Here is a 57,671-nt window from a genome sequence, read left to right as displayed (position 1 = left end):
CGTTTGGAATGGATTTCAGCTTCTTGCCGCGCGATCCGTCGAACAGGGACTCATCTTTCAGCGTTTCCGGGCCGCCTTCCGGCGCGCTGGTCTGACGGCCGTTTTGCGGTCCGGCCTTTACGGCCTCGCCCGCGCCAAACTTGTCCAGCAGGGCCTCCAGCGTCTCCGCCGTCAGGTCCTCGAAATAATGATGCCCGTCCTTGTTGGAAATCTGCGCCATGGGGGCGTTGCAACACGCGCCGAGGCACTCGACTTCCGACCAGGTAAACCGGCCATCTTCCGAGGTCGCGCCCTTCTTGCCGATCCGTGCCTCGCAAACCGCTTTCAGGTCATTCGCGCCGCGCAGCATGCAGGGCGTGGTGCCGCAAATCTGGATATGATGCTCGCCGACCGGGGCCAGGTTGAACATCGTGTAGAAGGTCGCGACCTCCATCACGCGGATTTTCGGCATGTCCAGACGCTCGGCGATGGACTCCATCGCGGCCAGCGTCACCCAGCCCTCCTGCTCCTGGGCCAACCAAAGCAGCGGAATGACGGCGGATTGCTTCCGCGCCTCCGGAAACTTGTTAAGCCAGAACTCGACATCCTTCGTCGAAGCATCAGAAAAGACGAAACTTTCCGGCTGTTCTTGAGCAAGGCGGCGAGCGCTCATCGGTCAATCTCTCCGAACACGATATCCAGCGAACCCAGGATGGCCGAAACGTCAGCCAGCATGTGTCCGCGGTTCATCCAGTCCATGGCCTGCAGGTGCGGGAAGCCGGGCGCGCGGATCTTCACGCGGTGCGGCTTGTTATCGCCGTCCGCGACCAGATAGACGCCAAATTCGCCCTTGGGCGCTTCGACGGCGCAATAGGCCTCGCCTTCCGGCACGTGGAAGCCTTCGGTGTAAAGCTTGAAGTGATGGATCAGGGCTTCCATCGAAGCCTTCATTTCACCCCGGCGCGGCGGCGATACCTTGCCCGATGTTTCCAGAACCGGTCCGTCAGGCATCTTCTCGATGGCCTGCTTCATGATCTTCACGGATTCGCGCATCTCTTCCATGCGGCAGAGATAGCGGTCGTAGCAATCGCCGTTCTTCCCTATGGGGATCTTGAAATCGAAATCGTTATAGACGCCGTAAGGCTGCGAACGGCGCAGATCCCAGCGCAGGCCGGAGCCCCGCACCATGACGCCAGAGAAGCCCCACTTGATCGCCTCTTCCTGCGTCACGACGCCGATATCAACGTTGCGCTGCTTGAAAATGCGGTTTTCAGTCAGAAGCGTCTCGATCTCGTCGAGAACCTTCGGGAACTGCTCGCACCAGGCATAGATGTCATCCAGCAGCGATTGCGTCAGATCCTGATGCACGCCGCCCGGACGGTAATAATGGGCGTGCATGCGGGAGCCGGACGCGCGCTCATAGAACACCATCAGCTTTTCGCGCTCTTCAAAGCCCCACAGCGGCGGGGTGAGCGCGCCGACGTCCATGGCCTGCGTGGTGACGTTCAGAAGATGCGAAAGCTGACGCCCGATCTCGTCATAGAGCGCGCGGATATAGAGCGCGCGCGGGGGAACCTCGACGCCGGCCAGCTTTTCGATGGTCAGGCAGAAGGCGTGCTCCTGATTCATCGGCGCGACATAGTCCAGGCGGTCGAAATAGCCGAGGCCCTGGAGATAGGTCTTGTGCTCCAGCAGCTTTTCAGTGCCGCGGTGCAGCAGGCCGATATGCGGATCGACGCGCTCGACGACCTCGCCATCCAACTCCAGCACCAGGCGCAGCACGCCGTGCGCGGCCGGATGCTGCGGACCGAAGTTCAGATTATAATTCTGGATCTTGGTTTCGGCGGCCATCAGGCTTGCTCCGGCTCGTCCGCGGATTCGGCCTTCTCATCGCCCGGCAGCAAGGCGCGCATGCCCTCCCACGGGGATTCAAAGTCAAAGTCGCGATATTCCTGCTTCAGCTGCACCGGCTCGTAAACGACGCGCTTTTGCTCTTCGTCGTAGCGCACTTCGACATATCCGGTCAGCGGGAAGTCCTTGCGGAGCGGATACCCGTTGAAGCCGTAATCGGTAAGGATGCGGCGCATGTCCGGGTGACCCTCGAAGACCACGCCGTACATGTCGAAGGCTTCGCGCTCGTACCAGTCGGCCACCGGGAAGATTCCGGTGATGGAGGGGACGAACGTCTCCTCATCGGTGCTCAGTTTCACGCGAATGCGGTGATTATTGTGCATCGAAAGGAAGTGATAGACGATCTCGAACCGCTCGCCGCGCTCGGGATAATCAGCCGCGCAAAGATCGATCATCAGGTCGAACCGGCACTCGGCGTCATCGCGCAGATAGCTGAGCACCTCGATGATGGCGTGCCGCTCCACACGCAGAGTCAGCTCGCCATACCGGACAGCGGCGTCCAGCACCTTGTCGTCGAGCGCTTCACGGATGTGCGCGCCCAGTTCTTTCAACGCTTCGCTCATAAAAAGCGCCCTAACGCTCGATATTGCCTTCGCGGCGGATCTTCTTCTGAAGCTGCATGATGCCATAGACCAGCGCTTCGGCGGTCGGCGGGCAGCCCGGAACATAAATGTCCACCGGAACGATCCGGTCGCAGCCGCGCGTCACCGCATAGGAGTAGTGATAGTAGCCGCCGCCATTGGCGCAGGAGCCCATGGAAATGACGTAGCGCGGCTCCGGCATCTGGTCGTAAACGCGGCGCAGCGCCGGGGCCATCTTGTTGGTCAATGTGCCGGCGACGATCATCACGTCCGACTGACGCGGGGAAGCGCGCGGCGCGAAGCCGAAACGCTCCACGTCATAGCGGGGCATGGAGGCCTGCATCATCTCGACCGCACAGCACGCCAGCCCGAACGTCATCCACATCAGCGAGCCGGTGCGCGCCCAGGTGATAAGGTCGTCGGCGCGGGCCACGATATAGCCCTTGTCGGCCAGCTGGTCGGAGACGCCGTCGAAAAACGGGTCATGCTTCTTCGGATCGTATTGCGGGGTCTGGGCGCGGGCCGCGGACCGGGCCGGAACAATCGTGTCGCTCATCGCTCTACTCCCACTCCAGCGCGCCTTTGCGCCACTCGTATATGAAACCGACAGTCAATATGCCGAGGAAAACCAGCATGGAGAAAAAGGCGAAGGCGCGCGTTGCGTCCGGCATCTCGATCAGGGTCGCGGCCCAGGGAAACAGGAAGGCGACCTCAAGGTCGAAAATGATGAAGAGAATCGCCACTAGATAGAATCGGACATCGAACTTGATGCGCGCATCCTCGAACGCATTGAAGCCGCACTCATAGGCGGCCGTCTTGTCGGGGTCCGGGTCGGACGGGGCGATCAGAGCGGGCAGAACCAGAAAAGCGATTCCCATAGCGCTCGCGATCCCGAAGAAGATCAGGATGGGCAGATATTCGAGAAGGAATTCAGTCATTGGCGGTCCCAGCCCAGTGGCGGCGCACGGCGCCTCGCCATGCGGGGCGGAAGCTAGAAGCCTGCGAAAATAAATTCAATGCGACGGGCGCCGAAATCACGGTTATTTCCAATGAGTTGAGAACCATTCTCAAGAAATTGAATCACGGATCGAAGGCGCCGGCGCGCCGCGCGAGGAAAACATGCGCGATCGGGCGGATATCCGCCCGGCAAAGCCATATGCAATTTTGAGAGATTTACGCGTGAGCCATTTTCCGTTGAAGAAGGAAAATGGCGCGAGTGACGGGACTCGAACCCGCGACCTCCGGCGTGACAGGCCGGCACTCTAACCAACTGAGCTACACCCGCGTATGGGCCCCGCCGCAAGGGCGAGAGTGGCGCTGTGTAAGACCCGGGCCGCGAAGCGTCAAGCGTTCAAAGCGGTCTTTCGCAGCGCCGGAATGAGAAGCGCCGGATCTCCTACTCTCCGAAGCTGCCGGCCGCGCCGGGAAACACCACTGGCGTTTCATATCCGTCTTCCGACACGGCGGAAACGCCGAAGAAATAATTGTCGATCACCACGTTTTCCAGAGTGAAGGAATCGACATCGCCGACATAGCGCGACCATTGCCATTGCGGCTCCGCGGTCAGCCGCCAGTGCACCTTGTATCCGGCCAGGTTCGCAGCCTGCCGCCCCTCCGGCCGGGTCCAGCTGATCGTGGTTGAGGGCTGGACCGCGCCTTCCAGCTCGACCCCGGACGGGATGGGCGGCGCGCCGGCCATGCCGGCAAGCGTGACCACGTTCAGGGATGTCAGCTTGCGCGCATAATCGAAGTCCACGCCCTCCAGAACATCGCCGTATTCGATGCCGTCTTCCGTCCGAAGGTCCTGATGCTGGCGATTATAGTTCTCGTGCGTTTCCATGATTCGCACGCCGGGGATGCCGACGGCGTTGAACGGGCGGTGGTGGCCGCCGCGTCCGAACCGGTCGAGGCGGTAGATCATCATGATATCCAGGTTGGGAATATAATCGTCCGCCATGCGGTCGATATAACGGGCCAGGTTTCGTGACGGCGAATCGACTTCTCCGCCCGTGAATCGCCGGGTCCGCGCCTCTTCTTCGGTTTCCACCGCGCGCGTGCCTTCCGAGAAGACGCGCGCCGTTGAATTATCGATGACGCCATCCACGCCCTCGATATTGCCGATCATGTCGTTGTTCAGGACGGCCTTCACGCGCCAGTTATTATCCAGCGCATGCTGGGCGACGATCTTGCCACCGAACAGTCCCTGCTCTTCGCCCGACAACGCCAGATAGCCGATCGTGCCGGCAAACTCGTGCTTCGACAGAACGCGCGCCGCCTCGATCACGCCCGCCACGCCGCTGGCATTGTCATTGGCGCCCGGGGAATCGTCGGTGGCGTTCATCGGATCGCTGACGCGCGAATCGATGTCGCCCGCCATGAAGACCATGCGGTCCGGGTCCAGCGTCCCCCGCTGCAAGGCCACGACGCTGACCACCTCGGTGCGTTCGGGGATACGCTCCTCGCCCTCGACAAAGTCGCTGACATAGAAAACTTCCAGACAGCCGCCGCACTCGGCGGAAATCCTGTCGAATTCCGCCTTGATCCAGCGCCGCGCCGCGCCGATGCCGCGCGTGTCGGATTCGGTTTCAGACAAGGTATGCCGGGTTCCGAACCCCACCAGCGTCTCGATATCGCTCTCGATACGCTCGGCGGAGACATCGCCCGCCAGGTCATGCAGCAGCACGGGGTTCTGCTGCGCCGCCTGTTCCTGCGCCATAGCCGCGCCTGACGCGCCAAGCGTCAAGATCCCGAGAAGAGCCGGTATCCGCATGTCATATCCCCATGTCCGCTTGAAAGATGGTGGGCGGTGACGGGTTCGAACCGCCGACCTACTGGGTGTAAACCAGTTGCTCTCCCAGCTGAGCTAACCGCCCTTCCCTCTCCGTCTAGGCGCTCGCCTTCGCTGCATCAAGCTCCAGCGCCGTCGGGGCCAGCCTGTCGGCGCCGTAGCACCCCAGAACGCGCGCCGTGCCGGATGTATTGTTCAACACCTCCAGCGCCCGCTTCGACCCGGCGGACTCGCTGTGCCCCTCGAAATCGATGAAGAACATCTCGTTCCAGGGATTGCCGGGAATAGGCCGGGATTCGAGCTTGGTGAGGTTGATGCCTTCATCCGCAAACGCGTTCAGGACCTTCACAAGGGCGCCCGGCGTATCGGCCGTTTCAAACACCACGGTGGTCTTGCAGGGCAGCGCCTCCGGCGGCAGGGCGGCGTCTAGCGCCACGGCCACGAAGCGCGTGTAGTTTTCGGCGTGATCGGAAATGCCCCGCTCGATGATGTTCAGGCCGAACAGCTCCGCCGCGCTGGCGCCGGCGACGGCCGCCACGGTTTCGTCGCCTTCCATCGCCTTCTCCAGAGCGCGGGTGGAGCTGGAGGTGAAATGCGTCGTGATATCCGCCCGTTTCTTCAGGTAACGCTGGCATTGCCCCAGCGCTTGCGGATGCCCGTAGACCGTGCGCACCGAGCCGGGAGACGCCGCACGGCCGACCAGGCAATGCTCCACCTTCAGATGATGCTCTCCGACGATGGTCAGCCTGGATTCCAGAAGCAGGTCATAGACCTCGCTGATGCCGCCGGTCGTGGTGTTCTCGATGGGCAGGAAGCCGTAATCGGCGCGGCCATCCTCCACCATCCGGATGATCGAAGGGAAATCGCGGCATGGCGCGGGCAGGACGCCGTCATAGCGGTCCGTGAAATGGTTTTCCGCGGCGACATGGCTGTAAGTGCCGGGTCCGCCCAGATAAGCGACTGTCGCCTCGCTGTGGGTGGTGCGCTTGGCCTTGGCGTCGAGCTTGCCGCGCTGGCTGCGCAGCGACTCTTCGATCAGCAGTTCGCCCAGCCGCTGGGCAAAGCTGTCACTCAGCCCGTGCGCCCGGCCATCGCGAATAAACCGCGCCAGCACTTCCCGCTCCCGCGTGGCGTCCCGCACGGGGTCGCCGCGCTCTTTCTTCAGCTGCGCCAGCTCTGTGCCCAGCTTTTTGCGCTGCCCGGCCAGATCCAGAATATCGCCGTCAATCCGGTCGATGGTCTCGCGCAGACTTCCCGGCTGCCCTGCCCCGTCACTCATGATCCCCGCCCTCCTCAAGGCAAAAAGAAAGGGCCCCTGGATTTCCAGAGGCCCTTTTCCATGGTCTTTCCGCGGCGCGCGGCTAGCCCAAGGCCTCCGATGGAGCCTTGATAAAATAGCCGTAATAGGTCGCGCCGAAATTCATGGCGCTACTATGTGCGCGCCAATCGCGCCCGGTCAATGGCGAAGAACGTTGCCATCCTCCGGATCGTCGCTTCCCGCGGGCGGAACGGACGCCGCGCGGTCATCCTCCTCGGTCCATTCGATCGGCGTCAGCGGTCCTGCCAGCGCGATCTTGAGAACCTCGTCGACGGACTCGACGGGGATGATCTCCAGACCTTCCTTCACATTGTCCGGAATCTCGACCAGGTCCTTCTCATTATCCTGCGGGATCAGCACCGTTTTCACGCCGCCGCGTAGCGCGGCCAGAAGCTTCTCCTTCAGGCCGCCAATGCCCAGAACGCGGCCGCGCAGCGTGATCTCGCCGGTCATGGCGACATCCTTGCGCACCGGCACGCCGGAAAGCACGGAGACCATGGCCGTGATCATCGCCACGCCGGCGGACGGGCCGTCTTTCGGCGTTGCGCCTTCGGGCACGTGGACGTGGATGTCGGAATTCCGGAAGGTCGGCGGCTCGATGCCGAACGCGGTCGCCCGCGCCTGTACGTAGGAATTCGCCGCAGAGATGGATTCCTTCATCACGTCGCGCAGATTGCCGGTCACGGTCATCTTGCCGCGCCCGCGCATCTTCACCGCCTCGATGGTCAGCAGGTCGCCGCCCGTCTCGGTCCAGGCCAGGCCCGTCACGACGCCGCGCTGGTCGTCCTCGTCGGTGATGCCGAACTTGTGCTTGCGCACGCCCGCCAGATCCGCCAGCGATTCCGGCGTGACCTTGTAGGCCGTCTCCTCGTCGGAAACGATCTTGCGCACGACCTTGCGGCAGACATTGGCGATTTCGCGCTCGAGATTCCGCACGCCCGCCTCGCGGGTATAATAGCGGATGAGGTCGCGCAGGGCGTCCTCGGTAATCTCGATTTCCTCTTCCTTCAGCCCGTGATTTTCGAGCTGTTTCGGAATGAGATGACGGCGCGCGATCTCGACCTTCTCGTCTTCCGTATAGCCGGCGATGCGGATGATCTCCATCCGGTCCATAAGCGGCTGGGGCATGTTCAGGCTGTTCGCCGTCGTGATGAACATGACGTCGGAGAGATCGTAGTCGATCTCCAGATAGTGATCGTTGAAATGCTCGTTCTGCTCGGGATCCAGCACTTCGAGAAGCGCCGCGGACGGGTCGCCGCGGAAATCGGCGCCCATCTTGTCGATCTCGTCCAGCAGGAACATCGGGTTCACGTGTTCCGCCTTTTTCATGGACTGGATCACCCGGCCCGGCATGGAGCCGATATAGGTCCGGCGGTGGCCGCGGATCTCGGCCTCGTCACGCACGCCGCCCAGCGAAACGCGGACAAAGTCGCGGTTCGTGGCGCGGGCGATGGATTTGCCCAGAGACGTCTTGCCGACGCCCGGCGGACCGACCAGGCACAGGATCGGGCCTTTCAGCTTGTTGGTGCGGGACTGGACCGCGAGATATTCGAGAATCCGCTCCTTCACCTTTTCCAGCCCGTAGTGGTCCTCGTCCAGGATCGCTTCAGCCTTTTCCAGATCGGTGGAAATGTCCTTTTTCTTGTCCCACGGGATCGACAGCAGCCAGTCCAGATAATTCCGGACCACGGTCGACTCGGCCGACATCGGGCTCATCTGGCGCAGCTTTTTCAGCTCCGCCTCGGCCTTGGTCCGCGCTTCCTTGGACAGATTGGTTTTCTTGATGCGCTCGGCCAGCTCGGCAACTTCGTCATTGCCGTCATCGGCGTCGCCCAGCTCGCGCTGGATCGCCTTCATCTGCTCGTTCAGATAATATTCGCGCTGGGTTTTCTCCATCTGGCGCTTCACGCGTGAGCGAATCTTGCGCTCCACCTGAAGGACGCTGATCTCGCCCTCCATAAGGGAGAAGACCTCTTCCAGCCGCTTGTGAAGGTCGTCCAGCTCCAGCAGTTTCTGCTTGTCGGAAATCTTCACTGCCAGATGCGCGGCGATGGTGTCGGCCAGCTTGCCCGCATCCTCGATCTGCGTGACCGAGGCGACGACTTCCGGCGGCACCTTCTTGTTCAGCTTCACATATTGTTCGAACTGCTCGACCGTCGTGCGGACCAGCGCCTCGGTTTCGGACGGTTCGCCGGCCTCTTCCTCAAGCACTTCGGCCTCGGCTTCGTGATACTCGCCGGAGGCGTCAAACTTGGAAACACGGGCGCGCGTCTGCCCCTCGACCAGCACTTTCACCGTGCCGTCGGGCAGCTTCAGAAGCTGCATGACATTGGCGACGCAGCCGACCTCGTACAGATCCTCATATTCCGGATCGTCTTCGGCCGGGTCTTTCTGGGTCAGAAGCAGGATGCGGCGATCCTGTTTCATCACTTCTTCCAGCGCGTTGACCGACTTATCGCGGCCGACGAACAGCGGCACGATCATATGCGGGAAAACCACAATATCGCGCAGGGGCAGAACGGGGAGTTTTTCGGTATCGCTCATAATTTCGTCTTTTATCACGCCTTGAGGCGCGCCGTTGGATCGAAGCCTGTAATGCAGCCTAATGGATTCGCGCGGCGAATAGGCGACAGCTTCATGATTGCCTGTTGATGGTTCAGATGGAGGCGCCGCGCCCCGCGTTCAAGCGCTGTGCTGCGGCAGCCGCCGCACGTGACAGAATTTTCAGACTTTCCGCGCCGCGCCGACGCCAGTCAGGAATGGCGCCCAGTTTCGCTTGAACCGCGCAATCCCGTCCGTCACCCGGCCCGCCAGGGCGTTGCGGTCGCCCTCCGCGCGGCCCGCCTTGCGGTTGATGGCGCATATCCGCTCCACCGCGCGGCGGCTCCATTGCGCCTCCGGCCCGTCGGCCGTCGTCAGAAGCACCAGCATCATTGCCGGGACAAACACTCCGCCCCCGACGGCGGGCGCAGGAACGAAAGCGCCATTGGAAACAAATTCCGGGTTTTCGCCCAGCACGCCGATCAAAGTCAGGGCGGGTTTTACAGGCTCTTCTTTCGCGCCTGATTCCGGCCGGCTGAGATAACGGCGTATCCAGGCGCTCCGTATCAGGCGGCCGATCCGTCCTGCAATGTGGCGTTCATCGGCGTCGTGGTTCGAAAACCGGTCGCGGATTTCACCATAGGTCGCGACACCCTGTTCAAGGATAAAGGCGGCGATTTCATCCGCCCCCGCTTCTTTCGGGTCGCCGACCAATGCCGGCGCCGTTGCGGGGCCGAACAGCATGTCATCGTCCAGCGCCGGGGACTCCGCGCCCGTCAAGGGCGCGCCCTTGCGGAACACGTCCGCCCGATAGGTGTCGGCCCGCATGGTGGCGGCCAGCGCTTCCCGCAGGACCGGGTCGTGCCCCGCCGCGAACGACCGGCGCTGCGAAACCGGCATCAGGTCCAGATCCCACGGCCCGCAGAAGCCCAGCCCCTCCTCGTCAAACAACTCGATGATCTCGGCGGGGTCGTGCAGGTGCCAGTCGGCGTGGAAATAGGTATGGGCCAGCAGCTTGATATCGCGCCGCGCCCAGTCCCCGACTATTTCCCGGGCTTTGGGATTGATTTCGAAAAACGGGTGGCCGGCCTGCGCCATGTTCTGGATGGTCTGGACGGCTGCGCCGCGCTTTTCGGCCAGATTGCCTTCGGCCCTTTCCGCCAGACGCAACATCATCCGGCGCAAGGGCTCCATCTGGGTGCAGCCCGCGGCAATGTTGTAGGAAACCTGGAACAGCCCGCCGGGCGCCAGGAAGCGCGCCGCCTGTTTCCGCAGCCGGGCATGTTCCTCCACATCGATACAGGAATAGACGCCGTTCGCCGTGATGAAATCGAGGGCCGGCAGGTCATCCGGCCCCAGCTTTCCGATAAAATTCTCGATGAAACGGATATTGGTCAGGCCCGCCGCTTCGGCCCAGGCGCGCGCTTCGCGGATATGCTCCGGATTCGGGTCGATGCCGATGAACTCGGCCTGCGGATTCGCCGCGGCCAGCGTGGTGATCGTCACGCCCCGCCCGCACCCGATATCGCAATAAGTAAAAGACCCGGACGGGTTCGGCGCCTCTGCGCCGCCCGCCCGGGCCCGGAATGCGATGGTCGAAGGCGACTGTTCATCCTCGTAATTGAGGATGAAGGGCTGATCCCCGATGTAGCCGCGCAGGCGCTGGTTCACGTCAGGCCTGCGCGGTCATGTTACGAAGCGGCCGGCTGGGATTTCGCCGACGAGTCCTTGCGCTCGGAATAGATGTAGAGCGGCTGCGCCTTGCCTTCGACGACCTCTGCATTGACCACGACTTCCTCGACGCCTTCCATAGCCGGAAGCTCGAACATCGTGTCCAGCAGGATGTCTTCCATGATGGAGCGCAGGCCCCGCGCGCCGGTCTTGCGGGCGATGGCTTTCTTGGCGATCGCCTTCAGCGCGTCTTCGGCGAAGGTCAGGCTGACCGACTCCATCTCGAACAGGCGCTGATACTGCTTCACCAGCGCGTTTTTCGGCTCGCACAGGATCTGGACCAGAGCGTCCTCGTCGAGATCTTCCAGGGTCGCGATAACCGGCAGACGGCCGACAAATTCCGGGATCAGGCCGAACTTCAGAAGGTCTTCCGGCTCCACTTGCTGGAAAATCTCGCCAGTGCGTTTTTCGTCCACTTCCTGAACGTCCGCGCCAAAGCCCATGGCGGAACCGCGCCCGCGCTGGGAAATGATCTTTTCCAGACCGGCAAAGGCACCGCCGACGATGAACAGGATATTGGTCGTATCAACCTGCAGGAATTCCTGCTGCGGATGTTTCCGGCCGCCCTGCGGCGGAACGGAGGCGACCGTGCCTTCCATGATTTTCAGAAGCGCCTGCTGGACGCCCTCGCCCGACACGTCGCGCGTGATGGACGGGTTGTCCGACTTGCGGGAGATCTTGTCGATTTCGTCGATATAGACGATGCCGCGCTGCGCCCGCTCGACATTATAGTCGGCCGACTGCAGCAGCTTCAGGACGATGTTCTCGACGTCCTCGCCCACATAACCGGCTTCGGTCAGAGTGGTGGCGTCGGCCATCGTGAAAGGAACATCCAGGATGCGGGCCAGCGTCTGGGCCAGCAGCGTCTTGCCGCAACCCGTCGGCCCGACCAGCAGGATATTCGACTTCGAAAGCTCGACATCGCTGCCCTGCGAGGCATGGTTCAGACGCTTGTAGTGGTTGTGCACCGCCACGGACAGAACCCGTTTTGCGGCGCCCTGACCGATCACGTAATCGTCCAGAACGTCACAGATTTCACGCGGCGTCGGAACGCCCTCGCGGGACTTCACCAGCGAGGATTTGTTCTCCTCCCGGATGATGTCCATGCACAGTTCGACACATTCATCGCAGATGAAAACGGTCGGCCCGGCGATCAGCTTGCGGACCTCGTGCTGGCTCTTCCCGCAGAACGAGCAATAGAGCGTGTTCTTCGAGTCTCCGCCGCCGGCGCCGCCGTCTTTCGTCGACTTTGTCGTCATGATTGCTCCTGCTCGCCCAGTGTGTTCCTCAGGCTCCCGCGCCCGATTCTGTGCGGTCCCCGCCGCAATGATTCTGTCACGCTCTCACACAGAGCGTTGTGATTTCGTTTCCAAGTACTGTCATTCGACCATCTAGCGCAGGCCGGATCAAGCACATGAAACGGCGGTGCAAGCGCCGGGCCGTTTCGAAATCTAGCTGTCCTTCTCGGCCGCCTCGCGCGCCTCATAGACATGGTCGACGATGCCAAAATCATTGGCCTCCTCGGCCGTCATGAAGAAATCGCGGTCCAGCGTGCGCTCGATCGTCTCGTAATCCTGGCCGGTATGTTCGACATAGATCTCGTTCAGACGGCGTTTGATTTTGACGATATCTTCCGCGTGGCGCTCGATATCGGACGCCTGCCCCCGGAAACCGCCGGACGGCTGGTGGACCATGATGCGGGCGTTGGGCAACGCAATACGCATCCCCGGATGACCGCCGGTCAGCAGCAGCGATCCCATGGACGCCGCCTGGCCGATACAAACGGTGGAGACCGGCGACTTGATGTATTTCATCGTGTCGTAGATCGCGAGACCGGACGTCACCACCCCGCCGGGCGAGTTGATGTACATCGCGATTTCTTTTTTGGGATTTTCCGACTCAAGAAACAGCAACTGCGCGGTGATCAGGCTGGACATTCCGTCCTCGACCGGGCCGGTCAGGAAGATGATCCGCTCCTTCAGGAGCCGCGAGAATATGTCATAGGCGCGCTCGCCCCGGCTGGTCTGTTCGACCACCATCGGCACGAGATTCATCATTACCTCTTGCGGGTCCTGCATGGAAAGCTCCCTCATCGCTGGGCGGCGCGCGAAATCGCGCCGAGTCGGCTGGACCAACTATATTGAAGCGTGAGGCGCTGCCCGCAAGGCGGGGATATCAGTCGCTGTCAGCTTTTTTGGCAGTCTTCTTGGCTGCCGGCTTCTTCGCCGGAGCCTTCTTGGCGGCCGCCGCTTTCTTGGCCGGAGCTTGTTTGGCCGCCGGTTTCTTGGCGGGTTTGGCCTCGGCTTCGTCAGACTTTGAAGACTCGGACTTCTTCGCGGCGGCCTTCTTGGCCGGCGCTTTTTTCTTGGCGGCCGGCTTCTTCTTGGCCGGCGCGGCGCCCGGGGCCTCGTCGTCCGTGAACAGCTCTTCGCGGCTCACTTTTTCGTCTTTGATGTCGGCCAGCTCCAGGATGTAGTCGACGACTTTTTCCTCATAGAGCGGCGCGCGGATCTGGGCCAGCGCCTGCGGGTTCTGCTGATAGAACTCGATGATCTGGCGTTCCTGACCCGGATATTGCGAGGCCTGCTGGTTCACGGCGCGCGAAACGTCTTCGTCCTTGATCTCGACTTTGCCCTCGCGGCCGATCTCGGCCAGCACCAGCCCAAGGCGCACGCGGCGCTCGGCGATGCCGCGATATTCTTCCTTCAGCTCGTCCTCGGACTTTTCGGCGTCTTCCTCGTCGAGATTGCCGGCGTCCATGTCGGATTTGACCTGGTTCCAGATCTGCTCGAACTCGGCGTCGACCATGCGCTTGGGCAGCTCGAAGTCATGGCGCTCGTCCAGCGCGTCCAGCAGGCGGCGCTTCACACGGGCGCGGGACTGGCTGTCCAGTTCGCGCTGGAGGTTGGATTTCACCGCTTCTTTCAGGGCGTCCAGCGACTCAAGGCCGAACGCCTTGGCCAGCTCGTCATCAACCTCGGCCGGTTTCGGCGCGGCGACTTCCTTCACCTGAACGGTGAATTCAGCCGTTTTGCCGGCCAGGTCTTCGCGCTGGTACGGGTCCGGGAAATTGGCCTCGACCACTTTCTCCTCGCCGGCTTTGGCGCCAACCAGACCGTCCTCAAAACCCGGAATGAACTGGCCGGAGCCCAGGACCAGCTTGGCGTCTTCCGCCTTGCCGCCTTCGAATTCCTCGCCATCCACACGGCCGACGAAATCCATGGTCAGCTGATCGCCCTCGGCGGCCGCCTTCTTGCCCTTGTCCTCAAAGCTCTGATTGTTCTTGGCAAGTTCCTCCAGGGCGTCCTGAAGCTCCTTGTCGCCGGCCTCCGTGACCGGACGAACCAGTTTCAGGTCGGCCGGATTGGCGGCGTCAAAGGTCGGCATGACGTCCAGATGGATGTGATAGGCAAGGTCCGCGTCGCCCGCAATCACCTTGTCCGTGTCACTTTCCATATGGATGTGCGGCTCGGAAGCCGGCGTGACTTCATTGTCCTGCAGCGCCTTCTGGCTGGTCTCGTTGACCGTTTCCTGAACGACATCGCCCATCAGGGAGGAGCCGAAAACCTTGCGGATATGGCTCGCCGGAACCTTGCCCGGACGGAAACCTTTCAGACGCACTTGCGGCTGGATTTCCTTGATCTTCTGACCCAGGCGGTCGGCCAGTTCGGTGGCGGGAATCACCACTTCATAGGTGCGGGAGAGGCCTTCGGACGATTTTTCAGTGACTTGCATGGACATGTCTTTGGGTAAAAAGGGTTAAGCGCGCACAGCGCGCGCCGCTCAGAGCTTGGAAAGCGCGCCTTATGTCAAATCGCCGGTTCGGGCGCAACGGCGCAAAGCGGTGGTGCGGATGAGAGGACTCGAACCTCCACGGGTTGCCCCACTGGAACCTAAATCCAGCGCGTCTACCAGTTCCGCCACATCCGCAGTCCGGTGGAAGGCGCGCAGTCTCCCCACCAAGCGGTGAAAATCAAGCGGGATATCAGCCTGAAACAGCGGGCTTTAGCCGCGCGCCCTTGGCCGTCATCGGGGCGTAGAGCAGCGTCCAGGCCGCTGTTGCGAGGCCGGACACGACATTAGCCAGCGCAATTCCGGCTATCGCGCCGGGGATTCCGGCCAGTGTTCCGCCGATCCACACGCCCGGCGCGTAGAAAATGAGCGAGCGGGAGAAGGTCATGACCATGCCCTGAAGCGGTCTTCCCAGCGCATTGAAGCCTGCGCTGGCGGCGATCACGACGCCGTAACCGGCCACGGTGACCGGCGCGATCCACAAATAGAGCTGCGCAACATCGAGGGTTCGGGCCGAGTCCGTGAACAGGTTCGTGATGGGAACGGCGAAAACCGCCAGCAAAATCGCGGTGAACAGGCTCCAGAACAGCGCAAAGGCGAAGGAAATCTGGAAGGCGCGTCGGCTTCTTTCCGGATGCCCGGCCCCGCCATTCTGTCCCGTAACCGGCCCGATGGAGGCGGAAAGCGCCAGAAGCGGGATCGCCGCAAAGACTTCAATGCGCGAGGCCACGCCGAATCCGGCCACCGCTTCGGCCCCGAAACGGGCGAACCCGGCCGTGGCAAGCGTGATTCCGAAAGGATTGATGGCGTTGGACAGCGCCGCGGGGATGCCGATACGGGCGATTTCCGACCAGGAATCGATGAGTTTTGCGACCGGTACAGGGCGAAAAGCGACAATTTTCTCATGAAAAATGAGCAGCCACAGCGCCGCGGCGACCCCGACAAGGTTCGCCAGTATGCTCACAATGGCCGCGCCCTGCACCCCGAACGCGGGCACAGGCCCCCATCCGAAAATGAAAATCGGATCCAGAATGACGTTCACGACTGCGATCAGCACCATGAAAGCGGCCGGCGCGCGGGCGTCGCCCAGCGACCGCAGCACCCCGTTTGCGACGATTGGCATGGCGATAAAGATCACGCCCGCGAACCAGGTGTGCATGTAATCGACGATATACGGGATCAGATTGTCTTCCGCGCCCAGCGCGCGGAATAGCGGCTCGGTCAGAAACCAGCCCGCCAGCGACACGATTCCGATCACCACGGTGGTCAGAATCAGCGCGTCCGTGACCAGTCTGTGGACCCGGTCTTCATCTTTACGCCCCGCCGCGCGCGCCACGCAGGACGAAGCGCCCGCGCCGAGGCCAATGGCGATGGAAGTGACGGTGATAACCACCGGAAAACAGAAGGAAATCGCGGCCAGTTGCAGCGCGCCCAGCTGTCCCACGAAATAGGTATCAACCACCGAAACCGACATTACCGCGGTAACGCCGACGATCATGGGAAGCAGGATTCGCCGCAAATGACCGGCGACCGGGCCCTCTGTCAGGTCGCGCGAAGCGCGGGATTTCGGCTTCGCGGCATCCGTCATGCGCTGGTTTTCGACAGGTCGAACGCCGCCATCGCAGCCAGTGACGTGATTTCAGACACCGGCGCGGAGAGCCGGCATATCTGCACGGGCAGCTCCAGCCCGGTCAGAACCGGCCCGAAAACGGTCGCTCCGCCCGCCGATTTCAACAGGCGCGTGGCGATAGAGGCGGAATGCACGGCCGGCATGACCAGAACATTGGCCTCCTCAGTCAGGCGGGAGAAGGGATAGATGTCGCGATGGGCGGGATCCAGCGCGATATCGGGCGCCATGTCGCCCTCATATTCAAAATCGGTGGCCCGTTCATCGAGGATTTCGACCGCGCGGGCGATCTTTTCCGACCGCTCCCCGCCCGGATTCCCGAATGTCGAATAGGACAGAAGCGCCGCGTGCGGGACCAGACCCAGCCGCCGCGCCGCCTTGGCGGCGCCGATTGTGATGTCGGCCAGCTCCTCAGCCGTCGGAAATTCGGTGATCAGCGTGTCGGCCACAACCAGCGTATGGCCTTTGGAGACCGCCACTGACAGGCCGAGAATCTGTTCGCCCGGCGCCGGGTCCAGCACCAGAGACACGTCATTCAGGGCGACATTGGTGTGGCGCGTATAGCCCGTGACCATGCCGTCCGCCTCGCCCGTCTTGACCATCAGGGCGGAAAACACGTTGCGGTCCGTATTGACCAGACGCTGAACGTCGCGGCGGAGATAGCCTTTGCGCTTCAGCCGCTCATAGAGCAGGTCCGTGAACTCAGGATTCCGGTCCGAAAGCCGGGCATTCCAGATCTCAAGTTCGTCATCGGGAAGGCCCAGATTACGCATATTGTCCCGGGCCGGACCTTCACGCGCCACCAGGATCGCCTTGCCCATGCCCTGGGTCTGGAAAGCGTGGGCGGCGCGGATGACGGATGGCTCCTCCCCTTCGGCGAAAACGATGGTCTTGGGATTGGCGCGAACCGAGGCGGTGATCCGCTGCTGCAGCGAGGCGGTCGGGTCCAGCCTGCGCGCCAGCGTGTGCGAATAGGTTTCCGTTTTCTCCATCGGTTTCCGGGCCACGCCGGATTCTTCCGCCGCTCTGGCGACATAGGGCGGCACGAAGGAGATCAGGCGCGGATCGAAGGGCGTGGGGATCAGATAGTCCCGGCCATATTGCGGACGCGCGCCGCTATAGGCCTCGGCCACTTCATCGGGAACGTCCTGCCGGGCGAGGTCGGCCAGAGCGTGGGCCGCGGCCAGCTTCATTTCCTCATTAATGGTGGTGGCGCGCACATCCAGCGCCCCACGGAAGATATAAGGAAAGCCCAGTACATTATTGACCTGATTGGGATAATCCGAACGCCCGGTCGCCATGATCGCATCGTCGCGCACCTCCGCCACCTGTTCAGGGGTGATCTCCGGCTCCGGGTTCGCCATGGCGAAAATGATCGGGTCCTTCGCCATGGACGCGACCATTTCCTTTGAAATGACGCCGGCGGCGGACAGACCGATCAGGCAGTCTGCGCCATCCACTGCCTCCGCCAGCGTGCGTTTGTCCGTGTTGCAGGCATGTTTCGCCAGACGCTCGTGCAGGTCGTTGCGGCGCTTGTGGACCACGCCATCCTTGTCGACGACAATGACATTGTCGTCCGATACGCCGACGCTCTTGATCAGTTCCAGAACCGACAATCCCGCGGCGCCCGCCCCCACCAGACAAACTTTCAGGTCGCTGAGTTTGCGGCCGGAAATATCGCAGGCGTTCAGAAGCGCCGCCGTCGCGATGATCGCCGTGCCGTGCTGATCATCATGGAAGACCGGAATATCCAGCTTTTCACGAAGCTGGCGCTCGATCTCGAAACACTCGGGAGAGCGGATATCCTCGAGATTGATGCCGCCGAACGTGTCGCCGAACCCGGCCACGCATTCCACAAAGCGGTCCACGTCCTTGTAGGTGATCTCGAGATCAATGGAATCGATGTCGGCGAAGCGCTTGAACAGCACCGACTTGCCTTCCATCACCGGCTTGGAGGCGGCGGGACCCAGATCGCCAAGGCCCAGAATGGCGGTGCCGTTGGACACCACGGCCACCATGTTGCCCTTCGACGTGTAGTCATAGACCCGGTCCGGGTCTTCCGCGATGGCTTTGACCGGCGCGGCAACGCCGGGCGAATAGGCCAGGCTGAGATCGCGCTGGGTGGCCATCGGCTTGGTCGCCGAAACGCCAAGCTTTCCCGGGGTGGGCTTATTGTGGAAGGCGAGTGCTTCCTCGTCGGAAACGCTGGGGCGTTTGGACTTGCCGTCGGTCATAGGCGGCGAACTATCCCTTGGTCTGGAATCGCTTGTTTGTACGAGTCCGTTGTAGAGAGCCGGGCGCGCGGAGAGAAGCGCCCCGGCATCAAACTGTCAGCGCCTCCTGTCAGGAGAGCATTGCCTGCATAAGGCGCGGGGTCGCGCGGATAAGGTCCTCGGCGATCAGGCCCGGACCAATCCCCTGCCCGGCCCGGCCGTGAAACCATGCCCCCATGCAGGCCGCGGCAAACGGCTCCACGCCCTGCGCCAGCAGGCCGCCAATCATGCCGGACAGGACATCCCCGGTGCCGGCGCTGGCCAGGAACGGGCTGGACACCGTATTGACCAGAACCAGCCCGTCCGGGCGGGCGATGACGGTATCGGGCCCCTTGCACAGCACCACCGCGCCGGAGCGTTGGGCGGCGCTGCGCGCCTTTTCAATTTTCGACGCCTTCGCCCCGGCTTCTTTCGGGAAGACGCGCGCGAATTCGCCGTCATGCGGCGTCAGAACGGCCTTGTCGTGGAGCGCCTTGTAGAAAACGTCCTCATCGTCCTCGAAGATGCTGAGCGCATCCGCATCCAGCAGAACGGGCGAACCCGCCTCCAGAAGTCCCAGCGCCATGTCTTTCGTCCGGTCGTCTCGCCCAGCGCCGGGGCCGATAATTGTGGCGGCGGGATGAAACTCCTTCACAGCCTGGACCATCGCGTCGCCGCGGGCCGCCGCCTTGAGGACAATGGACGTTTCATGCGCGGCATTGATGCGTGTCGCGGCCTCATCGCCATAGAGCGTGACAAATCCGGCGCCCACGCGCTGACCGGCGCGGGCAGAGAGCCGCGCCGCCCCGGTCATGAACTCGCCGCCCGAAATGACCGCCAGGCGGCCGCGGGAATGCTTGTGACCCATGGCGTCAGGCTTCGGGACGCCATCCTTCCAGAAATCGGGCGTATTCTCCCGCGCCGCCGGATTGATCGCGGGCAGGACCGAAGCCGGAATGCCGATGTCGTGGACGATGATCTCGCCGCAATATGCGGCCCCCGGCATCAGGACGTGAGCGGGTTTCTTGCGAAAGAAGGTGATCGTCAACGCCGCACGGAAGGCCGGTCCGTCCCCCTTCGGGCAAGCGCGGTCGCCATCCAGCCCCGAGGGAACATCAACCGCGACAACCGGAATCTGACGGCTGGCCGCTGTATCGGCCAGAGCTGCGGGCGCGCCCTCCAGCGGACGTGAGAGGCCGGCGCCGAACAAGGCGTCGATCACCACGCCGGCGCCATCAAGACTGTCTTCGCCAAGCGGGGAAACCGGGCCGTCCCATTCCTTTGCCGCGCGGGCCGCGTCGCCTTCAAGCGCATCAAGATCGCCCAGCAGGCAGACCGTGACATTGCGCCCCAGCTCCCGGAGGCGCCGCGCTGCAACAAAACCGTCCCCGCCATTATTGCCCGGCCCGCAAAGAACCGCGACAGGCGCGGCGGGCATCAAACGGATGACTGCGTCGGCAACGCCCCTTCCCGCCGCCTCCATCAGGTCATAAGTTTCAATTCCGGATTCGTTTGCAGCCTTGTCGGCGGCGTACATTTCCTTGACGGTTAGCACTTCATGCATGAGGGCAATTTCCGATGAAAAAAATCGAGGCGGTCATCAAGCCTTTCAAACTCGACGAGGTCAAAGAGGCCCTTCAGGAGATCGGCGTCCAGGGCATGACCGTCACCGAGGCGAAGGGATATGGCCGTCAGAAGGGCCATACCGAGCTTTACCGCGGCGCCGAATACGTCATCGACTTCCTGCCAAAGATCAAGCTGGAGGTCGTGGTGGATGACGACATGGCCGAACGGGTCGTGGACGCGATTGCGGCCGCCGCGCGCTCCGGCAAGATCGGCGACGGGAAGATTTTTGTCTCCCCGGTCGAGGATGCTCTTCGCATCCGCACAGGCGAACGCGGCCACGCCGCGCTTTAGAACGCTTGGGCCTTTAAGCGCTTACAGAAATCGTTATGGTTATTGACGCCGCCCGGCGGCGCGGAGTTTTCGCACCTGCGGAATCGCTGCACAGTCATCCATCATCAACGAGCTGATCCGAAACAGGAGCGCTTAGACACATGGCCGAGGAAATCCTCAAAACGATCAAGGACGAAGACATCGACTTCGTCGATCTGCGGTTCACCGATCCGCGGGGCAAGATGCATCACGTGACCTTCGACATCTCGATGGTGGACGAGGATTTCTTCGAGGACGGCGCCATGTTCGACGGCTCCTCCATCGAGGGCTGGAAAGCGATCAACGAGTCCGACATGACGCTGATGCCCGACACTTCGGTCTATCAGCTGGACCCGTTCTACCAGCAGCCGACACTTTCGGTGTTCTGCGACGTGCTGGAGCCCAATACGGGCCAGCCCTATGAGCGCTGCCCGCGTTCCACCGCCAAGCGCGCGGAAAGCTATCTGCAGCAGGCCGGCATCGGCGATTCCGCCTTCTTCGGTCCCGAGGCGGAATTTTTTGTCTTCGACGATGTCCGCTGGAACACCAGCCAGGACGAGACCGGCTACGCGCTGGATTCGACCGAGCTTCCGGCCAATTCGGGCTCGCATTATGAAGGCGGCAATATGGGCCACCGCCCGGGACCCAAGGGCGGTTATTTCCCGGTCCCGCCGATCGACTCGGCGCAGGATCTGCGTTCCGAAATGCTGGCGGTGATGACCGAGCTGGGTCTTGAGCCGGAAAAACATCACCATGAAGTGGCGCCGGCGCAGCATGAGCTGGGGATGAAATTTTCCTCGCTCACCGAGATGGCCGACCGCATGCAGCTCTACAAATACATCGTCCACAACGTCTCTGCGGCGTTCGGCAAAACGGCGACCTTCATGCCCAAGCCGATGTGGAACGATAACGGCTCCGGCATGCATGTTCACCAGTCGATCTGGAAGGACGGCAAGCCGCTGTTCGCCGGCGACCGCTATGCCGACCTGTCGGAAACCTGCCTGCATTATATCGGCGGGATCATTAAGCACGCCCGGGCGATCAACGCCTTCTCGAACGCCTCGACCAACAGCTACAAGCGTCTGGTGCCGGGCTTCGAGGCCCCGGTCCTGCTGGCCTATTCGGCGCGCAACCGCTCGGCCTCCATCCGGGTGCCCCACAGTCCCTCGCCCAAGGGCAAGCGGATCGAGGCGCGGTTCCCGGACGCGGCCGGCAACCCGTACCTGATCTTCACGGCCCTGCTGATGGCGGGCCTGGACGGCATCGAGAACAAGATCGATCCGGGCAGCGCCCTGGACAAGAATCTGTACGACCTGCCGCCGGAAGAGCTGGAAGGCGTTCCGACCGTCTGCCGCAGCCTGCGCGAGGCGCTGGAAGCGCTCAGCGACGACCGCGAATTCCTCAAGAAGGGCGGCGTGATGAGCGACGATCAGATCGATTCCTATATCGACCTGAAGATGGAAGAGGTTCTGCGCTTTGAAACGCACCCTCACCCGGTCGAATTCGATATGTACTACAAGGTCTAGAGACCGACTGCTGAGAAGCGGGCGTTTGGGGCTGGACCCAAGCGCCCGCTCTCCTTAAAGATCACGCCCATGCGCAAGGGTCTTCTTTTTTCCGCCGCCGCCGCGCCGCTGCTGCTTTCAGCCGCCGCGCACGCTCAAACCGTCATTGAGGATACGAACCAGCCGGTTCGCACGTCCACGGCCAATAATGGCCAGCCGGACGATGTCGAAGTTACCGGCACGGTCGAGGTCGATAGCGGGACGGGCGTAACGCTTGATTCCGACAATGATCTTGAAATCAGCGGCGCGGTCCTGATCGAGGATGCGGACGGCGCTGTCGGCGTACTGCTGCAGGGCGGCAATACCGGCACGTTCACGCTGACCGGCGATATCGAGGTCAGCGAGAATTACGAGCCCGACAATCCCGATGACGATTTCGATCTGGACGGCCCCTTCGCGCAGGGCAGCAACCGCACGGGCATCCTGGTTGAGGGCCCCGAGGCGTTCGAAGGCGATATCGTGGTCACGGGCGGCGCCAATATCCGCGTCGAGGGCAATGAATCGTATGGCGTTCGCGTGGCGTCCGGCGTTGATGGCGACATCAATCTGGTCAGCAATCTTTCCATAATCGGCACCGATTCGACCGCGGTGGCGTTTGAAGGTCCGGTTTCCGGCGATGTGCTGGTGGGCGGCACCGTGCGCGGGGTGGGCGAGAACACGCAGGGCATGAACGTGTCCGGCGATATCGGCGGCGCCTTGACGGTTTCCGGCGTGATTTCCACGACCGGCTTCCGCACCGTGAACGCGTTTGGCGACGCCCTGAACCAGCTGGATGAAGACGATCTTCTGAACGGCGGCAGCGCGCTGACCGTTTCCGCGGGCATCGCGGACGGGATTCGCGTCGCGAACGCCGGCGCTGGCGTGATCAGCCAGTCTTCAAGCCCGGCCTTCCTGATCACCACTGAAGGCGCGTCCGGCGATGTCGTGATCGGCGGATTCCCGGGTGTTGATGGCGACGATGACGATGACGAGATCGACGAGAGCGACGCCAACGGATTTGGACTGATCAATTTTGGCGATATTACCGGTGACGGCGTCTATGAGGGTTATGACGCGATCGCCCTGCAATTGTCGGGCGGCGAGACCCTGATGGTCGACATCGAAAAGGGCCTGTACAACGCCAACCGGATTTTCGCGAGCGCCTCCGAAGGGGACGCCCATGCGATCATCATGGACGGCAATGTCTCTCTTCCGCTGATTTTCAACGATAATGGCGGCCTGATCCGCGCCACTTCGACGACCGAGAATGGCGGCCGGGCGCAGGCGATTACGATTGGCGCCGGCGGCAACGTCAACACGATCAATAATGACAGCGCCATTCTTGCCGAAGTCATCGGCGAGGACGGCACGGCCATCGCCATCATGGACGAATCCGGCTCCCTGACCGAGATCAACAATACCAGCAGCATCGTGGCGCGCTTCACCAGCAGCACCGACGATTCCAATGACGAAGAAATTCCGCCCGGCGAGTTCGAAACCGTCGCGATTGATCTTTCCAACGCCACCGATGGCGTGACGATCAATCAGGAGCTTCAGGTGGCGCCGCCTGATTCCGGCGACAATGACGATGACGGAGACACGGAGGAACCCGATCCGGACTTCGTCGCGCCAACCCCCGCTATTGTGGGCGATGTCCGCCTCGGGTCCGGTGATGACCTGGTGAATATCCAGGCTGGCACGCTGGACGGCGACATCGATTTCGGCGATGGCGCGGACCAGCTGACCGTCGATGGCGGCGCATCGGTTCTGGGGTCGCTGTCGGACACGGACGGGGATCTGGTCATCCAGGTCAATGACGGTCTGCTACAGCTGGAAAACCCGAGCGTCGTGACGGTCCGTGACGCAACTTTCGGCGAAGAAGGCACGCTGCGCCTGCTGCTCGACGGTGAGTCCGTGGCGCGGCTGGAAGCCCAGGGCGTTGTGCGGTTCGAGGACGGCGCGGCCATTGCAGCCTCCCTCGCCTCTCTGGTCGGTGACGGCGGTTCGTTCGAGATTGTCAGCGCCAGTGATTTGCAGATCGAAGGCAGCCTGGAGCAACTCTCGCAGACCGAGACGCCCTATCTCTATAATTCCAGCCTGCAGGTTTCGGAAAACAACCCCAATTCCCTGGTCCTGACGCTGAACCGCAAGACGGCTCAGGAACTGGGCCTGAACGCGAACGAAGCGAAAGCGTATGACGCGGCGTTCGACGCGCTGAGCGCAGGCGGCGGAATCAATGGCGCGTTTGCCGGGATTACGACCGAAGAAGGCTTCTTTGACGCATACGAGCAGCTGCTGCCCGATTTCAGTTCGGCCACGCTGCAGTTCGTGATGAACAACGTGAACGGCGCGACCGGAGCGGTGGGCAACCGCCTGGACGTGGCGCGCCTTTCCCGCGAAGCCCGGACCACGGGCGTGTGGGCGCAGGAATTCGGCACGTTCTCTGACCGCGAGTCCACGAATATCGGCGGCGGCTATCGCGGCCATGGATTCGGCTTTGCCGCCGGCGTGGACCGTCCGTTCGGTCCGTTCTACGCGGCCGGCGCGAACATGGTGATTTCGACCAACGAAATCGAGCAGATCAATGGCGTTGACGAACCGCTTGACGTGCAGACGCTGGGCTTTGGCCTGTATGCGGGCGGCGCCCGCGGCGGCCTGACCTATGATGTCTATATGGGCGGCGGCGTCAGCCGTTTCGAGAGCGAACGCCGTATCCTGATCGGCGCGTTCGACCAGACGGCCCGCGCCGACTGGACCGGCTATCACTATTCCGGCTCCGCCCGTCTCGGCTATGACTGGGATCTGGGCTGGGCGATGCTGCGTCCGCTCGTCTCTCTGGATTACCTCTCGCTGAGCGAGGAAGGGTATACGGAGTCCGGGCTTTCAGACGTGAACCTGACCGTCGAGGAGCGCGACTCGGATATGGCCTCGGCCACCGCCAGCCTTGCGCTGGCCCGGCGGTTCGGCACCGATGACAGCTGGTGGGCGCCGCAATTGCGCGTCGGCGTTCGCAACGAGTTCGGCGGCAGCCTTGCGGTCACTCAGGCCTCGTTCGTGGACTTCAACGATCCGTTCCTGCTGGCCGCGCCGGAGCTTCCCTCGACCAGCGCCATCATCGGCTTCCTGATCACGGGCGGTTCGCAATACTCGTCCTTCGGCTTCAACTATGACGCTGATGTGCGCGACGGGTTCATCCGGCACTCCGCCAGAATCGTGGTTCGCCTCGCCTTCTAGCGCAGGCTTACGGAAATCCGCCTAGCTCCTTCCGGGCGACTCGTGCAGCATCGCCGGTGATATCGCGATGACAGATTCGAACGACCTTTTTTCATCGGCCAAAGCGCCGGACAAAGACGGCTATACCGCACAGGATATCGAGGTCCTTGAAGGCCTCGAACCGGTGCGCAAACGGCCGGGCATGTATATCGGCGGCACGGACGACCGCGCGCTGCATCACCTGTTCTCCGAAGTTCTCGACAACTCGATGGACGAGGCCGTGGCCGGTCACGCCGACCGCATCGATATCGTGATGCACGAGGACGGCTCTGTCGCCGTGTCCGATAACGGGCGCGGAATCCCGATCGATCCGCACCCCAAGTTCAAGGACAAGTCCGCGCTGGAGGTCATCATGACCACGCTGCACGCGGGCGGGAAATTCTCCGGCAAGGCCTACAAGACCTCCGGCGGCCTGCACGGCGTTGGCGTGTCGGTGGTGAATGCGCTGTCGCAGCGCCTGGACGCGGAAGTGGCGCGCGACCGAAAGCTCTATGCGCAGTCCTTCGAGCGCGGGCGCGCCCTGGCGCCATTGAAGGAAATCGGCGCGGCGCCCAACCGGCGCGGCACCACGATACGCTTTTCGCCCGATCCGGAAATCTTTGGCGAACGGGCGCATCTCAAGCCCAAGCGTCTGTTCGCCATGGCCCGGTCCAAGGCGTATCTGCATCGCGGCGTCCAGATTCGCTGGAAATGCGACGCGGCGCTGGCCGAACCCGCCGGCGTCGAACCGGAAGCCGTCTTCCATTTCCCGGGCGGCCTGGCGGATTTCCTGAAAGAGCTGATCGGCGAAAAGCGCACCGTCACCAGCGAGATGTTCAGCGGCCGCGCCGGCGGCGATGAGGGCGCTGGCCGCGTGGAATGGGCGGTGGCCTGGTCCGGCGCCGGATTTGGCGAAGCCGACGGCTTCGTCCGCTCCTATTGTAATACCGTGCCCACGCCCGATGGCGGCACCCACGAACAGGGTTTGCGGGCGGCGCTGACCAAGGGGTTGCGCGCCTATGCGGAGATCGCCGGTCAGGGCAAGAAGGCCGGGATCATCACGCCGGACGATGTGATGGCCGGCGCCGGCGGTATCGTGTCCGTCTTCATTGCGGAGCCGGAATTCCAGGGTCAGACGAAAGACCGTCTCGCCAATAGCGAAGCCGCGCGGCTGGTCGAACAATCAGTTCGCGACCCCTTCGATCACTGGCTGGCCGCCTCCCCCAAGGAGGCCGAGCAACTTCTGGAGTTTGTCGTTGAACGGGCGGAGGAACGCCTGAAACGCCGCCGCGACAAAGAGGTCAAACGCCAGACCGCCTCACGCAAACTTCGCCTGCCCGGCAAGCTGGCCGATTGTTCGCGCGGCGGATCGGAGGGGACCGAGCTGTTCCTGGTCGAGGGCGACTCGGCCGGCGGATCGGCCAAACAGGCGCGCAATCGCAAGACGCAGGCCGTGCTGCCTCTTCGCGGCAAGATCCTGAACGTCGCCAGCGCTGGCGCGGACAAGATCATGAAAAATCAGGAAATTTCAGATCTGACGCTGGCGCTGGGCGCGGCCACGGGGTCGAAATTCAATCTGGGTGATCTGCGCTATGAGCGCGTGATCATCATGACCGACGCCGATGTCGACGGCGCGCATATCGCGTCGCTGCTGATCACCTTCTTCTATCAGGCGATGCCGGACCTGATTCGCAGCGGCCGGCTCTATCTGGCCCTGCCGCCGCTCTATCGCCTCAGCCAGGGCGACAAGATCGAGTATGCGCGCGACGACGCGCACAAGGATGCGCTGATGGCCGGGGAGTTTTCCAACGGCAAGAAGGTCGAAATCAGCCGCTTCAAGGGTCTTGGCGAAATGATGCCGCGGCAGTTGAAGGAAACCACGATGGATCCGGAAACCCGCACGCTGGCCCGTGTCAGTCTGGACGATGCGCTGGCCGGCGAAGCGGAGTCCCTAGTGGAGACGCTGATGGGCCGGAAATCCGAACTTCGGTTCAAATTTATCCAGGACCATGCCGATTTCATCGAGGCGATCGATATTTAATCCTTACCCGGCTTGTCATGCGCGCATGGCCGATTAGGCTCGCCCCATCTCATTTTCCGGAGGGGCTCGATGAAATTTTCCTACATGCTTCTGGGCGGGGCCGCGGTCGCCGCAATCAGCCTCAGCGCCGTCGCTGTCGCGCATCAGCAAGCGCCTGAAGAACAGGCGGAAACGACGCAGGACGACATGGGCGAGACGGCGACTGAAACGCAGGACGTCGCCCCGGTTGAACCTGATACTGAGGAAACCGAGCCCGCCCCCGCACAGGAAGATTCGGATGAGACCGGCGCCAGTGCGGCTGCAGAGAATCAGAGCGCCGAAGCTGAAGAAGACGGGGCCGATGGCGGGCCCTTCCCGTCGACTTACGCCGCCCTGCCCTCCGAAACCGTATTTATTCAAAACGCCACTGTTCTGGATGGCCGCGGCGGCCTGATTGAAGACGGCGATGTCTTGCTGGAGGACGGCCGCATCGCCGCTGTCGGCGCGGATCTGACCGCGCCCGGCGGCGCGCAGGTGATTGACGGTGAAGGCCGCTGGGTCACGCCGGGCATTATCGACGTTCATTCTCATCTTGGCGTCTATCCGACGCCCAGCATCCGCGCCACGTCAGACGGGAACGAGGCGACCTCGCCCAATACCGCGGAAGTCTGGGCCGAACATTCGGTCTGGCCGCAGGATCCCGGTTTTTCCCGCGCGCTGGCCGGCGGCGTGACGTCCCTGCAAATCCTTCCCGGCTCGGCCAATCTGTTTGGCGGCCGTTCTGTCGTTCTGAAGAACGTGCCCTCCCGTACGGTTCAGGGCATGAAATTTCCGGACGCGCCCTACGGCATGAAAATGGCCTGCGGCGAAAACCCCAAGCGCGTCTATGGCAGCCGCAACCAGGCGCCCTCCACCAATATGGGGAATTTCGCCGGTTACCGGGCGGCCTGGATTGACGCTAAAAAATACATGGAAGACCAGCAAAAGGCGGAAGATGACGCCGATACGGATCCGCCCAAGCGCGATCTGGAGCTGGAAACCCTGGCCGGCGCGCTGCGCGGCGACATTCTGGTCCACATGCATTGCTACCGCGCCGACCAGATGGCGCAGGTCATCGATATGTCCAAGGAGTTCGGATACCAGCTCGCCTCGTTCCAGCACGCGGTCGAGTCCTACAAGGTCGCCGATCTTCTGGCGGACGAGGATATCTGCTCGGCCATGTGGGCGGACTGGTGGGGCTTCAAGCTGGAAGCCTATGACGGCGTTCGGGAGAATATTCCCATGGTCCACAAGGCCGGCGCTTGCGCCATCGTCCATTCCGACGACGACATCGGAATCCAGCACCTGAACCAGGAAGCCGCGAAGGCATGGTCAGACGGCCGCAAGGCCGGCATTGAGATCCCCAAGGAAGAGGCTTGGTTGTGGCTGTCTTATAATCCCGCCAGATCGCTGGGCATTGAGGACGAGACAGGCTCTCTGGAGGAAGGCAAGGCTGCGGACGTGGTTCTTTGGAGCGCCGATCCATTCTCGACCTACGCCAAGGCCGACAAGGTCTATATCGACGGTGCCCTTATGTATGACCGTCAGGACAACCGCATGCCGGTATCCGATTTCGAAATCGGGCAAGCTTCCCGGGGGATGAAATAATGAAACAGGTTCTGTTGGGCGCGGCCGCCGCCCTGATCTCCGCAGGCGTTGCGATGGCCCAGACTGTCGCCGTCACCAATGCACGCATCGTCACCAATGAAGACGCCGGCGTTATCGAGAGCGGCGTCATCGTGATCGAGGACGGCGCGATCTCCGCCATGGGCGCTGACGCGGCCGTTCCCGAAGGCGCCGAGGTGCTGGACGCCGAAGGCCAGTGGGTGACGCCGGGGGTGTTTGCCCCGTTCGGCCATGTCGGCATGGTCGAAATCGGCGCGACGGAGGGCTCCAACGATATCAGCGCGGATGAGAGCGAATTGAACATCTCGCTCAATGCGCTGGACTCCTACAATCCGAAGGCCACCTCGATTCCGATCACGCGGATCGAAGGCGTGACGCACGCCGCGATCTCACCCGGGACAGGCCGGACCCTGTTCGGCGGCGTTGGCGCAATCGTGGACATGTCCGGCGATTTCGACTCAAGGGTGAAGGAAAACGCCTTCCTGTATCTGCAAATGGGCGAACGCGGCGCGGGTCTGGCCGGCGGCTCACGCTCCGCATCCTGGGCCTATCTTCGCGCGGCCCTGAAGGAAGCCCAGCGGGCCAATCGCTTCTTCTCGAAACCGACTGACGAAGGTCTGCTCAACATCCATGACGCGCAGGCGCTGAAAACCGCGGTGAATGGCGACATGCCGTTCGTGATCGAGGTGGACCGCGCATCCGACATCATGCGGGTGATCGCGCTGAAAGAAGATCACAAGAAGCTGGATGTCATCATCCTTAGCGGCGCGGAAAGCTGGATGGTGGCGGAGGAACTGGCGGAAGCGGAAATTCCCGTGATTCTCGACCCGATGGAGAATTTGCCCTTCGCGCTGGAATCCGTTGGCGCGCGGCTGGACGCGGCCAAGCTGCTAGCCGACGCCGGCGTGCAGTTCGCCCTGACCACGGGCGCGGGCAATGACGATACGCACCAGGTGCGCCTGCTGCTGCAACAGGCCGGGAACGCCGTGGCCAATGGCCTGTCATGGGATGCGGCTTTCGCCGCGATCACCCGCGAACCGGCCGATATTTACGGTCTTGGCGGGCGTCTGGGCGCTTTGGCCACCGGCCAGACTGCCAATCTGGTGGTCTGGGACGGCGATCCGCTGGAAGTCACGACCTCCCCCATGGCGGTCTTCATTGACGGCGAACGCCTGCCGCTGACCTCGCGCCAGACCGTGCTTCGCGACCGTTATATGGACCTGGAAAATCAGGATGAGCCGTTCGCTTATCGCTAGGCGACGGTTGATATTCATTGACTTGACGTAGCCGGTTCATATTTTGCGGGCAGACTTCTTGTAAGTCGGCGCAAGCGACGAGTGCTGCGCCACTTTTCCCCTGCGAATGAATTGACGCGATGAACGGGTTGCTACTGCATGACCTTTGATGAACTCGGGCTCGGCGAAAAACTGCTGAGCGCCCTAAAGGAAGCTGGCTATACGGAGCCGACGCCGATCCAGGCACAGGCTATTCCGCCAGCCCTCGAAGGGCGTGACGTCCTGGGTATCGCGCAGACGGGAACGGGCAAGACCGCCGCGTTCACCCTGCCGATGATCGAACGTCTGTCCAAGGGCCGCGCACGCGCCCGCATGCCCCGTTCGCTGGTCCTGGCGCCGACGCGGGAACTCGCCGCCCAGGTGGCCGAGAATTTCAAGGCCTATTCCAAAAACACCAAGCTGACGATGGCCCTGCTGATCGGCGGCGTGGCGTTTGGCGAGCAGGAGCGCGTGCTGAACAGCGGCGCGGACGTGATTATCGCCACGCCTGGACGTCTGCTGGACCTATTCGAGCGCGGCAAGGTTATGCCGGCCGGCGTCGAGATCATGGTCGTCGATGAAGCCGACCGGATGCTGGACATGGGGTTCATTCCTGATGTCGAGCGCATCTTCAAACTGACGCCGTTCACCCGCCAGACGCTGTTCTTCTCCGCCACCATGCCAAAGGAGATCCAGCACCTTGTGGACCAGTTCCTGCAGGGCGCTGTCCGTGTGGAAGTGGCGAAAGCCGCAACGACGGCGGATAATGTGGCGCAATATCTGATCAAGCTGAATTCGCGCGAGCCGAAAGCCAAACGCGCCGCGCTGCGCGAGGCGATCGACAAGCGCAACGTCAAGAACGCCATCGTGTTCTGCAACCGCAAGCGTGACGTAGACACGGTCGCGCGGTCGCTGCAACGCCACGGCTATTCCGCCGCGCCGATCCATGGCGACCTGCCGCAAAGCCAGCGCATGAAGACGCTGGACCAGTTCCGCTCCGGCGAGCTGAAACTGCTGGTCGGCAGTGATGTCGCCGCCCGCGGTCTGGACATTCCGGAAGTCAGCCATGTGCTGAACTACGATCCGCCGCACTCTTCGGACGATTATGTCCACCGCATTGGCCGTACGGGCCGCGCGGGCAAATCGGGCGAAGCGATCACGATCGCGACGTCCGAAGACAGCAAGCGCCTGGCCTCCATCGAGCAGATGCTCGGAGGACCGATTCCCGCGCTGGACAGCGCCGGGGCGGTCGATCAGGGCGGCAAAGCGGCGGAAAAAGGCGAGTCGGAGACTGAAAAGCCGGCCAAGCCCAAGCGCTCCTCGCGCGGCGGCGCCCGGAAAGCCGACGCAGCTGCCTCCAAGGGAGATCAGGCCGAAAAGCCGGCCGGGACAAAAAAGCCAGAGGCCGAGAAGGCCCCGGCGGAGAAATCCGAAAAATCTGGCGGCGCGTCAAAGAAATCCGCGCAATCGAAGACGCCCCGGAAACGGGAAAACACGCGTTCATCCTCCGGCGGCAAGTCCCAGTCGGGCTCAAAGGGCGAAGGTTTCGGCGACCATGTTCCGGCGTTTTTTGAGCAATCGGTCCGCCAGCACATCAGCGCTTCCTAGATTTTTTCGCGTTTGTTTACAGCTTGTTTCGCTTTGCCCCGTAGGGTTCCGCCATTGGTAGAAAACCTTGTGGGGCCGATAGATGAGTGGTCGACTCATTGGGGCGGAAGGCGAAGCTCTCGCCCGTAAAGCCATTGATTTGCTGTCCGAATGGGGGATTCCCCTTACGGCGCAGAATTATGAAGTCGGCATAACCCATATACTGGGCGAAAACGACACGCTGACCAGCGACATCTCGGCGATAATCGACCAGGGCCAGACCCCGCAGGAAGCGGATCTGGTGGAGCTTCACGACCGCCATTTCAACAAAAAGAAGCTCAGCGACGAAGTTCAGAAAATCGGCGGCGCCATGTCCGCCGAGCTGGCGACCGTCATGCGGCGTCTGGAAGAAGCCGGCCGCGACACCGCGGCCTATGGCGAGGCCCTGGCCGGCGCCAGCGACCGCATCGATTCCGAAACCGACGCCGAGACGCTGAAAGCCATGGTTTCCGCCCTCATGGACGCCACCCACACCATGCAGCGCCACAGTGCGACGCTGGAAAGCCGTCTGGCCGAGACGAAACAGGAAGTTTCGCAGCTTCGTACGAATCTGGAAATCGTGCGCGAAGAATCCATGACCGACGCCCTGACCGGCGTCGCCAACCGCAAGCGCATGGACGATGTTCTGAACAAGCTGGCGGCTGAAGCCGACCAGACCGGCGCGCCCCTGACCGTCGCGGTTTGTGACATCGATCACTTCAAACGTTTCAACGACACTTGGGGCCATCAGACCGGCGATCAGATCATCCGGTTCGTCGCCAGTTGCATGACACGCTGCATCGGCAACCGCGCGCTGGTGGCGCGATATGGCGGCGAGGAATTTGTGATGTTGATGCCGGAAACGGACATGGACGCGGCCGTGGATGTCGCCGAACAGGTTCGCACAATGGTGGAATCCAAACGCCTGCTGCGCCGGTCCACGAATGAGGATCTCGGCACCATCACCATTTCCATCGGCGTTGCGCGGCACGACACCGGCGCTCACCCGCATTCAGTGATCGAACGGGCCGATAACAGGCTTTATGAATCCAAGCGCGCCGGGCGCAACCGCGTCACCGGCGAAACCGCGCAAAGCTCATCAAGCGCGGCGGCTTAACACCACCTCCAGAAAAATTCGGACCTAGGCGTTGTCGGGCGGCAGCGTCGCTTTGAACGAGTCGCGTACCGAGAGCGCGTCTATCGCTTCCGACAAGGCGGGACGGCCACGCCGCCATTCAATGTCCGGCCAGCGAAAATCCAGATAACCCGTAGCCACCGCGGCCCCGATTGCGCCAAGGTCCATGCGGCCCGCGATTTCGTCCGAAGCGCGGCGGTCCATTTCGTCGAGACTGCGCATAATGGCGCGTCGATAACGGTCGAACCAGACATCCCAATGCAGCGACTCTTCGCGCATGCGCTCAATCCGCATGGCGACGGCAGCGTCCAGAACGCCATCCACCAAGGCCTGCAGGCGGAGGACGCGAAACCGCGACTGCCCTTCCGCCGGTATCAAATGCGGCGACGCCAGCGTGTCGAGATATTCGCAAATGACCGGGGAGTCGTAGAAAGTCTCCCCGTCCGCGACCAGCGCGGGAACTTTGCCGAGCGGGTTGGCTTGCTGCAAATTCGAAGGGTCGCCGAGCGGCGGGGTCGCCTGGAGCTCCAGATCGAGCCCTTTTTCGAGAGCGACTATCCGCACCTTGCGGGCATAGGGCGAGGTATCTGTGTAAAGAAGCGTCAGACCGGTCATTGGCGCTTCCTCAGCCTCCCTATCGCGTGGCGGGCACGATGGTGACGCTTTCGCCGCAACCGCAGGCGTCCGTCTGGTTCGGATTGCTGAATACGAACTTGGAATGGAGCTTTGTTGTCTCGAAATCGATGGTCGCGCCGAGCAGGAACAGCACGGCCTTTGAATCGACCACGATTTCCACGCCCTTGTCTTCCACGCGTTCGTCCAGCTTTTCCGGCTCGGCCACGAAATCCATCGTGTATTCCATGCCCGCGCAGCCGCCATTCTTTACGCCGACGCGCAGAAAGCCTTTGTCCTTCGCCGCCATCAATTCCTTCACGCGGTCAGCGGCGGCATCGGTAAGACTGACGATATTTCCAGCGGCCAGCATAATCAGAACATCCCCAGTTCGAGCTTGGCTTCATCGCTCATCCGCTCCGGCGTCCAGGGCGGATCGAACACCATTTCAACGCGCGCGCCGCGCACGCCCGGCGCGGACTCGACGGCCTGTTCCACCCAGCCCGGCATCTCGCCCGCAACCGGGCAGCCCGGCGCGGTGAGCGTCATGGTGATGGTGGCGTCGCGGTCATCGGAGATATCGACCTTGTAGATCAGGCCCAGCTCATAGATATCGACCGGAATTTCCGGGTCATAGACGCTTTTCAGGGCCGTCACGATATCGTCCGTCAAGCGTTCCAGCTCCTCCGGCGGAATACTGGATTCACCTCCGGAATCGGCTCCCGGCGCGGGCTCCGCCGCCGGTTCGGCCTGCTGGCCCGGACGGGCCGTCAGATCGATGATATCGCGTTCAACAGTCTCGGTCATGGTTCCTACATCAGGATGCCGCGGACGCTTCGCAAGGCGTCCAGGAAAGTTTCCACATCGTCCATCGTGTTATAGGCCGCATAGCTGGCCCGCACGCTGGAGCTGGCGTCGAACCGGCGCATCAGCGGCTGGGCGCAGTGATGACCGGCGCGCACCGCCACGCCATAGCGGTCCAGAAGTTGGGCCGCGTCATGGGCGTGCGCCTTGCCCATCACGAAGGTGATGATCGAGGCCTTGTTCTGCGCCGTGCCGATCACCCGCAGATCTTCGAACTCCGCCAGCCCCGTCATGGTCTTGTCCAGAAGCGCACACTCATGCGCCTCCATGCCGTCGCGGTCCTGAGTGTCCAGCCATTTCAGGGCCGCGCCGAGGCCGATGGCGTCGATGATCGGCGGGGTGCCCGCCTCGAACTTCGCCGGCGCGTCGGCATAGACCACGCGGTCCTCAAACAATTCGGCGATCATTTCGCCGCCCCCCTGATAGGGACGGATGCGATTCAGCTGTTCGGACTTCGCGTAAAGCGCCCCAATGCCGGTCGGTCCGTAAATCTTGTGGCCGGTGATGGCGAAGAAATCGACGTCCAGCGCCTGCACGTCCACATGGCCGTGAACGGCGGACTGGGACCCGTCCAGCAGGACCGGCACGCCCTTGTCATGCGCCATGCTGACGATCTTGTCGCCATCGGTGCGGGTGCCCGTAACGTTCGACATGTGGGTCATGGTCACCAGCTTCGTGCGGTCGCTGAAAGCCTCCGCATAGGCGTCCATGTCGATGCGGCCATCCTCGGTCACCGGAACCCATTTCAGCACCACGCCCTGACGCTCGCGAAGGAAGTGCCAGGGGACAATATTGGAGTGATGCTCCATCTGGGAGAGGATAATCTCGTCCCCCGCCTCCAGCTCAGCCCCGAAACTGGACGCGACCAGGTTGATCGCCTCGGTCGTGCCGCGCGTGAAAACGATATTGTCGGCAGACGGCGCATTCAGGAACCGCGCGACTTCCGCGCGGGCGCCTTCAAAAGCCTCGGTCGTCTCATTGGCCATGGTGTGCAGGCCGCGATGCACGTTGGCGAAGGAATGCTCCATCGCCTGCGTTACGGCGTCGATCACCGCGCGCGGTTTCTGGGCGGACGCGGCGCTGTCCAGATAGACCAGAGGCTTGTCGCGGATGGTCCGTTCAAAGATCGGAAATTCGCTCTTGAACGCGAGCGGATCGAAATTCTTTTCTTTGCCGGACGTCATGCTCATCACTTTTTCTCCAACCATTCACGCGAACGCGCAATAAATTCTTCCTGAACATCGTCAGGAATATGCGCGAACGCCTCGGAGATAAAGGCCTCGATCAGCAAAGCGCGGGCGGATGCGGCGTCGATGCCGCGCGAGCGCATATAGAACAGCGCATTTTCATCCAGCGCCCCGACCGTGTTGCCATGCGCGCATTGCACATCATCGGCAAAGATCATCAACTCAGGCTTGGCGTTCGACTGCGCGCGCTCGCTTAGCAGCAGCGCATGGTGCTGCATCTGAGCATCGGTCTTTTGTGCGCCGCGCGCCACATCGAAGCGGCCCTGAAACGCGCCGCGTCCGCGATCATCGACCACGCCCTTCACGACCTGCTGCGTCACCGAGCCCTCGCCCCGGTGATCCACCACCGAGGTCAGATCCGCATGACGCTGCCCATCCAGGAGATAGGCGCCGTCGAGCCGGATATCGGTTTCGTCGCCTTCACATGTCAGGCGCGCGTCAAAACGCGTCAGGGCGCCGCCGAAAGTCAGGATGGCCTGACGATAGCCGGCCCTTTCGGCAACATGACCCAAAGTTGTCGTGGTGTTCACCACATCCGCAGAGCCCTGATGGATGATATAGCGATTCAGGCGCGCGTTCCGCTGCAGGCCCAGCTCGACCAGCGTATTGGCGTAGGGCGCGCCTTCGCCTTCATGGCTTTCCAGAATCGTGGCGCTGGCGTTTTCACGGACCACGACGGACAGACGCAAATGGTGCGCCCCCTCGCCCTCCGAGATCAGGCGCAACTGGATCGGCCTGGACACGTCGCCGTCAATCTCGAGGACATAAGCCCCGGTTTCCAGCGTCAGAGCGCCAGCCAGAGCGGCCAGCGGATAGGATTCGCGTTCGCCCGGCGGATTCGCCTCGTCCTGACGGTGCAGGATCGCGCCCTCGGGAAGCTCGGGCTCGCCAATCAGACGGCCATTGGCAAAAACAATCTCGGCGGCCCCGGCGGCGCCAAATGCCTGCGCGGGTGAAATGTCCGATTCAACAGCGCCGGACTGGCCGCGCGGCTGGCGCAGGGTCTGGCGGACATCGGACCATTTCCATTCCTCGACCCGCTTGTGCGGCAGGCCTTGCTCGGCAAAGGCCGCCCAGGACTGCGCGCGGCCGCCCGAGGCGTCCAGCGCCTCATAGGCCTCGCGAAAGGCGGCTTCGGTCGGGGTTGGCTTATGCTGGGGCAGGCTCACGCCGCATCCTCCAGATAGCGGTCATAGCCATCGCTTTCCAGCGCACGGGCAAGCTCCGGCCCGCCGCTGTCCATAATGCGGCCCTGCGCCATGACGTGGACTTTGTCCGGCGCCAGGTAATCCAGAAGCCGCTGATAGTGGGTGATGACCAGCATGCCGCGATCGGCGTTGCGCAGATTGTCCACGCCCTCGGCCACGACCTTCAGCGCATCAATGTCCAGCCCGGAATCGGTCTCGTCCAGAATCAGGAAATCCGGCTCAAGGATCAGCGCCTGGAAAATCTCCATGCGCTTCTTCTCGCCGCCGGAGAAACCGGCATTGAGAGAGCGTTTCAGCATGTCCATCGGCATCTTTAGCGTCTCGGCCGCCGCACGCGCCTTTTTCATGAAGTCCGGCGCGGAGATTTCCTCCTCGCCGCGCGCCTTGCGCTGGGCGTTGAGGGCCGTGCGCAGGAAGGTCAGCGTCGGAACGCCGGCCAGCTCAAGCGGATACTGGAAAGACAGGAAGAGGCCCTTGGCGGCGCGCTCCTCCGGCTCCATTTCCGTCAGCTCTTCGCCTTTCAAGGTGATCGAGCCGTCCGTAATTTCGTAGCCATCGCGACCCGTCGCGACATGGGCCAGCGTGGACTTGCCCGCGCCGTTCGGCCCCATGATGGCGTGCACCTCGCCGGCCGGAACCTCAAGGCTCAGCCCTTTGAGGATTTCCTTGTCCTCGACGGACACGTGCAGATTTTCGATTTTCAACATCATCAATCCCTTTAAATACAAGCGTGAGGCGCGCGGCGATCAGCCGACGCTCCCCTCCAGGCTGACCTTCACCAGCGCCTGCGCCTCCACGGCGAACTCCATGGGGAGGTGCTGAAGCACGTCCTTGCAGAACCCGTTGACCAGCAGCGCCACGGCGTCCTCCTCCGACAGGCCGCGCTGGCGGACATAGTGGAGCTGGTCCTCGGAGAGCTTTGAGGTCGTCGCCTCGTGCTCGAAGGTCGCGTGCGGCGTGCGGGCCTCGACATACGGCACCGTGTGCGCCGCGCATTCATCCCCGATCAGCAGGGAGTCGCACTGGGTAAAGTTGCGGGCGCCCCTGGCGGTCGGGTTGGCGCGGACCAGGCCGCGATAGGCATTGGACGATTTACCCGCCGAAATGCCCTTGGAGATGATGCGCGAGCGCGTGTTCTCGCCCAGATGGATCATCTTGGTGCCGGTATCGGCCTGCTGATGGCCGTTCGTGATGGCCACCGAATAGAACTCGCCCTGGCTCTCCTTCCCCTTGAGAATGCAGGAGGGATATTTCCAGGTGATGGCGGAGCCGGTCTCCACCTGCGTCCATGAAATCTTGGAGCGGTCGCCGCGGCATTCGCCGCGCTTGGTCACGAAATTATACACCCCGCCCTTGCCGTCGGCGTCGCCCGGCCACCAGTTCTGGACGGTGGAGTATTTGATCTCCGCGTCCTCTTCGGCGACCAGTTCGACGATGGCGGCGTGAAGCTGGTTCTCGTCGCGCATCGGGGCGGTGCAGCCCTCCAGATAGGAGACATAGGCCCCCTTGGCGGCAACGATCAGCGTCCGTTCGAATTGCCCGGTGCCTTCCGCGTTCATGCGGAAATAGGTCGAAAGCTCCATCGGGCAGCGCACGCCCTCGGGCACATAGACAAACGTGCCGTCAGAGAAAACCGCCGAATTGAGCGCGGCGAAGAAATGGTCGGAGGTCGGCACCACGGTGCCGAGATATTTGCGCACCAGTTCCGGGTGTTCGCGCAGCGCTTCGGAGATCGACATGAAAATCACGCCGGCCTTCTCAAGCTCCTTCTTGAAGGTCGTGGCGACGGAGACAGAGTCAAACACCGCGTCCACGGCGACCTTCGGCGCATCTTTCACGCCCGCCAGCACTTCCTGCTCGCGCAGCGGGATGCCCAGCTTCTCATAGGTGTCGAGAAGCTCCTTGGGGACGTCGTCGATGCTGTCATATTTCGCGCCGGATTTCGGCTCGGCATAATAATAGGCGTCCTGGTAGTCGATGGGCGGGAAGTTCACGAGCGCCCAGTGCGGCTCCTCCATGGTCAGCCAGCGCTGATAGGCGTTCAGCCGGTATTCCAGCATCCAGTCCGGCTCGCCCTTCTTGGCCGAGATGAAGCGGATCGTCTCTTCATCCAGCCCCTTGGGCGCGAACTCCTGCTCGATCTCGGTCGAGAAGCCGTACTTGTACTTGTCGGATTCCAGACCTTTGACGTCTTCGACTGTTTCTTTAACCGCAGGCATATAAGCCTCTGTCTTTCCTTTAGTTTCAGGCCGCGCGCGTTTTCACGCGGTCATAGGCGTCCAGCCAGGCGTCGGCGAAAGCCTCGCCCTGCCCGGCCTCTGTATTCCATCCCAGGCTGACCCGGATCGCCGAGGCCGCCAGTTCATCGCCAAGGCCCATGGCGCTCAGCACATGGCTGCGCGCCACCTTGCCGGATGAACAGGCCGCGCCCGCGCTGATCGCGAACCCGGCAAGGTCCATCGACATGACCTGCGTCTCGGAGCTGAAGCCGGGGGCGTAAAAGCAAAGCGTGTTCGGCGCGCGCGCCACGTCCTCGCCGAGAATGACAATTTCCGGCGCGGCGGCTTTCAGGCGCGCCTCCATGGCGTCGCGGATGCCGGCCAGTTTCGCGTAATCAGCCGGTTCAGCCGCGGCGGCCGCGGCGCCGAACCCGGCGATGGCCGCCACGTTCTCTGTGCCCGAGCGGCGTCCCCGCTCCTGCCCGCCGCCATGCTGGCGCCGGACCAGCGGCGCGCCCTCGCCAATCGCCAGCGCACCCGCTCCCTGAGGACCGCCAAGCTTGTGCGCGGTCAGGGAGAGATAATCGGCGCCAAGCTCGGTCATCGACATTTCGATCTTGCCAAGCGCCTGAACGGCGTCGACATGGATGCGCGCGCCAGCCTCATGCGCCAGCTCCGCCGCCTCCGCGACAGGCTGAATCACGCCGGTTTCGTTATTGACCAGCATGACAGCGACAAGGGCGTCAGAACCATCCTCGCCCAGCAAATCCTTCAACGCATCCAGATCCAGAACGCCTTGCGGCGTAACGGGAACAAATTGCGTTTCCACGCCGGACGCTTTCGCGAAATCAATCACCGCATCATGTTCAATGGCAGAAACGATCAGGCGCCCGGCCCCGGCGCTGATGGCGCTGGCCAGGGCCAGATTGATCGCCTCTGTGCCCCCGGATGTAAAAATCAGGTCTTCGGCGCACGCCCCGGAACGGCCCGCGATGGCTTCACGCGCATCCTCGATCGTGCTGCGCGCCGCGCGGCCGGCGGCATGGGTGGAGGACGGATTGCCGCCCGCATCCATGGCGGCCAGCATCGCCTCCCGCGCTTCGGGACGAAGCAGCGAAGTGGCGTTGTGATCGAGATAGACAAGTTCACGGCTCACGGGCGGGCCTCCGCAGTTTGCGGGAAGTCCTGCGAGACGACATGGGCCAGCGTGACCGAGCCCAGAAAATCCTCGATATGAGTATCCAGCGCCGACCAGAGCGGGTGCGAGAGGCAACGCCCCGATGCGCCGGTGCAGGCCTCGACCTTCTTTGACGAACAGCCCGTGGAGCGCACCGTTTCGCCCACCGCGGTCAGGATGTCCGCGATGGCGATATCGTCCATGTCCCGCGCCATCCGGTATCCACCGCCCGGTCCGCGCACGCTTTCGACCAGCCCGGCCTGACGCAGCTTGGAAAACAACTGCTCAAGAAAAGGCCGGGACAGTGACTGCGCCTCGGCGATGTCGGCGAGCGAGGCCGGCGCGCCGTCACGGGCCGCAAGATCGGCCAGCGCGGTCACGGCGTATCGCCCTTTCGCGGTCAGTTGCACGTCTCTATATCCTTCAAGGACTGAACGGACTCTCGCAATTCAAGAAGCCGTTTGCTAAAAGCGCGCGCTCTTGAAGCGGCGGTTCATGCGGGAGCTATGTTTTCCGACTGAATTAGTCAAGTATTCCAACCGCTATCCGCGAAACCTCTGGAGACCCATGCCTGACGTCATTATTCCGGGCCCCGCCGGCCGCCTTGAGGGACGCTACCGTCCCGGCCGTTCCGAAAACGCCCCAGTCGCGCTGATCCTGCACCCGCACCCGAACGGGGGCGGCAATATGAACACCCAGCTGACGCTGTCGCTGTTCGACCTGTTCAAGGATCGCGGCTTCTCGGTTCTCCGCTTCAATTTCCGCGGCGTCGGCCGCAGCCAGGGCAGCTGGGACCAGGGGCTCGGCGAACTGTCCGACGCGGCCACGGCGCTGGACTGGTTCCAGGCGCTGAACCCGAACGCGCCGCTCAGCTGGGTCGGGGGACATTCCTTTGGCGCCTATATCGCCATGCAGCTCCTGATGCGCCGGCCGGAGATTGACGGTTTCATCTCCGTCGCGCCGCCGACCAATATGTATGATTTCTCCTTCCTGGCGCCCTGCCCGTCATCCGGCCTGATCCTGAATGGTTCGGAAGACAAGATCGTGCCGCCGGACGATGTCCAGCGCGTGGTGCCGAAGATCCGCGTCCAGAAGGGCCGCGTGATCACGCATGAGACGATCCCCGGCGCCGGCCACTTCTTCCAGAACAAGGCCGAAGAGATGGAAAAGGCGGTCAACGCCTATCTCGACACGCGGCTGCCCCCGGCCTGGGGCGGCAATTTCGTGCCCGATCCGGACAAGGACGAAAGCTAGACCGCCGCGCGGCTCAAAACGCCGCCTGTCATGGGTTCCTGCACGCCGGTGGTGGCGGGAACCGACAGCGGCCAGCCGCGCAGCGACCTGACCGCCAGCCAGGCAAACAGCTCCGCTTCCAGCACATCGCCGCGCCAGCCCACGGCCTCGACAGGATCAACAGGCACGCCGGCGCGACGGCGCAACGCGTCCATCAACACGGGATTGTTGCGCCCGCCGCCGGTGACGATCAGCCGCCGCGGCCGTTCCGCCGCCCACTCCAGACCACGGACGACCGAGGCGGCGGCAAATTCGGTCAGCAGGGCCGCGCCGTCTTCAGTGGACAGCCCTTCCGCCATGGCGCTGGTGAAGTCCTGACGGTCCAGCGACTTTGGCGGCTGCGTCTCGAAATAGGGATGGTTCAGCAGCCTCCGCAGGCGGGCCTCGTCAAGATTTCCGGCTTGCGCCAGCGCGCCGCCCTCATCGAACAGCCGGTCGCCTTCTCCGCCGACCCAGTCGTCAATCGGACCGTTTGCGGGGCCGGTGTCAAAAGCCAGTATCCCGCCATCCGCATCAATCAGGGTGATGTTGCCCACGCCGCCCAGATTGACCACGCCCAGCGGCCGTTCCAGCCCGTCCCGTTTGGCCAGAGCCGCGTGATAGAGCGGCGCGAACGGCGCGCCCTGCCCGCCGGCGGCGACATCGGCCGCGCGGAAATCATTGACCACGTCGATGCCTGTCAGACGCGCCAGCGCGGCGCCCCGGCCGAGCTGCCGGGTCCGCCCGGTCGCGCGCGCCGAGGGCGCCCGGTGGAGAACGGTCTGACCGTGAAATCCGATGACATCAATATTCGCCTCGGTCAGACCTTCCATTTCCAGAAGCTGGGCCGTCGCTTCCGCATGCAACTCGGTCAGCGCGTCTTCTGCCAGCGCGAAAGCTTCCGCGGGCTCCTCCCCCTCAAAACCCCACGCGCGCGCCGCTTTCACCGCGGCCAGAATATGCCCGCGCACGCCATCATCGAAGGGAAGCGAAAGGCACGCGCGCGGCCGGATCAGGCTTTCGCCGTCAGTTTCCAGAATCGCGCCGTCGAGGCCGTCCATAGACGTGCCGGTCATGAAACCGATTGCGCGGTATAGCTTCGCCGCCATTAAGCCCTTCCCTCTCGTCCGCGCCGTGATAGAAGGCGCGGCCTATGCAATACAAATCCGATCTCATAAAGACCCTGGCCGGACGCGGCTATCTCTATCAGGCGACTGATATCGAGGGCCTGGACGCGCTGGCCGCCCGCCAGACCGTGACAGGCTATATCGGTTTCGACGCGACCGCTTCCAGCCTTCACGTCGGCAGCCTGGTTCAGATCATGATGCTGCGCCGCCTGCAACAGGCCGGCCACACCGCGATCGTCCTGCTGGGCGGCGGAACAACGAAGATCGGCGATCCATCCGGCAAGGACAGCCAGCGCCCGGTTCTCACGCCGGAGGACATCGCGGCGAACAAGGAAGGCATTCTGAAGCCCTTCCATGCGCTGCTGGACATGGACAAGGCCATTGTCGTCGATAACGACGCCTGGCTGTCCGAATATTCCTATCTGGAATTCCTGCGCGAGTTCGGACGGCATTTCACCATCAACCGGATGCTGACCTTCGACTCGGTGAAAAGCCGGCTCGACCGCGAACAGCCGCTGACCTTCCTCGAATTCAATTACATGTTGCTGCAGGCGGTCGATTTCCTGGAATTGAACCGCGCGCGCGGCTGTCAGCTGCAACTGGGCGGCGCGGATCAGTGGGGCAATATCGTCAATGGCGTGGAGCTCTGCCGCCGGGTCGACAGCGCGGAAGCCTACGGCTTCACGACGCCGCTGATCACCACCGCGTCCGGCGTGAAAATGGGCAAGACGGCGGATGGCGCTGTCTGGCTGAACCCGGACCGTCTTGGCCCCTATCAGTACTGGCAATTCTGGCGGAACACCGAAGACGCCGATGTCGGCCGCTTCCTGCGCCTGTTCACCGACCTGCCCCTGGACGAGGTCGAGCGGCTGGAATCGCTGGAAGGCGCGGACATCAACGACGCCAAGATCAGGCTTGCCAATGAAGCCACCGCGATGCTGCACGGCGCGGACGAAGCCCGTAAGGCGGAGGCCGCCGCGCGCGAGACCTTCGAGCAGGGCGGCGCGAGCGCGGACCTGCCTTCGGTCGAAATTCCGGCGGCGGAGTTGCAAAGCGGACTTGGGCTTCTGGAAGCGTTCGAACGCGCCGAGCTGGTAGAGTCCCGCGGCGAGGCGCGCCGTCACATCAAGGGCGGCGCTTTGAAAGTGAATGACGAGAAGGTCGAGGATCCGTTCGCAACCCTGACGGACAAGGATATCCGCGACGGCGCTGTAAAACTGTCCGTCGGCAAGAAACGTCACGCGCTTCTGAAAATCGTCTAGCCGGGCGGCTCCTCGCCCGGCTCGCCCCCGGATTCAGGCTGTTGTTCGACCGCGGGTTCCTCATCCGGCGTTTCCGCGGATTGCCGGGCGGCTTCGGCCTGCGCTTCTTCCAGAGACACGCCGCCCTCAAAAATCCGGCGGAATATGCCCGGCGCCAGCGCGGAAAGCGGATTCACCACCACCTGTGTCTGATCGAATGGCCCGCTGACCGAGTAGGTCAACGCGAACAGCCCCTCGCCTTCACGGGACGTCAGGAGATCGCCGATAACCGGCAAAGCGCCAACGGAGGCGTTTACGCCATAAGACGGCACCAGAACGCCGTTCAGCGCCAGCTCGCTGCGCGGCATATCGATTTCGCCTGAAGTGGTGATTCCCAGCGCCTGACCGGACGCACGCGCCTGCTCGATCCGGATGCGCCCCTGGTCCAGAGACGCCTCGGCAATCATTTCATTGAAGCTGAGACCGCTGCCGCCCAGAACGTCGGCCAGCCCCTGAAGCGAGGCCAGCGCAAACAGTCGCGCCAGAATCGGCGCGCGAACCAGATCGAACTCTTCAACGCGGGCTTCAAAATTCCACGGCGCGTCGGCGGCCTCGGACCGTCCATCGAGCGTAAAGCGCCCGCCGCGAACCTGATCGATCCCGAACAGCGCCTCAAACAGCAGCCCCGCGTCCTGAGCCGAGGCCGACAGGGTTCGGGCCTCGCCCGTCCCCGGCGCAAGCCGGATGGCGACCGGCTCGCCAGCCGCGCGCGCGTCAACGCTGGCCGTTTCGATCCGTTCTCCGGAATGATCAAACGCAACCGTGACCTGCTCCGCGGTCAGGGCGTCGGAGATCACGGCCCGGTCGAGAACGATATCCGCGGAAACCGGAATCCCGAGTTTTCCGGCGCCGGCATCGGATAGGATTTGATCGACCAGCCATCGCGCGTCCAGATAATCGCCCTCGACATCCAGTTCGAATATCGCGTCATTCCGGGAAAGATTCAGGGAAAAATCAGCGAACTGGTCCAGCCGCACGGTTTCCAGACGGATATTGTCCAACTGGCCCTGGCCGGAAAATCGCGCCGCGCCTGTGGCTTCCAGACCGGGGCCGGTCAGCCGGGCCGAGCTGATCTGGAACCCGTCATCATTCCTGGTGAATTCGAACCGTCCCCCGGCCGGGCTGTTCTGAGGCTTGTTCCAGAAATCGCCCGCAGAGCCGATGGCCGCGCTTGTAAGGTCGACCGAAGCGGCGCCCTGCTCAATGGCAAGGCCATCGCCCTCGGTCCGCGCGGAAAACAGGACCGGCCCATTGAGGAACTGCCTGAGCGGCACGCCCAGCGCGTCGAAATCTTCCTGATCCAGAACCGCCTCGACATTGAAGATCGTGGAAGGGATTTCTTCAGGCTCCCCAAACCGCTCTTCCCAGGAGATTAGGGCTTCGACCGGTCCGATACGCCCCGGACCGCGCGCGATCAGGCCAAAGGGCGTGCCTTCCAGGTGAACTTTGCCGTCAGTTATCTGAAGCCCGCCAATGCCGGTCGGGGCGGAGACATTCTCAAAATCGGCTTCCACATCGAAACCGATACGCTCGATCGGCACTTCGCTGCGCATCGGTCGTGTCAATTCGAACCGGATTTCCCCTTCGCCCTGAACAGAGTCCGGATCAATGCCGAAGGTGGACGGAAAGCCCAGCGGCTCCTCGTCGAGCAATTTCAGAACATCGGAGGCCGTGGCCCGACCGGCGCCCGCGATAACGGCTGGCGCGCCTTTGGGTTTGAGTCTTGGAATCTCAACGCGCCCCTCGGTCAGCACCATCTCGCCGATGCGTCCTTCATCCATTTCCAGGGAAAAGGAATTTCCGCGCAGTACGGCGCTGCCGCTCGCCTGCGTCACCGGGCTCATCGTCGAGACATATCTGACTTCGCCCTGATCCATCGCGAATGCCAGGCGCATGTCGTCCTCGTTCAGACGCCCGCGCGCCACGTCCTCATCGGTCATGGTCAGTTCAAATTCGGCGTCATGTATGCGGCCGGCATCGACGTGCTCAGCGATCCAGACGCGACCTCCATCGGCAAAATCCAGAGGCCAGTAGCGCAACAAGTCCTGCGGCGACGCATATCCTTCCGTGCCGCCTTCCAGCGAAAGCCTAGAGAAAGCCCACTCTCCCGCGTTCTGAACGAACGCGACACTGCCCTGAAGCCCGAGCGAGAACCCGCCCAGATCCGTAGAGAGTCTGTCAATGGTCAGGCCGCGGACATCGTCTTGAAGCAGGCCGCCCTCAAATTCTATGGCCGTCAATGAAAGCGGCTCTTCAAACAGACCGGGCATATCCAGGCCGAACTCGCCAAGCGAAAGCTCGATTTCCGGAGACGCGCCTCCGTCAGAAAACAGGTTCGTGACCGCGCCCTCGCCGCGAAGACTGAGCACATCGGATTCCAGTTGCAGCGCCTCCAGAACCATCGCCTGCCGGCCGGCCTCGTAACGCATGCGCAGGTCCGCGCCGCTTATCGGGCGCCGCTGCCCCGCGAAGGCGACCTCTCCGGCGCCCAGACGGGCTGTCAGCCGCCCGCCCGTCAGGCGTCCCTCGCGCGCCGTCGCCAGGCGCCAGTTGAGATCCAGAGGCGCATCAATGCTCCGGGCCCAGCCGGCCAATCGTTGCGGCGCCGATTGCGATGGGTTGAAGCCTGAGACGACTCCTTCCGCCGCAATGCGTTTCACGCCGAGGTCGGCGCTAAGCAGCGCTGAAATTGTCGCGTAACCGTTTTCCTGCAGCAGCTCGCCCGCCAGGTCCGCGGACAGGGTCTGGCCCGACAGGTCGGCGTCCAGAGACGCATGACGGATGCGCCAGTTCAGACCGATATCGCGAAGCTGAACAAACAGGACAACATCGCTGAGCGCCAGCCGCCGCAGATTGGCGGCGCCATCCGGAAGTTCGAATTCGCGCCAGTCGAGCGAGGGCGCGCCCTCCGTCGTTTCTTCCTCCTCGCGCACGGCGCGGCGCGGCGTTCCCAGACCGAATGCAAAGGATCCGTCGCGGCGGCGGACAACCGCAAACGCGCCGCCTTCCGCTTCGACCCAGAGCGGGGCAAACCGCCCTTGCGCCAGTGAGGCGGCCGGCAAGGCGGTGGCGATGCGGGACGCGACCGACACCACCTCCCCCGTTTCGTCCCGGATTGTGACATTGCTGGCCGTGACCACGATGGCGCGGGATTCCGGCCGCCATTCGGACCGGATTTCACCCAGCTCGACCGTTTCGCCGTCAAATGCCTCAGCGAAGATTTCTTCCGCGTTGGGGCGAAGGACTTCCAAGTCCACAGGCCCCCCGGACAGCCGGTAAACCGCAAAGCCCACAACGAAAATTGCGAGCATGAAAACCAGCGCCGCAATCTCCAGCGCCAATCGTGTCGCCTGGCGCGTCATGAAATCCCCGGCTGGACGGACGCGGCGTCACAAACCATGTTCAGCCCGAACTCGGACACAGGGACAATATCATGACTCAAGCTCTGCAAACCGGCGACAAGGCTCCTGATTTCACGCTTCCAAGCGACGGATCCGGCGAAGTTTCGCTGAAGGATTATTCCGGACAGACCGTCGTTCTGTATTTCTATCCGAAAGACGATACGCCGGGCTGCACGAAAGAGGCCATCGCCTTTTCAGAACATCTCGACCAGTTCCGCAAAGCCGGAGCTGTCATTCTTGGCGTTTCGCCCGACACAGCCGCCAAGCATGACAAGTTCAAGGCCAAGCATGAGCTGAGCGTGACTTTGCTGGCCGACGAAGACACAGCAGTTTGCGAGGCCTATGGCGTCTGGAAAGAAAAAAACATGTACGGACGCAAATTCATGGGCGTTGAACGCTCCACCTTCCTGATCGGTCCTGACGGAAAAATCATCGAATCCTGGCGCAAGGTGCGCGTTCCCGGACATGTTGAAGCCGTCCTGGAAGCGGCCAAGGCGGCCGGTTAAAGCGGTGAAGCGCCCGTCTTTATTGCTATAATCGCGGCAAAACACACCTTTGGTTAACGGCTAGATTACAATCTCATCGCCTAATACGCGCATGCACTTGAATTGCTGGACGTGATCAGGTGTTATGCGCCCGCGAAGGGGTTAACTAGGCGGGACAGACTTGAGATGATGCGTCTCTGGCAGCAGCTGCGCGAGACAATCGCGCGTATTTTTCCAGAACGGCAGATCTATCACCGCACCGAGGGGCGGGTTTCATATATCTCCATCGGCACGAAGCTTCAGCTTGCCGCCGCGGCAAGCGTGCTCATCGTGGCGATGTGGCTTCTATATGGAACCGCATCGGTCTTTCTGAGGGGTTATGTGATCAGCGCGCATGATCGCGCGAACGCCTACAAGGTGGCTCACTATGAACGGCTTCTGCAGGAAGCGCGTTCGCGTGAAGTTTCAGCGCGCAATCTGCTGCAAACCCGCACAGTCGAGTTTCAACAGCTGGCGGCCAATCTGGAGCGCCGTCACTCCACGCTGAAACAGCTCCTGGATCACACCAGCGAAACCGCGATCGCGGACGCCAATAGCGGACGGGTCATGATGGCTTCCGTCGCGGGCGACGCGACGCCGCGCCAGTCGCGCGTGCTTTCGGAAGCCGGCGAGGCGCCCGCGCGCGACTTTGCCTCCAATGGCGTCAATGCGCGCCTGACCGCTTTGGAAGCCGAACAGGACCGCCTGATGGCGGTGGCCGAGACCAAGGCTGAAGCCCGCATTGAAACCGTGCGCGAAGCTGTGCGCCTGACCGGCCTGCGCCTGTCGGACCTCAATGGCGGCGAAGAACTGGAACTGGGCGGGCCTTATATTGAAATGGCCAATGAGGGCCTCTTCGGCTCAACAGACTCCATGTTCAATGACCGCGTGGCGCGTGTTGCCGCGCGCATTGCCGAAGCGGAAGAGATGGAGCTGACGCTCGCCTCCGCCCCGATCGGCAATCCGGTGGGCGCAAAGACGCGCCGGACCAGCAGTTTCGGCTCCCGCGTTGATCCGTTCACCCGTCACGCGGCGTATCACACCGGCCTGGACATGGCCGCGTATTACCGCGCGCCGGTCGTTTCCACCGCGGCGGGCACGGTCAGTTTCGCCGGATGGAAAGGCGGATATGGCCGCGTCGTGGAAGTGGATCACGGCCACGGCTTCAAGACTCGTTATGCTCACCTGTCGCAAATCACGGTTAAAAAGGGCGCGAAAGTCGTCACCGGCGACTCGATCGGCCTGATGGGATCAACTGGCAGAAGTTCGGGCACCCACCTCCATTATGAGGTATGGTTCAAGGGCAAGGTCTACGATCCGAGCAAGTTCCTGAAAGCGGGTGAGTATGTTCAGCAAAGCTAAAGACAAAGACGAGGAATTCGAAATGGACGCCGTCACGAGCGCAGCCCCCCAGCAACGCCGCAGCGCGAAATCCGTGGGTCCGTCCATTCTGGGCCCTGACATCGCGATCAATGGCTCAATTCAATCAGAAGGCGAAATTCAACTGGACGGCGCCGTCGAGGGCGATGTCCGCGCCGGTTCGCTGACCGTTGGCGAACACGCCGCCGTGAAAGGCGAAGTTGAAGCCGAGACCGCCCTGATCCGCGGCCATGTGTCCGGCAGCGTCCGCGCGCGCCATGTACAACTGGCTTCCACCGCGCGCATCGAAGGCGACATCATTCATTCGACGCTGGCGATCGAAAGCGGCGCCTATTTCGAAGGCAATTGCCGCCGCGCCGAAGACCCGATTGGCGGCAAGGCCGGCAAGCCCGCCGCCTCGCAATCCCAGTCTTCGTCCTCGGCTTCGCCGTCATCGTCTAACGGCGCGTCGCAGCAGCAGCCGCGCCCGGCGAATGCGCCGTCCAGCAGCTCCGGATCTTCCAGTTCTTCCTCGCAGGAAGGCCTGAAAACGGGCAGCTAAGAAGCGACAGAAAATAAAATTTCTGAAGGACGGGGGTCGCGGTTACGCGGCCCCCGTTTCTTCTTCGGTGTCCTTGGCCACCCGCTCGGCCAGAGAGGCGGCCATGAACTCGTCCAGGCCGCCATCCAGAACTTTTTGCGTGTCGGATGTTTCCACGCCCGTCCGCAGATCCTTCACCATCTGATAAGGCTGCAGAACATAAGAGCGGATCTGCCGGCCCCAGCCGATCTCCGTCTTGGACGCAGCCTCGGCTTCGGCCTCTTCCTCGCGCTTCTGCAATTCCAGTTCGTAGAGCCGGGCGCGCAGCATATCCCACGCCGTTGCGCGGTTCTTGTGCTGTGACCGGTCATTCTGGCACTGCACAACGATGCCTGTCGGGGTATGGGTCAGACGAACCGCGGAATCGGTCTTGTTGACGTGCTGTCCGCCCGCGCCTGACGCGCGATAGGTGTCCGTGCGGACATCCTTGTCTTCAATTTCGATCTCGATCGTTTCGTCGATTTTTGGATAGATCCAGACACTGGCGAAACTGGTGTGCCGCCGGGCGCTGGAATCGAAGGGCGAAATCCGCACCAGCCGATGCACCCCGGATTCGGTCTTTAGCCAGCCATAGGCGTTCTCGCCCTTGACCAGTACGGTCGCAGACTTGATTCCCGCCTCCTCGCCGGAATTTTCCTCAATCAGTTCGGTTGAGAACCCGCGCGACTGGGCCCAGCGCAAATACATGCGCAGCAACATGTTCGCCCAGTCCTGGCTTTCCGTGCCGCCGGCGCCCGCATGAATTTCCACAAAGGCGTTATTGGCGTCAGCCTCGCCGGACAGCAGCGCCTCCAGCTCCGCGTCGGCGGCGCGTTTGGAGAGTTTCGCCAGCGCCTCCGCCGCCTCGTCCAGCATGTCGGAATCGCCTTCGGCGTCCGCCAGTTCTGCAATTTCCAGAGTGGCTTCCAGCTCTTCCGAAATGCTGCGGACCGCACTGACCGCGGAATCCAGCCGGTTGCGCTCGCGCATCAGCTTCTGGGCTTCGTCCGGCTTGTTCCAGATATCAGGGTCTTCGGACCGGGCGTTCAGCTCGTCCAATTGGCGCAGGGATTTCTCCCAGTCAAAGACGCCTCCTCAGCAGTTCAACCGACTGCTGGATTTCTTCAGATGCGGATTCGATATCGGCGCGCACGAACGACGCTCCCTTACTGCATGAAATACGGGATGATCAGCTTGTTATCTGGTTACGCAACGGCTCCGGCGCGTCAATAGACGCCGCCCAGCGTATCCTCGGATTCGTCGTCTTCCGACTCTTCCTCATCCGCGCCGATAACCCCGTCCACCGCGACCGAGGACTGCCCGTCCGCCCCGGCAATGCCGATGCCGGAGGATCCGAAATCGTTCATGCCCGGCAGGCGGATATTGCTGCGTGTCGCCTGACGCTGACGCGGTTCCGTGCCCGGTTTGAAGGGCTCCAGAATAGATCCCGGCGCATTGAAAGCCATGCGGGCGCCGCTGCGCGGGTTAATCGGCACCAGACGCGCGCCGGAGGGCACGCGGAACGGAACGCTGGTTTCCCCTTTCAGCGCCTCGGCCATGAAGTCCGCAAAGATCGGCGCGGCGACAACGCCGCCCGCCTCGCCATAGCCCAGCGTCTGCGGCTGATCGAAGCCAACATAGACGCCAGCGACCAGGTCCGGCGCGAAGCCGACAAACCAGGCGTCCTTGAAATCATTGGTCGTGCCCGTCTTGCCGGCCAGGGTGAAGTCCACCTTCGCGCCGACCGCCCGCGCCGCCGTGCCGCGCTCCACCACGCCTTCCAGCATGGAGGTGATCTGATAGGCCACAACCGGGTCGATCACCTGCTCACGCGGGTCCAGCAATTCCGGTTCGTCCTGTCCGTCCCATTCCTGCGCCTCACAGCCCTCGCAGACGCGCGGATCGTGACGGTAAATGGTGTTTCCGTAGCGATCCTGAATCCGGTCGATCACGGTCGGGACAACTTTCTGTCCGCCATTGGCGAACACGCCGTAAGCGCCAATCATGCGCCAGAGCGTCGTCTCCCCCGCGCCCAGCGAGATCGCCAGCGTGGGGACATATTGCCCCTCATCCGCCACACCGAAATTCTCCGCGTACCGGACAATCGGATCCATGCTGACCTTGTTGGCCAGACGCACGGTCATCTGGTTCCGCGACATCTCGATGCCGCGCCGGAGCGTGCTGGGGCCGTAGGAGCGGCCGGAATAGTTGGACGGCCGGTAGATTTTCCCGTCGCCCCCGCGCGCCACGAATGGCGCGTCCAGCACCACTGTCGAGGGGGTGAAGCCATTATCCAGCGCCGTCGCATAGACGATCGGCTTGAAGGATGATCCGGGCTGGCGGGAGGCCTGTGTCGCCCGATTGAACTCGTTATGGGCGAAACTGAACCCGCCCACGAGAGCGCGCACCCGTCCAGTATGCGGGTCCATCGCCATAAAGGCGCCGTTCACCTCCGGCACCTGTTGCAGGGCGTAGCTGTCCCCTTCCTCCATCGGCGCGACATAAATCACGTCGCCGGCGGAAACGATGTCGCTCATGTTTGATGGCGCAGCGCCGACGCGGGCGTTGTCGCGCGCCGGGCGCGCCCAGCGGGAGGCCTCGAAGTCCAGGCTGCCGGTCGAACCGTCAACAAAGCCGATTTCCGCGCTGCGGCTTTCCACGCCGAGCACCACCGCGGCGACCCAGTCGCCCAGATCCGGCAGCGCCTCGACCTCCGGCAGGGCCTCGCGCCAGTCGACAGCGTCAAGATCCAGCGTCGCGAACGCGCCGCGATAGCCATGCCGGCGGTCATAGGAAATAAGCCCCTTGCGCAGGGCGTCCCGCGCGGCGCGCTGCAGGTCCATATTCAGGGTCGTACGAACCGAAAGACCGCCATCATAAAGACGGTCTTCGTCATACATGCTGATCAGGGAGCGGCGCACTTCCTCCGCGAAATACTGCGCGTCGTCGTCAATGACGCCAAAGCGGCCCGGCGCGACCTCAAGCGGTTCCTTCTTCGCCGTCTGCGCTTCGGAGCGGCTGACATAATTATTCGCGCGCATGCGGTCGATCACCCAGTTCCGGCGGGCAATCGCGCGTTCGGTGTGGCGCTGCGGATGATAATTGCTGGGGGCCTTGGGCAACGCCGCCAGATAGGCGGTTTCGGCCAGCGTCAATTCGTCCAGCGGCTTGCCGTAATAGTTCAGCGCCGCCGCGGCCACGCCATAGGACCGGTTCCCCAGATAAATCTCGTTCAGGTAAAGCTCTAGGATCTTGTCCTTGCCGAAGGCGCGCTCCATGCGCCGGGCCAGAACCATCTCGCGCACCTTGCGGGATACCCGCTGGTCATTGGTCAGCAGGAAGTTCTTGGCGACCTGTTGTGTGATCGTGGACGCGCCCTCAAGCCGGTCGTCGTCCATGACGTTTTGCACGTTCGCCATCGCGGCGCGGATGATGCCGGCATAGTCCAGCCCGCCATGGCGGTAGAAATTCTTGTCCTCGGCGGAAATGAACGCCTCGATCACTTTCGGCGGCACCGCGTCGATGGGAACGAAGGCGCGATGTTCGCGCGCATATTCGGCGATCAGCGTACCGTCGGCGGCGTGCACGCGGCTCATCACCGGGGGCTCGTAATCGGCCAGCTGCGCATAGTCGGGCAGATCGTCCGTAACCCGGATCACATAGATCCCGGCCGCGGCCAGCACCACCAGTCCCAGGACGACCGCGGCAATCCCGCCGATCAAACCGATGCGCAAAAGAATTTTCGTTACGCCCATATCCCGCTCCGCAAGCGCATGTCGCCGCATTTTGAGGCGATAATAAGGAGTCGGGCGGTCAATTGATACGTCTGGCGGTCAGTTACAGACAGCCAAAATCAACGGGCGGCGAAGAGTCTTTCGCGCTGTTCGAAATAGTCGTCGATCGCGCTGGCGACTGTCCGGGCCAGCCCTTCGCGATAGGACGGAGTGCTGAGATTGGCTTCATCGCCGCGATTGGACATGAAGCCCATTTCCAGCAGCACCGCCGGCACGTCAGGAGCCAATAGAACGTACAAATTCGCTTCCCGGTGCGTATTGCGCAGAACCGGGCCGGCTTCAGGCAGCCTTCCGGTCAGAATTTCGGCGAATGCGGCCGACTGGTTCTTCGTCTCACGCTGGGCCAGGTCCACAAGAATGCCGCTGACATCGGGATCGCGCCCGGCCAGCGTGACGTCCATGACCCAGTTATTATCCAGCACTTTCTGCTTGGCGCGCGCGGTGCCGCGTTTGGAAAGCGTATAGACCGACGCTCCGCGGACGTCCGGCTTGCCGATCGAATCGGCGTGCAGGGAGATAAACAGGTCTGCGCCCCCCTCACGGGCCACCTGAACGCGAAGATCATGGTCCAGATAGATATCGGTGGAGCGGGTGAGGATCACCTCGTAATCGCCCAGCGCCTCGAGCGCCTCTTTCAGGGCCAGCGATGCGGCGAAATTGACGTCTTTCTCGCGCTTTCCGGTAATGCCGATCGCGCCGGGGTCCTTGCCGCCGTGCCCGGCGTCCACAACAATCCGGCGGGTGGAAGATTCCCGGAACACCGCGTTCTGCGCGATTTCCCCGCGGCTGCCCTGCGCAACCTCGCCGTCTTCGGGGAAGCCCGCCGCTTCAGCAAAAACCTGAAAATTGGTCTGGCGCAGATCGAACACCAGGCGATGTGATCCGCCCGCAGCGGCCGGCGCCATGTAGAAATGCTGCTCCACGGTCAGTGGCTGATCCAGATCGAAGACGACCCGGGACGTGTCGGCGGTGTAGTGACCAAAGCGCGCCTGCCGAATCGGACCGTGGCCGGCAATGCGCAACTGGTTTTCACCAATCTGTTGCGCCGGCCCCGCCCATTTTACATGCGGCAGGTCCACGACAACCCGCATCCCCTGCTCGGCCAGTGTGAAAATGCTGTAGTCCAGCGCAGAGTCCGATTCGATGACGATCCGCGTATAGCCGTCGAAGTCGCCATAACGGATATCGGTGATCTGGCCTGCGCTGGCGCCGGTTGCCGCCAGCAGGCAGAACATCAGCGCGGCAAGGCATTTTTTGGCCGTTGGCATCATTTGCAGCACGAACCCGGATCTTCAGAAGCATGAAACGCCAGAGTTTATACCCATATGCTGAACGCGAGGTTGATGAACTCCAACAGACGCGCAGCTTTGCATTTCTGTGAATTTGATGCAGATTGCGACGTGTGAGGGAGCTTTTCAACGGCGTCGCGTCGAGCCGGTCTACCTGACCAGACGCCCGTCTTTGACCTCCTCGCCAGAGATACCGGCTCTTGGCTCTGATGAGCGCCGCATGCCTATTCGCGCGCCCAGAGTTTTCAAGAGCTTCTCGCACCGGCTGCAGTCCGCTGCGGTCAGACTTTAGGAATCACTCATGCGCCCCGCCGCTTTGAACATCGAAATGCTTAATCGCAGGGATGCTCCCGGCCCGGGCGCGATTGCACACCGTTCGCCCGCGCTTGTTAGACCGAGCGCCGGCGGACCAGGAGATCCGCTACATGGCCAAGAAAATGCTGATCGACGCAGCGCACCCGGAGGAAACCCGGGTCGCAGTGTCGGATGGGAACCGCCTCGAGGAATTTGACTACGAATCGGACGCTAAACGACAACTTCGCGGAAATATCTATCTCGCCAAGGTGACGAGGGTTGAACCCTCGCTGCAGGCGGCGTTTGTCGATTATGGCGGAAACCGGCACGGCTTCCTCGCCTTCAACGAAATTCACCCCGATTACTACCAGATCCCCTACGAGGATCGGCAGAAACTGATCGAGGAAGAGGCCGCCGACAACGACGAGCCCGATGAGGTCGACGCCGCCGCGTCCGAGGACGCCGAGGACGACGACGAGGAAATCGTCGAAGAGCAGCTTGAGCGCCGCCGCAAGCGCGCCATGCGCCGCTACAAGATCCAGGAAGTCATCAAGCGCCGTCAGATCATGCTGGTGCAGGTGGTCAAGGAAGAGCGCGGCAATAAAGGCGCGGCGCTGACGACCTATCTGTCGCTGGCCGGGCGCTATTGCGTGCTGATGCCCAATACCAGCCGCGGCGGCGGGATTTCCCGCAAGATCGCCAGCGCGACGGACCGCAAGCGCCTGAAAGGCATCATTTCCGACCTCAACGTGCCGAACGGCATGGGCCTGATCATCCGCACAGCCGGCGCCAAGCGCACCAAGGCGGAGATCAAGCGCGACTATGACTATCTGTTGCGGCTGTGGGAAAAAATCCGCGAACAGACACTGAAGTCCACCGCGCCTGTGCTGGTTCACGAGGAAGGCAATCTCGTGAAGCGCTCCATCCGCGACCTCTATGACAAGGATATCGAGGATGTTCTGGTCGAGGGCGACGAGGCCTATAAGCAGGCCAAGGATTTCATGCGCGTGCTGATGCCTTCTCACGCCAAGAAGGTTCAGCCCTATCGCGACAAGATTCCGCTGTTCCAGCGTCACCAGATGGAGACGCAGATCGACCAGATCTATAATCCGGTCGTCCAGCTGAAATCGGGCGGATACCTGGTCATCAACACGACCGAGGCGCTGGTCGCCGTCGACGTGAACTCTGGCCGCGCCACCAAGGAGCGGAATATCGAGGCGACGGCGCTCAAGACCAATCTGGAAGCGGCCGAAGAGGCCTGCCGCCAGATGCGGATGCGCGACCTCGCCGGCCTCATCGTGATCGACTTCATCGATATGGAGGAGAACAAGAACAACCGGGCCGTCGAGAAACGCCTCAAGGACGCGCTGAAAGCCGACCGCGCCCGCGTGCAGGTGGGACGAATCTCGCAATTCGGCCTGCTGGAAATGTCACGCCAGCGCCGCAGAGCCAGCCTTCTGGAAGGCTCCACCCGCGCCTGCCCGACCTGTAACGGGCTGGGCTTCACCCGCTCGATCCGGTCCGCCGCGCTGCACGCTCTGCGTCAGCTGGAGGAAGAGGCCGTGCGCGAACGCTCGCGCCGGGTCCGGGTCAGCGCGCCGTCCGAAGTCGCCATGTATCTGCTGAACGAGAAGCGCAATCAGCTTCAGGCGCTGGAAGATCGCTTCGGCATGAGCGTCGTCATTGAGGTCGATCCATCCCTCACCCCGCCCGAGATGAATATCGAACAGCTTGAAGAGCTGACGGCGAAGGAGAAGGCGGAAGTCGGTCAGGCGCGCGTACAGGCTGAAAAAGCCATCGAGGCGGAAGCGCCCGATCCTGAAATCGCCGATGAAGACGAGCCGGAAGTGCAGGAAGAACAGGAAGAGCAGAGCGACAAGCCGCGCCGCAAGCGCCGCCGTCGCGGCGGACGCGGCGGATCATCCTCTTCCGGTGATTCATCCAGACAGTCTGATGCAGCCAATGACGCGCCGAAATCGGATGACGAATGTTCCGAAGAGGATTCCGACGAGTCGGATGCATCTTCGGATGATTCCGGTGAAGATAAATCGGACAAGCCCAAGCGCCGCCGCCGTCGCGGACGCCGGGGCGGACGCGGCCGCCGGGGCGGTTCGAACCAGAATTCCGAGCAATCCGGAGAGGATGGCGCGCAGAAGGACGACGAAAAGTCCGAAGAGATCGCGGCCCGGAAGTCGGACGACGACAAATCGTCCGAACCTGCAAAATCCGACGATGCGGCGCAAAACGAGAAACCCAAACGGCCGCGCCGGAGCCGCGCCAAAAAGACCGAACCGGCGGACAAGCCGAGCGGGCTGGAAATTGTCGAGCCGATTTCAGGGGATGCCCCGGCCGAACCGGTTTCCCCGGAAGAGCTGGGCAAATCCGGCGGGGAACCGCCGGAAGCCGCTGCGACCGAGGCCGAGGTTATAGAC

Annotated in this window: 42 protein-coding genes, 3 tRNA genes and 1 pseudogene (1 of these 46 running past the window's edge); 14 read left to right on the top strand and 32 right to left on the bottom strand. The window is 62.5% G+C overall.

Annotated elements, in window-relative coordinates:
- From nuoE to H2040_RS00795, 18 genes and pseudogenes are all read right to left on the bottom strand, one after another.
- Positions 1-652, bottom strand: a pseudogene (nuoE, locus tag H2040_RS00880) (NADH-quinone oxidoreductase subunit NuoE) (its annotated part extends 29 nt beyond the left edge of the window); the annotation flags it as partial.
- Positions 649-1,830, bottom strand: coding sequence for an NADH-quinone oxidoreductase subunit D (locus H2040_RS00875; RefSeq protein ID WP_022697741.1), 1,182 nt, complete (start codon positions 1,828-1,830; stop codon positions 649-651). The gene H2040_RS00875 and the pseudogene nuoE, both read right to left, overlap by 4 nt.
- Positions 1,830-2,453: an NADH-quinone oxidoreductase subunit C gene (locus H2040_RS00870; RefSeq protein WP_287153487.1), complete on the bottom strand. Its 624-nt coding sequence runs from the start codon at positions 2,451-2,453 to the stop codon at positions 1,830-1,832. The genes H2040_RS00875 and H2040_RS00870 overlap by 1 nt, the downstream gene beginning before the upstream one ends.
- Before the next feature lie 10 nt (positions 2,454-2,463).
- Positions 2,464-3,027, bottom strand: coding sequence for a NuoB/complex I 20 kDa subunit family protein (locus H2040_RS00865; protein ID WP_022697739.1), 564 nt, complete (start codon positions 3,025-3,027; stop codon positions 2,464-2,466).
- Positions 3,028-3,031: 4 nt separating this feature from the next.
- Positions 3,032-3,409: an NADH-quinone oxidoreductase subunit A gene (locus H2040_RS00860; protein WP_022697738.1), complete on the bottom strand. Its 378-nt coding sequence runs from the start codon at positions 3,407-3,409 to the stop codon at positions 3,032-3,034.
- 270 nt (positions 3,410-3,679) lie between these two features.
- A tRNA-Asp gene (locus H2040_RS00855) sits at positions 3,680-3,756 on the bottom strand.
- Positions 3,757-3,867: 111 nt separating this feature from the next.
- The gene (locus H2040_RS00850) at positions 3,868-5,187 is read right to left on the bottom strand and encodes a M28 family metallopeptidase (RefSeq protein WP_287153483.1); all 1,320 of its coding nucleotides are present in this window, start codon (positions 5,185-5,187) and stop codon (positions 3,868-3,870) included.
- Between the two features lie 81 nt (positions 5,188-5,268).
- A tRNA-Val gene (locus tag H2040_RS00845) sits at positions 5,269-5,344 on the bottom strand.
- A 12-nt stretch (positions 5,345-5,356) separates the two neighbouring features.
- The gene (gene pheA, locus H2040_RS00840; protein WP_287153481.1) at positions 5,357-6,538 is read right to left on the bottom strand and encodes a prephenate dehydratase; all 1,182 of its coding nucleotides are present in this window, start codon (positions 6,536-6,538) and stop codon (positions 5,357-5,359) included.
- Between the two features lie 177 nt (positions 6,539-6,715).
- Positions 6,716-9,121, bottom strand: coding sequence for an endopeptidase La (gene lon / locus H2040_RS00835; RefSeq protein WP_027068369.1), 2,406 nt, complete (start codon positions 9,119-9,121; stop codon positions 6,716-6,718).
- A 180-nt stretch (positions 9,122-9,301) separates the two neighbouring features.
- Positions 9,302-10,789 (bottom strand): methyltransferase domain-containing protein, encoded by a 1,488-nt coding sequence (locus H2040_RS00830; protein ID WP_287153477.1) that lies wholly within the window; start codon positions 10,787-10,789, stop codon positions 9,302-9,304.
- Positions 10,790-10,809: 20 nt separating this feature from the next.
- Positions 10,810-12,108, bottom strand: coding sequence for an ATP-dependent Clp protease ATP-binding subunit ClpX (gene clpX, locus H2040_RS00825; RefSeq protein WP_022697733.1), 1,299 nt, complete (start codon positions 12,106-12,108; stop codon positions 10,810-10,812).
- 192 nt (positions 12,109-12,300) lie between these two features.
- Complete coding sequence (locus tag H2040_RS00820) at positions 12,301-12,927, bottom strand: ATP-dependent Clp protease proteolytic subunit (RefSeq protein WP_022697732.1); 627 nt, start codon at positions 12,925-12,927, stop codon at positions 12,301-12,303.
- A 97-nt stretch (positions 12,928-13,024) separates the two neighbouring features.
- Positions 13,025-14,584, bottom strand: coding sequence for a trigger factor (gene tig / locus H2040_RS00815; protein WP_287153473.1), 1,560 nt, complete (start codon positions 14,582-14,584; stop codon positions 13,025-13,027).
- Positions 14,585-14,694: 110 nt separating this feature from the next.
- Positions 14,695-14,779: transfer RNA gene (locus H2040_RS00810), tRNA-Leu, on the bottom strand.
- A 55-nt stretch (positions 14,780-14,834) separates the two neighbouring features.
- Positions 14,835-16,229 carry an MATE family efflux transporter gene (locus H2040_RS00805; RefSeq protein ID WP_287153471.1) on the bottom strand — a complete coding sequence of 465 codons (1,395 nt, stop codon included), beginning with the start codon at positions 16,227-16,229 and terminating at the stop codon, positions 14,835-14,837.
- Complete coding sequence (locus H2040_RS00800; protein WP_287153469.1) at positions 16,226-18,502, bottom strand: NADP-dependent malic enzyme; 2,277 nt, start codon at positions 18,500-18,502, stop codon at positions 16,226-16,228. Before H2040_RS00800 ends, H2040_RS00805 begins: the two co-directional genes overlap by 4 nt.
- Before the next feature lie 109 nt (positions 18,503-18,611).
- A complete protein-coding gene (locus H2040_RS00795; protein ID WP_287153467.1) occupies positions 18,612-20,084 on the bottom strand; it encodes an NAD(P)H-hydrate dehydratase in 1,473 nt (490 codons plus the stop codon).
- 14 nt (positions 20,085-20,098) lie between these two features.
- Here H2040_RS00795 and H2040_RS00790 point away from each other — a divergent pair, with 14 nt between their 5' ends.
- From H2040_RS00790 to H2040_RS00755, 8 genes are all read left to right on the top strand, one after another.
- Positions 20,099-20,437 (top strand): P-II family nitrogen regulator, encoded by a 339-nt coding sequence (locus H2040_RS00790; RefSeq protein WP_022697728.1) that lies wholly within the window; start codon positions 20,099-20,101, stop codon positions 20,435-20,437.
- A 140-nt stretch (positions 20,438-20,577) separates the two neighbouring features.
- Entirely contained in the window at positions 20,578-21,981 is a 1,404-nt protein-coding gene (gene glnA / locus H2040_RS00785; protein WP_022697727.1) for a type I glutamate--ammonia ligase, read from the top strand.
- 69 nt (positions 21,982-22,050) lie between these two features.
- A complete protein-coding gene (locus H2040_RS00780; RefSeq protein WP_287153463.1) occupies positions 22,051-25,233 on the top strand; it encodes an autotransporter outer membrane beta-barrel domain-containing protein in 3,183 nt (1,060 codons plus the stop codon).
- Between the two features lie 67 nt (positions 25,234-25,300).
- Entirely contained in the window at positions 25,301-27,292 is a 1,992-nt protein-coding gene (gene parE / locus H2040_RS00775) for a DNA topoisomerase IV subunit B (protein WP_287153461.1), read from the top strand.
- A 69-nt stretch (positions 27,293-27,361) separates the two neighbouring features.
- Entirely contained in the window at positions 27,362-28,918 is a 1,557-nt protein-coding gene (locus tag H2040_RS00770; protein ID WP_287153459.1) for an amidohydrolase family protein, read from the top strand.
- On the top strand, positions 28,918-30,192 hold the full coding sequence (locus H2040_RS00765) for an amidohydrolase family protein (protein WP_287153456.1): 1,275 nt from the start codon (positions 28,918-28,920) through the stop codon (positions 30,190-30,192). Before H2040_RS00770 ends, H2040_RS00765 begins: the two co-directional genes overlap by 1 nt.
- Positions 30,193-30,330: 138 nt before the next feature.
- Positions 30,331-31,818, top strand: coding sequence for a DEAD/DEAH box helicase (locus H2040_RS00760; protein ID WP_287153454.1), 1,488 nt, complete (start codon positions 30,331-30,333; stop codon positions 31,816-31,818).
- Between the two features lie 82 nt (positions 31,819-31,900).
- A complete protein-coding gene (locus tag H2040_RS00755) occupies positions 31,901-32,953 on the top strand; it encodes a GGDEF domain-containing protein (RefSeq protein WP_287153452.1) in 1,053 nt (350 codons plus the stop codon).
- A 24-nt stretch (positions 32,954-32,977) separates the two neighbouring features.
- Here H2040_RS00755 and H2040_RS00750 read toward each other — a convergent pair whose 3' ends face one another.
- Genes H2040_RS00750 through H2040_RS00710 form a run of 9 tightly spaced genes read right to left on the bottom strand, consistent with a single transcriptional unit; the run spans position 32,978 to position 40,708 of the window.
- Positions 32,978-33,586 (bottom strand): glutathione S-transferase N-terminal domain-containing protein, encoded by a 609-nt coding sequence (locus H2040_RS00750; protein WP_287153450.1) that lies wholly within the window; start codon positions 33,584-33,586, stop codon positions 32,978-32,980.
- Positions 33,587-33,605: 19 nt separating this feature from the next.
- A complete protein-coding gene (locus H2040_RS00745) occupies positions 33,606-33,956 on the bottom strand; it encodes a HesB/IscA family protein (RefSeq protein ID WP_287153448.1) in 351 nt (116 codons plus the stop codon).
- 2 nt (positions 33,957-33,958) lie between these two features.
- The gene (locus H2040_RS00740) at positions 33,959-34,390 is read right to left on the bottom strand and encodes an SUF system Fe-S cluster assembly protein (RefSeq protein ID WP_287153446.1); all 432 of its coding nucleotides are present in this window, start codon (positions 34,388-34,390) and stop codon (positions 33,959-33,961) included.
- Positions 34,391-34,395: 5 nt separating this feature from the next.
- Complete coding sequence (locus H2040_RS00735; RefSeq protein WP_287153444.1) at positions 34,396-35,631, bottom strand: cysteine desulfurase; 1,236 nt, start codon at positions 35,629-35,631, stop codon at positions 34,396-34,398.
- Between the two features lie 5 nt (positions 35,632-35,636).
- A complete protein-coding gene (gene sufD, locus H2040_RS00730; protein ID WP_287153442.1) occupies positions 35,637-36,863 on the bottom strand; it encodes a Fe-S cluster assembly protein SufD in 1,227 nt (408 codons plus the stop codon).
- Positions 36,860-37,609 (bottom strand): Fe-S cluster assembly ATPase SufC, encoded by a 750-nt coding sequence (gene sufC, locus H2040_RS00725; protein WP_287153440.1) that lies wholly within the window; start codon positions 37,607-37,609, stop codon positions 36,860-36,862. The genes sufD and sufC overlap by 4 nt, the downstream gene beginning before the upstream one ends.
- A gap of 39 nt (positions 37,610-37,648) precedes the next feature.
- Positions 37,649-39,121 carry a Fe-S cluster assembly protein SufB gene (sufB, locus tag H2040_RS00720; RefSeq protein WP_287153438.1) on the bottom strand — a complete coding sequence of 491 codons (1,473 nt, stop codon included), beginning with the start codon at positions 39,119-39,121 and terminating at the stop codon, positions 37,649-37,651.
- A gap of 25 nt (positions 39,122-39,146) precedes the next feature.
- Complete coding sequence (locus H2040_RS00715) at positions 39,147-40,277, bottom strand: cysteine desulfurase family protein (protein ID WP_287153436.1); 1,131 nt, start codon at positions 40,275-40,277, stop codon at positions 39,147-39,149.
- Positions 40,274-40,708 (bottom strand): Rrf2 family transcriptional regulator, encoded by a 435-nt coding sequence (locus H2040_RS00710; protein WP_287153434.1) that lies wholly within the window; start codon positions 40,706-40,708, stop codon positions 40,274-40,276. Before H2040_RS00710 ends, H2040_RS00715 begins: the two co-directional genes overlap by 4 nt.
- 157 nt (positions 40,709-40,865) lie before the next feature.
- On the opposite strand from H2040_RS00710, the gene H2040_RS00705 reads away from it, so the two are divergent.
- Positions 40,866-41,552: an alpha/beta hydrolase gene (locus H2040_RS00705; protein WP_287153430.1), complete on the top strand. Its 687-nt coding sequence runs from the start codon at positions 40,866-40,868 to the stop codon at positions 41,550-41,552.
- Here the strand turns inward: H2040_RS00705 and H2040_RS00700 are convergent.
- Complete coding sequence (locus H2040_RS00700; protein WP_287153428.1) at positions 41,549-42,679, bottom strand: anhydro-N-acetylmuramic acid kinase; 1,131 nt, start codon at positions 42,677-42,679, stop codon at positions 41,549-41,551. The two genes, H2040_RS00705 and H2040_RS00700, sit on opposite strands and share 4 nt — an antisense overlap.
- 44 nt (positions 42,680-42,723) lie before the next feature.
- On the opposite strand from H2040_RS00700, the gene tyrS reads away from it, so the two are divergent.
- Positions 42,724-43,959, top strand: coding sequence for a tyrosine--tRNA ligase (gene tyrS / locus H2040_RS00695; protein ID WP_287153426.1), 1,236 nt, complete (start codon positions 42,724-42,726; stop codon positions 43,957-43,959).
- Here tyrS and H2040_RS00690 read toward each other — a convergent pair.
- Positions 43,956-47,360 (bottom strand): DUF3971 domain-containing protein, encoded by a 3,405-nt coding sequence (locus tag H2040_RS00690; RefSeq protein ID WP_287153424.1) that lies wholly within the window; start codon positions 47,358-47,360, stop codon positions 43,956-43,958. The genes tyrS and H2040_RS00690 overlap by 4 nt on opposite strands.
- Positions 47,361-47,431: 71 nt before the next feature.
- Between H2040_RS00690 and bcp the strand changes: the two genes are divergently transcribed.
- From bcp to H2040_RS00675, 3 genes are all read left to right on the top strand, one after another.
- The gene (bcp, locus tag H2040_RS00685) at positions 47,432-47,905 is read left to right on the top strand and encodes a thioredoxin-dependent thiol peroxidase (RefSeq protein WP_287153422.1); all 474 of its coding nucleotides are present in this window, start codon (positions 47,432-47,434) and stop codon (positions 47,903-47,905) included.
- A 165-nt stretch (positions 47,906-48,070) separates the two neighbouring features.
- Positions 48,071-49,285 carry a M23 family metallopeptidase gene (locus tag H2040_RS00680; protein WP_022697706.1) on the top strand — a complete coding sequence of 405 codons (1,215 nt, stop codon included), beginning with the start codon at positions 48,071-48,073 and terminating at the stop codon, positions 49,283-49,285.
- Positions 49,269-49,844 carry a bactofilin family protein gene (locus tag H2040_RS00675; RefSeq protein ID WP_022697705.1) on the top strand — a complete coding sequence of 192 codons (576 nt, stop codon included), beginning with the start codon at positions 49,269-49,271 and terminating at the stop codon, positions 49,842-49,844. Before H2040_RS00680 ends, H2040_RS00675 begins: the two co-directional genes overlap by 17 nt.
- 42 nt (positions 49,845-49,886) lie before the next feature.
- Here the strand turns inward: H2040_RS00675 and prfB are convergent.
- The 3 genes from prfB to H2040_RS00660 form a co-directional block, all read right to left on the bottom strand.
- Positions 49,887-51,015, bottom strand: a protein-coding gene (gene prfB, locus H2040_RS00670) for a peptide chain release factor 2 (RefSeq protein WP_152485842.1) whose coding sequence is annotated in 2 segments (ribosomal slippage) — positions 49,887-50,945 and positions 50,947-51,015 — 1,128 coding nt in all. Because the reading frame shifts where the segments join, the coding sequence is not laid out codon by codon here.
- Positions 51,016-51,088: 73 nt separating this feature from the next.
- Positions 51,089-53,617, bottom strand: coding sequence for a penicillin-binding protein 1A (locus tag H2040_RS00665; RefSeq protein WP_287153416.1), 2,529 nt, complete (start codon positions 53,615-53,617; stop codon positions 51,089-51,091).
- Positions 53,618-53,715: 98 nt separating this feature from the next.
- Complete coding sequence (locus tag H2040_RS00660) at positions 53,716-54,927, bottom strand: N-acetylmuramoyl-L-alanine amidase (RefSeq protein ID WP_287153594.1); 1,212 nt, start codon at positions 54,925-54,927, stop codon at positions 53,716-53,718.
- Positions 54,928-55,370: 443 nt separating this feature from the next.
- On the opposite strand from H2040_RS00660, the gene H2040_RS00655 reads away from it, so the two are divergent.
- A partial coding sequence (locus tag H2040_RS00655; protein WP_287153414.1) for an Rne/Rng family ribonuclease occupies positions 55,371-57,671 on the top strand: 2,301 nt, incomplete at its 3' end.

It is taken from the genome of Euryhalocaulis sp., assembly GCF_013911995.1.
Lineage (GTDB): Bacteria > Pseudomonadota > Alphaproteobacteria > Caulobacterales > Maricaulaceae > Euryhalocaulis > Euryhalocaulis caribicus.
Note: the sequence above shows the minus strand (reverse complement) of the source record. Positions and strands in the feature narration are given on the sequence as shown.

Coding starts and splice junctions, on each gene's coding strand:
- H2040_RS00705 (WP_287153430.1), top strand. CDS start 40,866: ATGCCTGACGTCATTATTCCGGGCCCCGCCGGCCGCCTTGAGGGACGC.
- parE (WP_287153461.1), top strand. CDS start 25,301: ATGACAGATTCGAACGACCTTTTTTCATCGGCCAAAGCGCCGGACAAA.
- clpX (WP_022697733.1), bottom strand. CDS start 12,108: ATGACGACAAAGTCGACGAAAGACGGCGGCGCCGGCGGCGGAGACTCG.
- H2040_RS00850 (WP_287153483.1), bottom strand. CDS start 5,187: ATGGCGCAGGAACAGGCGGCGCAGCAGAACCCCGTGCTGCTGCATGAC.
- sufB (WP_287153438.1), bottom strand. CDS start 39,121: ATGCCTGCGGTTAAAGAAACAGTCGAAGACGTCAAAGGTCTGGAATCC.
- H2040_RS00805 (WP_287153471.1), bottom strand. CDS start 16,229: ATGACGGATGCCGCGAAGCCGAAATCCCGCGCTTCGCGCGACCTGACA.
- bcp (WP_287153422.1), top strand. CDS start 47,432: ATGACTCAAGCTCTGCAAACCGGCGACAAGGCTCCTGATTTCACGCTT.
- H2040_RS00790 (WP_022697728.1), top strand. CDS start 20,099: ATGAAAAAAATCGAGGCGGTCATCAAGCCTTTCAAACTCGACGAGGTC.
- sufC (WP_287153440.1), bottom strand. CDS start 37,609: ATGTTGAAAATCGAAAATCTGCACGTGTCCGTCGAGGACAAGGAAATC.
- glnA (WP_022697727.1), top strand. CDS start 20,578: ATGGCCGAGGAAATCCTCAAAACGATCAAGGACGAAGACATCGACTTC.
- H2040_RS00860 (WP_022697738.1), bottom strand. CDS start 3,409: ATGACTGAATTCCTTCTCGAATATCTGCCCATCCTGATCTTCTTCGGG.
- H2040_RS00735 (WP_287153444.1), bottom strand. CDS start 35,631: ATGACGTCCGGCAAAGAAAAGAATTTCGATCCGCTCGCGTTCAAGAGC.
- H2040_RS00755 (WP_287153452.1), top strand. CDS start 31,901: ATGAGTGGTCGACTCATTGGGGCGGAAGGCGAAGCTCTCGCCCGTAAA.
- tig (WP_287153473.1), bottom strand. CDS start 14,584: ATGCAAGTCACTGAAAAATCGTCCGAAGGCCTCTCCCGCACCTATGAA.
- H2040_RS00820 (WP_022697732.1), bottom strand. CDS start 12,927: ATGCAGGACCCGCAAGAGGTAATGATGAATCTCGTGCCGATGGTGGTC.
- H2040_RS00800 (WP_287153469.1), bottom strand. CDS start 18,502: ATGACCGACGGCAAGTCCAAACGCCCCAGCGTTTCCGACGAGGAAGCA.
- H2040_RS00760 (WP_287153454.1), top strand. CDS start 30,331: ATGACCTTTGATGAACTCGGGCTCGGCGAAAAACTGCTGAGCGCCCTA.
- H2040_RS00675 (WP_022697705.1), top strand. CDS start 49,269: ATGTTCAGCAAAGCTAAAGACAAAGACGAGGAATTCGAAATGGACGCC.
- H2040_RS00875 (WP_022697741.1), bottom strand. CDS start 1,830: ATGGCCGCCGAAACCAAGATCCAGAATTATAATCTGAACTTCGGTCCG.
- H2040_RS00700 (WP_287153428.1), bottom strand. CDS start 42,679: ATGGCGGCGAAGCTATACCGCGCAATCGGTTTCATGACCGGCACGTCT.
- H2040_RS00680 (WP_022697706.1), top strand. CDS start 48,071: ATGATGCGTCTCTGGCAGCAGCTGCGCGAGACAATCGCGCGTATTTTT.
- H2040_RS00665 (WP_287153416.1), bottom strand. CDS start 53,617: ATGGGCGTAACGAAAATTCTTTTGCGCATCGGTTTGATCGGCGGGATT.
- H2040_RS00770 (WP_287153459.1), top strand. CDS start 27,362: ATGAAATTTTCCTACATGCTTCTGGGCGGGGCCGCGGTCGCCGCAATC.
- H2040_RS00660 (WP_287153594.1), bottom strand. CDS start 54,927: ATGATGCCAACGGCCAAAAAATGCCTTGCCGCGCTGATGTTCTGCCTG.
- H2040_RS00780 (WP_287153463.1), top strand. CDS start 22,051: ATGCGCAAGGGTCTTCTTTTTTCCGCCGCCGCCGCGCCGCTGCTGCTT.
- tyrS (WP_287153426.1), top strand. CDS start 42,724: ATGCAATACAAATCCGATCTCATAAAGACCCTGGCCGGACGCGGCTAT.
- H2040_RS00765 (WP_287153456.1), top strand. CDS start 28,918: ATGAAACAGGTTCTGTTGGGCGCGGCCGCCGCCCTGATCTCCGCAGGC.
- H2040_RS00740 (WP_287153446.1), bottom strand. CDS start 34,390: ATGACCGAGACTGTTGAACGCGATATCATCGATCTGACGGCCCGTCCG.
- H2040_RS00690 (WP_287153424.1), bottom strand. CDS start 47,360: ATGACGCGCCAGGCGACACGATTGGCGCTGGAGATTGCGGCGCTGGTT.
- pheA (WP_287153481.1), bottom strand. CDS start 6,538: ATGAGTGACGGGGCAGGGCAGCCGGGAAGTCTGCGCGAGACCATCGAC.
- H2040_RS00745 (WP_287153448.1), bottom strand. CDS start 33,956: ATGCTGGCCGCTGGAAATATCGTCAGTCTTACCGATGCCGCCGCTGAC.
- H2040_RS00795 (WP_287153467.1), bottom strand. CDS start 20,084: ATGCATGAAGTGCTAACCGTCAAGGAAATGTACGCCGCCGACAAGGCT.
- lon (WP_027068369.1), bottom strand. CDS start 9,121: ATGAGCGATACCGAAAAACTCCCCGTTCTGCCCCTGCGCGATATTGTG.
- H2040_RS00870 (WP_287153487.1), bottom strand. CDS start 2,453: ATGAGCGAAGCGTTGAAAGAACTGGGCGCGCACATCCGTGAAGCGCTC.
- H2040_RS00865 (WP_022697739.1), bottom strand. CDS start 3,027: ATGAGCGACACGATTGTTCCGGCCCGGTCCGCGGCCCGCGCCCAGACC.
- H2040_RS00750 (WP_287153450.1), bottom strand. CDS start 33,586: ATGACCGGTCTGACGCTTCTTTACACAGATACCTCGCCCTATGCCCGC.